Origin of the sequence: Stenotrophomonas sp. I18B00994 (assembly GCF_014145825.1) — a bacterium.
GTDB lineage: Bacteria > Pseudomonadota > Gammaproteobacteria > Xanthomonadales > Xanthomonadaceae > Stenotrophomonas > Stenotrophomonas maltophilia.
In genome coordinates this window covers 1-57,671 of record NZ_JACIUW010000022.1, presented here as the reverse complement: position 1 = coordinate 57,671, position 57,671 = coordinate 1, and the positions used below count along the sequence as shown (strand labels likewise).

Below are 57,671 nucleotides of genomic sequence, written 5' to 3'. Positions count from 1 at the left end.
TGGGCGATCTTGTGCGGGAAGAGATGGGCCAGGTGCCCGGCACCATCGCGCTGTTCGGTGCGTTCCTGATCATGATCATCATCCTGGCGGTGCTGGCGATGGTGGTGGTCAAGGCGCTGGCCGAAAGCCCGTGGGGCATGTTCACGGTGATCGCGACGATGCCCATCGCAATCCTGATGGGCGTGTACATGCGCTACATCCGCCCCGGCAGGATCGGCGAGATTTCGGTGGTCGGCCTGATCCTGCTGCTGGCCGCGATCTGGTACGGCGGCAAGGTCGCCGCCGATCCGGTCTGGGGCCCGGCCTTCACCTTCACCGGCACCCAGATCACCTGGATGCTGATCGGTTACGGCTTCGTCGCCTCGGTGCTGCCGGTGTGGCTGCTGCTGGCCCCCCGCGATTACCTGTCGACCTTCCTCAAGATCGGCACCATCATCGCACTGGCCGTCGGCATCCTGATTGTGATGCCGGAACTGAAGATGCCGGCGCTGACCCAGTTCGCTGCCAGTGGTGATGGCCCCGTATGGAAGGGCGGCATGTTCCCGTTCCTGTTCATCACCATCGCCTGCGGTGCGGTCTCCGGCTTCCACGCGTTGATTTCCTCCGGCACCACGCCGAAGCTGCTGGCCAATGAAGCGCACATGCGCTACATCGGCTACGGCGGCATGCTGATGGAATCGTTCGTGGCGGTGATGGCGCTGGTGGCGGCCTCGATCATCGATCCGGGCATCTACTTCGCGATGAACAGCCCGGCGGCGGTGATCGGTGCCGATGCGGCCTCGGCGGCGCACTACATCACCAACACCTGGGGCTTCACCATCACGCCCGAGCAGCTGACCGCGACCGCGGCGGCCATTGGCGAGCCGACCATCCTGCATCGCGCAGGTGGCGCACCGACACTGGCGGTGGGCATCGCGCAGATCCTGCACGAAGCGATTCCCAGTGGCAGCGACGCGATGATGGCGTTCTGGTACCACTTCGCGATCCTGTTCGAAGCGTTGTTCATCCTCACGGCAGTCGACGCTGGCACCCGTGCCGGTCGCTTCATGCTGCAGGACCTGCTGGGCAACTTCGTGCCGGCCCTGAAGAAGACCGAATCGTGGACCGCCAACATCATCGGTACCGCCGGCTGCGTGGCGCTGTGGGGCTACCTGCTCTACACCGGCGTGGTCGATCCGTTCGGTGGCATCCAGACGCTGTGGCCGCTGTTCGGCATCTCAAACCAGATGCTGGCGGGTATCGCACTGATGCTGGGCACGGTGGTGCTGTTCAAGATGAAGCGTGACCGCTATGCGTGGGTGACGGCCGTGCCGGCCATCTGGCTGCTGATCTGCACCACCTACGCCGGCTTCATCAAGATCTTCGACAGCAATCCGGCGCAGGGCTTCCTGGCCCAGGCACACAAGTTCCAGGCCGCCCTCGCCAGCGACACCATCACGGCACCGGCCAAATCGGTGGCGCAGATGAAGCAGATCGTGGTCAACGCCTACGTCAACACCGGCCTGACCGCGCTGTTCCTGCTGGTGGTGGGCGCAGTGCTGGTGTATTCGATCAAGACCATCCTGGCGGCCCGCCGCAATCCGCAGCGCAGCGACCGCGAGACCCCGTACGTGGCGCTGAAGCCGCATGAAATGGTGGATCTGTGATGAGCACGCAACTGGTTCCCGCCGGCCAGTACCAGGCACACCGCCGCATCTGGCGGCGCCTGGTGCAGACCGCCCGACTGTGCTGTGGCATTCCTGATTACGACAACTACGTCCGGCACATGCTGGAAAAGCATCCGGACCAGGAGCCGATGGATTACAAGACGTTCTTCCGCGAGCGCCAGGAAGCGCGCTACGGCGGACGCAACGGTGGTCGCTGCTGTTGAGGTTCCAGGGTGGGTGCCGGGCTTGCAGCCCGGCGCCCGCAGAGGCCGGAGCAACGGCAACAGCTGAGGCGTCGGCTCTGGGTTTCTGTGTGCTTGGCGGGGTGGTGTCGGATGGCGGGGACGCCGTAAACCCATCCCTGGGGGCTTGGCCGCGGCATCCATGCCGCGGACACCCCGCCATCCGACACCACCCCACCTTCGACAGATTTCCGGTGACGGCGAGATGCATCAGGGGTCAGATCCGTTTCCTCCGGGAAACGGATCTGACCCCTTCCATGTTCATGGAGGCCCATGAAATGCATCCGCGCATGGCGTGGATCTACGCAGGCATGACGCCGGGGCGGCCCGGACTCAACCGTTGGCCATCCACTTCAGGATCAGGCCAGTGACATAGGCCAGCCCGGTGCCGGTGGCGTAGCCCACCGTGCCCAGCAGCACGCCCACCGGAGCCAGCGTCGGATGGAACGCCGCGGCCACCACGGGGGCCGAAGCGGCTGCGCCGATGTTGCCCTGCGAACCGATCGCGAAGAAAAACAGCGGCGCGCGCAGCAGCTTGGCCACCACCCACAGCACCAGCACATGCGTGGCCATCCAGATCGCGCCGAGCAGGAACAGCCACGGCCGGTCCAGCAGCGACAGCAGGTTCATCTGCATGCCGATGCAGGCGATCAGGAAGTACAGGAACACCGTGCCCAGCCGCGAAGCGCCCGCAGCTTCCAGCCGGCGCGCACGGGTGAAGCTCAGGCCCAGGCCCATCGCGGTGGACAGCAGGATCACCCACACGAACTGGCTGTCCAGGCTGAACTGGCTGGCCCAGCTGACATTGGCCTTGAACCAGCCCGCCAGCGGCGCGGCGATGGCATGGGCCAGGCCGACGCCGCCCAGTGCCACGCCGACGATCACCATCAGGTCGGTCATGCTGGGAATGCGCGCGTTCTGCGCCTCGTAGGCGCTGATGCGCGCCTTCATCTCGTCGATGGCACGGGTATCGGCACCGTTGCGGGTATCGATCTGCTGCGCGCGGTTGGCCAGGAACAGCAGGATGGCCATCCACAGGCTGGCGCAGGCCACGTCGACCACCGCGAACTGGCCGAAGGTGGTGGCATCGGTGCCGAACACTTCACGCATGGCCACCATGTTGGCGCCGCCGCCGATCCAGCTGCCGGCCAGCGCCGCCATGCCGGCCCAGGTATCACCGGCCACGGTTTCGGGGTGGATCAGCTTCATCAGCTGGAACGAGACGATGGCGCCGAGCATGATGCCGGCGGTACCGGCGCAGAACACGATCAGCAGTTTCGGGCCGAGCTTGGCAATACCCTTGAGGTCGATCGACAGGGTCAGCAGGACCAGCGCGGCCGGCAGCAGCACGTCACGCGCGACCGGGTTGTACAGCGAGGTGTTGTGGCCGTCGATGACCCCGGCGGTGTTGTAGATGGCGGGGACGAAGTAGCACAGCAGCAGCGCCGGCACCCAGGCGAAGATCTTCTTCAACAACGGGGTCGGGCCACTGGCAGCCCAGAAGATCAGGGCCAGGGTGGCGGCAATCAGGCCCAGGCCAACGATGTCGTTGCTGATCAGGGTAGTAGCGGGTTCGGTCGGCATGGGATCCTCTGTCGATCGAAAGAGCGGGAAAAAAAAGCGCCGCATGAAGCGGCGCACCCCGAGATTAACATTGTCTTCACGCCGGGTCATGCTGCAGTGCCGGCTGCCCTTTCCCGGAGCCACTCCCATGCAGCTCGGCGCCTTCTCCGTCAGCCTCTCGGTCAGGGACCTGGCGGCCTCCCGCAGCTTCTACGAAGCACTGGGCTTCTCGGTGACCGGTGGCGATCCGGCGCAGAACTGGCTGGTGATGCGCAACAACGGCGTTGTCATCGGCCTGTTCCAAGGCATGTTCGAGGGCAACCTGCTCACCTTCAACCCGGGCTGGGACCAGCACAAGCAGGAACTGCCCCACTTCCAGGATGTACGTGAACTGCAGGCGGAACTGGATGCGAAGGGCATTGAACTGGCGGTGCGTACCGACCCTCATGGCCGGGGCACCGGCTACCTGCAGTTGGCCGATCCCGACGGCAATGTGATCCTGATCGACCAGCATGTGGCGCGACCGAACAGCCGGTAATGCGAACGGACATTGCGTGGGCAGGCGTCGACCTTGGTCAACGGGCAGCATGCCAACCAAGGTTGGCATCTACCAGGACGGCCGGTTCAGGCCGGACGTGAAGCACTGAAATCGAGCGTGGCGCGCGTGCCACGCGGCTCGCAGGGCTGCAGCTGCAGGGTCCAGCCAAGGTGCTCGCAGAGCCTGGCGATCAGGTCCAGGCCGATGCCGCCGCCACGGTCGGCGCGCTCGCCACGGGCCATCCGCGCGTGGATCGCCGCAATCTCCTCCGGGCTCATGCCATGCCCCGGGTCCTGCAGGGTCAGCACCGCCGACGAGCTCAGGCGCAACTCAATGTGGCCACGCCCGCTGTTCTCGATGGCATTGCGCAGCAGGTTGCCGATCGCGGCCTGCACGACGGCCAGCGGCGCGACAATATCCACCGGGGCCGCCTGGATGCCGATGCTCAGGTCCTTGTCACCGAGCAGGTGGCGATGGTCGTCGACGATTTCCGGCAGCAGCTGGTCCAGGGCGATGCGCTCGGCGCGTGCGGCCAGGCGCGCCGGGTCACGCGCCAGCACCAGCAGCAGTTCGATCAGCTGCTCCACGCTCTGCGCGGTGCGCAGCACGCGTTGCATCTGCTGGCGCGCGCGCTCGGGCAGGCCCGGCTGTTCCAGTGCCAGCTCTGCGGCACCGGTCATCACCGCAATCGGCGTACGCAGCTCGTGGCTGGCGGTGCTGATGAACACCCGCTCGCGTTCGACAAACTGCTCGTTGCGGTCCAGATAGTCGTTCAGTGCATCGGCAATGGTGTGCAGCTCGGAGCTGCCGCGCGGGTCGACCTCGATGCGCTGGCCCTGGACGCCCGGCCGCAGCGCGGCGATGTGCTGCGCCAGCAGGCTCAACGGGCGCACCATGCGTTCCATGCCGAACGACGCCATCAGCACGGTGACGAAGATCATGATCACCCCGGCCAGCATCACCCAGCGCGTGGCGAACTGTTCCAGGTCATGGAAGTCGGAAATGTCCAGCGCCAGCGCCACCCGCCCCATCGAGCCGGTGTCACGCACCATCACCGCAGTCTGCCGCCCCTTGATCGGCACCCCGTCATGCAGCCCCGGGTGCAGCATGCGCACGCTTTCCGGCATGTTGCCTTCATCGAAGCGGAACAGGCTGAGCGTGTCAGAGTCCTGCCAGCGATAGTGCGGCTCGTGCTCGGTGTGCTCGACGATGCTGTCCAGTTCGGAATTGAGCAGCGCGCGCCAGGCAGCGTGCTCCGCATGTTCATGCACGTAGTTGCCGACGCTGAACACCGCGATCGACAGCAGCGCCAGATAGCCCAGCAACCACCACACCACGCGCCGGTACAACGGCCCCGGCTTACTCGCCTTCATCATCATCCTTGCCGGCATCGCTGGGCGTGGTCACGGCCAAGCGGTAACCCACCCGCGGCAGGGTATGGATCAGTTTCTCGGCGAACGGTCCGTCCACACTGCGGCGCAGCTCGTAGACATGCGAACGCAGCAGGTCGCCATCCGGCGGTTCGTCGCCCCACAGAGCGAATTCCAGCTGCTGGCGGGTCACCGCGCCGGGGCTGGCGCGCATGAGCACTTCCAGCAGCTTGCGGCAGGCCGGGTACAGGTGCAGCACCTGGGTGCCGCGCTGGGCTTCCAGGGTGGCCAGATCCAGGACCAGATCGCCCACCTGCAGGCGCTTGCGCGGGTTGCGTCCCTGCGCACGCAGCAGCAGCGCTTCCAGCCGCACCTCCAGCTCCGGGAGTGCGAACGGCTTGGTCAGGTAGTCGTCGGCGCCGGCGCGGAAGCCGGCAATCTTGTCCGGCAGCTCGTCACGCGCGGTCAGCATGATCACCGGCACTTCCGATGCATGCTCGGCGCGCAGCCGGCGCAGCACCTCCGGGCCCTCCATGCGCGGCAGCATCCAGTCCAGGATGACGGCGTCATACGGATGGCTCCCGGCCAGGTGCAGTCCGGTGATGCCATCCGGCGCCACGTCGAGCACATGCCCGCGCGACTCGAAATAGTCGAACAGGTTGGCCACCAGCTGGCGGTTGTCCTCGATCACCAACAGACGCATGCACGAAACATCCACGGAAGTTCGTACCATGGTAGCGCCGCACATGTCGGAATGCGGTCGCCCCGGCGCCGCTCTGACGCTTTTCCCACCCCCGCCACCTCAGAATGGCCGTTTTGCTCCCGGAGCCTGCCGTGCCCGTAGCCCTGCCCCGCCGTTGGCGCCTGCCCCTGTTGTGGCTGCTGATCATTGCTGCGCTGGCAGCGGGGATCGGCCTTCGGCAGCCGCAGCCGCCGGACGAGCCGCGCTTCGTGCTGGCGGCCCGGACCATGGTCGAGAGCGGGCAATGGCTGCTGCCGCACCGCGGCGTGGAACTGTATGCGGAGAAGCCACCCGTCTTCATGTGGCTGCAGGCCGCCGCCTACGAGATCGTCGGCAGCTGGCAGTGGTCCTTCCTGCTGCCGTCGTTGCTGGGCGCCCTGCTCAGCCTGTGGCTGGTGTCGGACCTGGCGCGGCGGCTATGGTCGCCACGACATTCCATCTACGCCGTCGCTGCGCTGTTCTGCACCCTGCAGTTCGGGCTGATGGCGAAGCGCGCGCAGATCGACATGGTGCTGGTGGGCATGACCACCGTGGCCCTCTGGGGCCTGATGCGTCATCTGTGTGAACGCCGCAACCTGCCTGCCCTGTGGCTGGCCGGCTTCGCCGCAGGCGTCGGCACAGTGACCAAGGGCGTGGGTTTCCTGCCGCTGCTGATGGTGCTGCCCTGGTTCGGCTGGTGGCTGTACCAGCGCCGCCGCGGACGCACGGTGGAGGGTCCGCATCCGGCAACCCTGCTCTGGCTGATCCCGGCCTTCCTGCTGGGTGTCGGGGTGTGGCTGGCGCCGCTGGGCTGGGCCCTGCTGCACACGCCCAGTGCCGAACTGCAGGCTTATGCGCACGAGCTGCTGTTCAAGCAGACCGGCACCCGTTATGCCAATGCGTGGCACCACCGGCAGCCCGCCTGGTATTACCTGCAGGTGATCCTTACCCTGTGGCTGCCGGGCAGCCTGCTGCTGCCGATGCTGTTCAAGCCCTGGTGGCGCCGTATCCGCCGTGGCGACCGCCGCCAGTGGCTGCTGCTGGGCTGGGCCGTGCTGGTACTGGTGTTCTTCAGCGCCAGCCCGGGCAAGCGCGAGGTGTACCTGCTGCCGATGTTGCCGGCGATGGCGCTGGCCGTAGCCCCGCTGCTGCCCGGCCTGCTGCGCCGCCTGTGCGTTCGCCGCTACCTGTTCGGCTACAGCGTGGTGCTGATGCTGGCCACTGGCACGCTGGGCGTGATGCTGCTGACCGAACACGCTTGGGCGGTGGCCCAGCTGGAACGCCGCGCCATGCCCGATACCCTGCTGCCGGTGCTGGGCGATGGCCTGCTGACCTTCGCCATCGCGCTGGCCACGCTGATCGTGTGGTTGCGGGTGCGCCGCGCGGCGACGCTGGTGCTGCTGACCCACGGCATGCTGTGGATGCTCTACGGCCTGGTACTGATTCCGGCGCTGGATCCCTATGCATCGGCGTCAGCGCTGATGCGCCGGGTCGGCGCGCGGATCGGACCGGATGCCGAACTGGCGCTGGTGGCCTGGCGCGAGCAGAACCTGCTGCAGGCCGACCGCCCGGTACGCGAATTCGGCTTCAAGCGGCCCTGGGCAGAGCAATGGCATGACGCCGGCCCTTGGCTCGCTGAGGCGCCGGACAAGCGCTGGCTGCTGGTGCTGGACGATGCGATGAGCCCCTGCGTGGATCCGGCCAAAGTGATCGACATCGGTGTTGCCAACAGGAATCGTTGGCAACTGCTTCCCGGTACCGCATGGAACCCGGAGTGTCACGCCGAGCGGACAGGATCGACCGCCGAAGAAGACTGAACGTTGACATGCGCCGAGGACTCATTAACCCGGCGCGAACGGGCGTCCGACCCTTCTCCGACATCCAGGTGACGAGCATGAGCGCGGATTCCCGAACCGCCCCTTCCCAGCATGCCCGTCCGTCCCCTTGATTCGGTAGCGCCGCTTGCGACATCACCACTGGCGTCTCGATTTGCCGTAACTCACCTCTGGCTGCCTGTCGCAATCGGTCTGCCGTTGTTTACGCTGCTGATGGGCTTCGGCGGCGATCAATGGGTGGCCGATCACCTGTTCCGTCTTGAAGGCAGCCACTGGGCGCTGCAGGACGCCTGGATCACCCGCAGCGTCGTGCACAAGGCCGGCAAATGGTTGAGCACGGCGGCGGCGCTGGTCGTGATCCTGCTGTGCTTCCACCACTGGCGTAAGGGTCGCGATCGCACCCTGCAATGGGCGCTGCTTTATGTCGTGATTGCCATGGCACTGGGCACCGGCGTGATCTCCCTGCTGAAGTCGCTGGTGCCGATGGAATGCCCGTGGGACCTGCTGCGCTACGGTGGCCACCAGCCTTTCATCGGTCTGTTCACCCTGCGCCCGGAAGGCATGCCGGCACAGGCCTGCTTCCCGGCAGGCCACGCCAGCGCAGGCTATGCGTGGCTCTGCCTGTACTTCTTCGCGTTGCTGTGGCGGCCGTCCTGGCGCTGGACCGGGCTCTGGATCGGCCTCGGCACCGGCCTGGTGTTCGGGATCAGCCAGCAGTTGCGGGGCGCCCATTTCCTTTCGCATGACATTGCCACCGCGTTGATATGTTGGCTGCTTTCGTTGGGCCTGTATGTTCTGATCCACCGTCAGCTGGACCGTCCCCACCGCCAGGAGGCAAACGCATGAGTGCATCGGTCCAACGCCCCGCCCGCCTCCCCGCCCTTGCGGGTCTTCGCAACTGGCGGCCGCAGCTCTCCACGGAAGCACTGATCGCGCTGACCAGCCTGTTCTTCGCGGTGGCCGGCAACGGCCTGTTCTGGCACAGCGCGATGGCCAGCCATCCAGGCAGCCTGCGTTACGCGCTTTCGCTGCTGCTGTTGCTGCTGGGTGCACACGGCGTGCTGCTGGGCATCCTGGTCTGGCGCTGGAATGCCAAAGTGGTAATCAGCCTGTTGCTGCTGGTGACGGCGTTCGCTGCGCACTACATGAACCGCTACCACATCTATCTGGATGCGGACATGCTGCGCAACGTGCTGGCGACCGACCCCAAGGAGAGCCGCGAGCTGATGACCGTATCGCTGCTGTGGCCGGTGCTGCTGCTGGCCGTGCTGCCGATGGTGGTGCTGTGGCGCGTGCAGCTGCGCCGACGCAGTTGTGGCCGCAGCCTGCTGTGGCGACTCGGCTTCCTGGTCGTGGCGGCGGCGACCGCAGTTGGCGGTGCGCTGATCTCGTTCCAGGATATCTCGGCGCTGATGCGCAACCAGCGCGAAGTACGCTATCTCGCCACCCCGGCCAACGTGCTGCTCGGTATGCCGCGCGCGCTGCGTGGCGACAACCCGGTGCAGCGCGCGCCGAAGCTGCCGATCGGCACCGACGCCAAGGCCACGCCACGCGCCCCGGCCAGCAAGCCGCGCCTGCTGGTGATCGTCATGGGCGAAACCGTGCGCGCGCAGAACTGGGGGCTCAACGGTGGCCGCAACACCACCCCGGAGTTGGCCCAGGCACCGGTGATCAACTTCCCCGACATGCACTCCTGCGGCACCAGCACCGAAGTATCGCTGCCGTGCCTGTTCTCGCCGTGGGGACGCCACGACTACGATGAAAAGAAGATCCGTGCACACCAGTCGCTGCTGCACGTGCTGAACCGCGCCGGCATCGCACCGTTGTGGCGTGACAACCAGTCCGGCTGCAAGGGCGTCTGCGAAGGGCTGGAGTTCCAGTCGCTGTCCGATGCGACCACGCCGGGGCTGTGCGCCGATGGCCGCTGCATGGACGAGATCCTGCTGCAGGACCTGGCCACCCAGGTGCGTGCCAAGCCCGGCGACCGGGTGGTGGTGCTGCACCAGCTGGGCAACCACGGCCCGGCCTACTTCGAGCGTTACCCGGCAGCCTTCGCGCGCTTCAAGCCAACCTGCGACACCCGTGACATCGGCCGTTGCTCTCGCGAAGAGATCACCAACAGCTATGACAACGCGGTGTTGTACACCGATCATTTCCTGAGCAAGACCATCGGCACCCTGCAGGGCATGCAGGATTACGACACGGCGATGATCTACCTGTCCGACCATGGTGAATCGCTGGGCGAGAAGGGCCTGTTCCTGCATGGCGTGCCGTATGCGATCGCTCCGGCCGAGCAGACCCGCGTACCGATGACGATGTGGTTCTCGCCGGGCTTTGCCAGCAGCCGTGGGTTGGACCTGCAGTGCGTGCGCAAGCGTTCGGCGGCCTATACCGACCACGACAACCTGTTCCCGTCGGTGCTGGGCCTGATGCAGGTGAAGACCTCGCTGTATGAGCGCGATCGCGACCTGTTCGCCAACTGCGAAGGTTGAGGGTTGTTCGGCAGGGCTTGCAGCCCTGCACCCGCGGTAGTGCCGGCCGCTGGCCGGCAGCCTCGACAGCAACAGCAGAAGCGGGTTTCCTGAGGGATGGCGGGGTGGGTCCGGTGGCGGGAGACGCCGTAAACCCATCCATGGGGGCTTGGCCGCGGCATCCATGCCGCGGACACTCCCGCCACCGGACCCACCCCGCCTTCGACAGTTTTCCGCGATCTGTCGGAACGACGCATTGCCCTGGTGGGTGTCGACCTTGGTCGACACAGGAGATCCACGCCATGCGTGGATGACTCATTCGATATCTGACAGATGTGTCGACCAAGGTCGACACCTACCAACAGCCGCCGGAATCTGTCGAAGGCGGGGCGGTGTGGATGGGCAGGACCGTTGGCGCCATGGATGGCGCCATCGAGCCCCCATGGATGGGTTTACGGCGTGTCCTGCCCACCCACACCGCCCCGCCATCCCACGGAATGCACGCTGTTGCTTCGGCCTTTGCCGTTGCTTGAAGGCCTCTGCGGGTGCCGGGCGCCGCCCGGCCGACTTCCGCCACTTGCGGTGGCAGCGACGGCCCACTAGCCTTCGGCCGTCGTTCACCACCCAAGGACCGCCCGTGAAACACCGTCATCTCCTGCTGGCCTCGGCAATCGCCGCCGCCACGCTGGCCCTGGCCGCCTGCAAGAAGGAAGCTGCCCCAGGCACCGATACCGCCAGCAGCAGCGTCCCGGCCGGCGAAACCGCCGACCAGTTCGTGGCCCGCATCAATGCCGAATTCAAGGCCGCCTACCCGGAGATGACCTCGGCGCAGTGGCTGTCTTCCACCTACATCAACAGTGATTCCGAACGCATCGCGGCCAAGGCCAACGAGCGCTCGCTGACCCAGCTCAACAGCTGGATCGAGCAGGCCGCCAAGTTCGACGGCAAGCCGATGAGCGAGGACAGCAAGCGTGCGATCCACCTGCTGAAACTGATGTCCTCGATGCCGGCGCCGCGCGATCCGGCCAAGCTGGCCGAGCTGACCCAGATCGCCACCCGCATGGAAGGCAGCTACGGCGCTGGCAAGTACTGCACCGACGCCAACGATCCGAACTCCTGCCGCCAGCTGGGCGAGCTGGAACAGGTACTGGCGCGCAGCCGCGACTACGGCAAGCAGCTTGACGCCTGGCAGGGCTGGCACAGCACCACCAAGAGCATGCGCGGCGACTACCAGAAGTTCGTCGGCCTGGTGAACGAAGGCGCCAAGGGCATGGGCTTCACCGATGCCGGCCAGATGTGGCGCAGCGGCTACGACATGCCGCCGGAGCAGATCGGCCCGGAAACCGACCGCCTGTGGGAACAGGTCAAGCCGATGTACGAGCAGCTGCACTGCTACGCGCGCGGCAAGCTGGACAAGACCTATGGCAAGGACAAGGCCGAAGTAGGCAATGGCCTGATCGCCGCGCACCTGCTGGGCAACATGTGGCAGCAGGACTGGTCGAACCTGTGGGACCAGCTGGAACCGTACCCGGGCGCCGGCAGCCTGGACATCACCGCGGCGCTGGAAAAGCAGTACCAGACCAACCTGAGCGCGGCGCTGGCCAAGGCCGGCAAGGATGCCAACGTGGCCGCGCAGTACAAGGCGCAGCGCGAGGCCGAACTGCGTACCGCCAAGCAGATGACCGAGCGCGCGCAGGACTTCTACGTGTCGCTGGGCATGCCGTCGCTGCCGCAGTCCTACTGGGAAAAGACCCAGTTCATCAAGCCTGACGACCGCGACGTGGTCTGCCACGCCAGTGCCTGGGACATGAACATGGAAGGCGACGTGCGCACCAAGATGTGCATCAAGCCGAACGAAGAGAACTTCACCACCATCTACCACGAGCTGGGCCACATCTATTACGACCTGGCCTACAACCCGCTGCCGCCGCTGTTCCAGGGCGGTGCCAACGATGGCTTCCATGAAGCGATCGGCGACACCATCGTGCTGGCGATGACGCCCGAGTACCTCAGCTCGATCGGCCTGGTCGATGCGCCGACCGAAAGCCGCGAGGCGGTCATCAACAACCAGATGCGCATGGCGCTGTCAGGCGTGTCGTTCCTGCCGTTCGGGCTGATGATCGACCGCTGGCGCTGGGGCGTGTTCGATGGCTCGATCACTGCCGACAACTACAACAAGGCGTGGTGGGACCTGAAGGCCAAGTACCAGGGCGTGGCGCCGGCCAGCACCCGTGGCGAAGAGTTCTTCGATCCGGGCGCGAAGTACCACGTGCCGGGCAACACTCCGTACACCCGCTACTTCCTGGCGCGCATCCTGCAGTTCCAGTTCTACAAGGGCCTGTGCGACGCGTCCGGCTACAAGGGCCCGCTGCATGAGTGCACCTTCTACGGCAACAAGGAAGCCGGCCAGAAGTACTGGGCGATGCTGAGCAAGGGTGCCAGCCAGCCGTGGCAGGCCACGCTGAAGGAGCTGACCGGTACCGACAAGCTCGATGCCGGCCCGATGATCGAGTACTTCACCCCGGTCAACGAGTGGCTGAAGCAGCAGAACGAAGGCCAGATGTGCGGCTGGCAGGCCAACGCGGCCCCGGCGGCGAAATGAAAAAAGGGGCGGGTCCGAAAGGATCCGCCCCTTTCCGGTAGTGCCGGCCGCTGGCCGGCAACTCCGCGATGAAGACCCAACGGGCAGCCGGCCAGCGGCCGGCTCTACCGCAACAGCAGTCAAAGGCCAGATGTGCGGCTGGCAGGCCAACGCGGCCCCGGCGGCAAAATGAAAAAAGGGGCGGGTCCGCGAGGATCCGTCCCTTTCCGGTAATGCCGGCCGCTGGCCGGCAACTGCACGGTGGAAATCCGTCTGGCAGCCGGCCAGCGGCCGGCTCTACCGCAACAGCGGTCAGCTGTTCTTCTTCGCGGCCATCGCTGCGGCCAGCTCGGCCTTGAATTCCTCGAAGGTCTGGCCCTTCTCCCTGGCTTCGGCCTGTGCGGCATCGCGCAGCGCGTCGGAGTACATCAGGCGCACCGGCGTGCCATTGCGTTCGTGCAGCTCACCGGCCTGCATGATCAGCGCCAGCACCTGTGCGGCGCTTTCGCTGTGGCCGGCAATGCGGCCATCCATGCCCAGCACCCATTCGCCGTCGCGGCGCACGACACCGGCCAGCAGGGTGCGCTGTGCATCGCGCAGTTCCGCATGCGGCTCCACCGGCGAGGCCTGCGCGGCGGCCTTGTTGGCGGCCTGCTTTTCCTGGCGACGGCGCTGGTCGCGGCGGGTCTTGGAGCTGGTGGACATGGTGCGGTACCGCTGCGAAGGGGGGCGCAAGGATAGCGCACCCCGCCCGCAGCACCGCTTCACACCCCTCAGTCCAGCACTTTGCCGTGCCGCCAGTAGCCCATGAAGGTGATCGCGCGGCGGTCCAGCCCGCAATCGCGCACCAGATGGCGACGGATCGCCATCACGGCCCCCGCCTCGCCCGCCACCCAGGCATACAGCGGCCCGGCCACACCGGTTTCGGCCTGCTCCCAGAGGATCTGCGTATCGACGTCGATCTCCTCCAGCGCATCGCCGGCAGCCACGCCCGAGGTCGCTGCCAACCGCGCCTGGACCGCCTGCAGCAACCGCTGTCCGTAGGCGGCCTGCCCGCGCGGCAGCCAGACCAGCTCGGCGCTGGAGGGCGCCTTCAGGTGCACCGCATCACCGGCCTGCGCCACCTCCAGCAGCGCCAGCGTGCGCGGTGGGTCGACCATGGCCGCCAGTTCCTCGAGGATGCCGGCCACCGCAGGCAACGCGGTTTCATCGGCCACCAGCAGCACCTGGCCGACACCGGCCGGTGGCTTCCACTCCCAGCCCTCGCTGCTCTCGGCACAGTCGGCGTCCGGGGCCAGCAGCACCACACGGTCGCCTGGGCGGGCGTGCATGGCCCAGCGCGAGGCGGGGCCGGTTTCGCCATGGATGACGAAATCGACGTCGACCTCGCCCTGCTCGGCGCGCAACTGGCGGATGGTGTAGGTACGCATCGGCGGGCGCTTGTCGTCCGGCAGGGCCCGGTAGCGTGGGTACCAGTCTTCACCGCTGGGGACCTGCGGCACCTCCTGGCCGGGCAAGGGGAAGAACACCTTGATGCGCTGGTCAGGGCCTTCGGTCTTCATCCGCGCCACGTCGGCACCGGTGAACACCATGCGGTCCAGGGAAGGGGAAAGAACGCGGCGCTCCTTCAGCGCCACCTCGAACAGGCGGTAGGTCTGCTGCGCAGCCATGGGGAACCTCATGCAACGACATCGGATTGGCTGGCTGTCGTGCATCCACGCACCGGCTGGCTGGAGTGCCCAGCCTAGTCCGGTCGTTCCTCTTCGCAAGCGTTGCGGGCAAAGCGGCCGGCCCTACCCCTGCGCGCTGCTCAATGGCCCGTGCAGGCCGCCTGTGCCGCGCGTTCACGCTGGTGTTCCCAGTACCAGAACACGAAGCCGGCGGCGAAGAACGCGGCCTGCCCCAGCGCCAGGTGCAGCGGGCTGGCGCTAAGCAGCGGCGACACCACGCCGGCCACCACCGTGCTGATCATCAGCTGCACGAAGGCCTGCAGCGACGAGGCCAGGCCGCGCTGGTGCGGGTACATGTCCAGCACCGCCAGCGCCAGGATCGGGAAGATCAATGCCATGCCCATGCCGCCCAGGAAGATCGGCAGTACCGCCCATGGCAGCACGAACTGTGGCGACAGCGCCACGTAGCCGACATTCAGCAGCACCGACAGCGCACACAGGCCGAAACCAATGGACACCTGGCGGGTGGGCGTGGTGTGCCCGGCCATGCGCCCGGACAGGAACGAGCCGGTGGTCATGCCGCCGATGGTGGGGATGAACAGCCAGGCAAAACCACCCTCGCCCAGATGCAGGTGCTGCATCACGAACACCGGCGCCGAGGAGATGTACAGGAAAATGCCGCCGAAACCGATGCTGCCGGCCAGCGCCAGGCGCAGAAACCGCGGGTTGAAACCGATGCGCACGTAATCACGCAGCAGCACGCGCGGCGACAACGGCACCCGTGCCTCCACCGGATGGGTTTCCGGCAGGTAGCGTGCAGTGGCCGCCAGCAGGAGCAGCGCAAACACCACCAGGAACCAGAAAATCAGTGGCCAGCCGGCGCCACTGAGCAGGATCCAGCCGCCAATGATCGGTGCGATGGCCGGAGCGATGCCGAACAGCATCGATACCTGGCTCATCAGACGCTGCGCGTCGTGTCCGTGGTACAGGTCGCGGATCACCGCGCGGCCGACGATCATGCCGACGCCTGCTGACAGGCCCTGCAGCGCACGGAACGCCAGCAGCGTGGTCAGGTCGGTGGACAGCGCGCAGCCGACCGAAGCGCCGACGAACACCATCAGGCCACCGAGGATCACCCGCTTGCGGCCCCAGGCATCGGACAGCGGGCCGTGCGCAAGGCTCATCAGGCCGTAGAACAGCAGGTACACGCTGATGGTCTGCTGCACCGCCACCTCGTCCACCGCCAGGCGCTGGGCCAGCTGCGGGAACGCCGGGAAGATGGTGTCGATCGAGAACGGACCGAACATGGCCAGGCCGGCGAGCAGCAGGGCCATGCGGCGGGTGGAGGGAGCAACAGCGGCGGTCATGGGAAAGGCGTCCGGCAGGGCCATGCGCGGCACGCACGGCGGGCGCCGGTCCCCTGCAGCAGGGACGGCGCCAGATGAATTCGGGTATCCGCCCATCATAGGTGGGGATTGCACCTGATGCCATGCAGCAGTGCACAAAACGCACGGACGGGCCATCGGCCATTCAGGCGCGGCCTCCAGGACCGAAGGCGGCCGCCGCGCCCGCAACGGGCTATAATCGGCGGGCAACACGGTGGGAGAAGCGGAACACCGCTGCCGAAGGCGCAACGCCCGTAATCGCTCAGGCCCGATACCACCCGTAACACAACTCTGGAGAGACCGGTTCGATCCGGCGCCGAAGGGGCACGAAGCTGCGGTCCGCCGCGCTTTTAAACTCTCAGGCAAAAGGACAGAGGGGCGCCCCGCAGACCGCCGACCGGCGGCTTGTGCCCGTGCGTGTGCCCTTTCCTGACGGATCCTTCGCCATGTCCCAGAACACCCCTTCCCTGCGTGAGCTCGAGCACCACAACGCGTTCGTCGAGCGCCACATCGGCCCCAACGACGCCGAGATCGCGCAGATGCTCGACGTCGTCGGCCACGCGTCGCTGGATGCGATGACCGACGCCATCGTGCCGGCCAAGATCAAGTCGCCGGCACCGCTGGCACTGCCGGAGTCGATGACCGAAGTGCAGGCACTGGCGAAGATCCGTGCGATCGCCGACAAGAACACCGTGCTGCGCAGCTTCATCGGCCAGGGTTACTACGGTACCCACACGCCGAACGTGATCCTGCGCAACATCCTGGAAAACCCGGCGTGGTACACCGCCTACACCCCGTACCAGGCGGAAATCTCGCAGGGCCGCATGGAAGCGCTGATCAACTTCCAGACCCTGTGCGCCGACCTGACCGGCATGGAAATCGCCAACGCCTCGCTGCTGGACGAAGCCACCGCCGCCGCCGAAGCGATGACCCTGGCCAAGCGTTCGGCCAAGTCGAAGTCGGACACCTTCTTCGTGCACGACGCCGTGCACCCGCAGACCCTGGAACTGCTGCGTACCCGCGCCGAGCCCATGGGCATCGTGCTGCGCGTCGGCACCCCGGCCGAAGCACTGGAAGCGGAAGCGTTCGGCCTGCTGCTGCAGTATCCGGACACCTTCGGCCAGGTCGGCGACTACAAGGCGCTGGTCGATGCCGTGCACGCACGCGGCGGCCTGGTGGCCGTGGCCACCGACCTGCTGGCCCTGACCCTGCTGGCTGCCCCGGGCGAATGGGGCGCGGACATCGTTGTCGGCAACAGCCAGCGTTTCGGCGTGCCGTTCGGTTTCGGTGGCCCGCACGCCGCCTTCATGGCCTGCCGTGACGCCTACAAGCGCTCGATGCCGGGCCGCCTGATCGGCGTTTCGATCGATGCCCAGGGCAACCCGGCCTACCGCCTGACCCTGCAGACCCGCGAACAGCACATCCGCCGCGAGAAGGCCACCTCCAACATCTGTACCGCGCAGGTGCTGCTGGCGGTGATGGCCTCGATGTACGCCGTTTACCACGGCCCGGAAGGCCTGACCCGCATTGCCCGCCGCACCCATCGACTGGCCTCGATCCTGGCCGCAGCGCTGCGCAATGCCGGCGTGCAGGTCGGTGGCGACTTCTTCGACACCCTGCACGTCACCGGCGTGCATGCCGATGAAATCCATGCCAAGGCACGCGCCGCCGGTTACAACCTGCGCGCGATCGACAGCGACTCGGTCGGCATCAGCCTGGACGAGACCACCACCCGCGCCGACATCGTCGCCGTGGCTGCGGTGTTCGGTGCCTCGCTGGACGTCGACGCACTGGATGCCAGCACCGCCGACGCGCTGCCGGCCGGCCTGCTGCGCCAGTCCGCGTTCCTGACCCACCCGGTGTTCAACACCCACCACAGCGAGCACGAACTGCTGCGCTACCTGCGTTCGCTGGCCGACAAGGACCTGGCGATGGACCGCACGATGATCCCGCTGGGTTCGTGCACCATGAAGCTCAACGCCACCGCCGAGATGATCCCGGTGACCTGGCCGGAGTTCTCGCAGATCCACCCGCTGGTGCCGGCCGACCAGGCGCTGGGCTACAAGGAACTGATCGACACGCTGGAAGCGATGCTGGTCGAATGCACCGGCTACGACGCGGTCAGCCTGCAGCCGAACTCCGGCGCACAGGGCGAGTACGCCGGCCTGCTGGCGATCCGGGCATACCACCGCTCGCGCGGCGAAGGCCACCGCGACATCTGCCTGATCCCGGATTCGGCGCACGGCACCAACCCGGCCTCGGCGCAGATGTGCGGCATGAAGGTGGTGGTCACCAAGACCGATGCCAACGGCAACGTCGATGTGGAAGACATCCGCCTCAACGCCGAGAAGTACAGCGACCGCCTGGCCGCGATCATGATGACCTACCCGTCCACGCACGGCGTGTTCGAGGAAGAGGTGGTCGAGATCTGCGAGATCATCCACCAGCACGGCGGCCAGGTGTACACCGACGGCGCCAACATGAACGCCCTGGTCGGCGTGGCCAAGCCCGGCAAGTGGGGTTCGGACGTTTCGCACCTGAACCTGCACAAGACCTTCTGCATCCCGCACGGCGGCGGCGGCCCGGGCGTCGGCCCGTGCGCGGTCAAGGAACACCTGGCCCCGTTCCTGCCGGGCAAGCTGGGTGACAACGGCCCGGTCGGCATGGTCAGCGCCGCCAGCTTCGGCAGCGCCTCGATCCTGCCGATCAGCTGGATGTACATCGCGATGATGGGCCGCGAAGGCCTGCGCAAGGCCACCCAGGTCGCGCAGCTCAACGCCAACTACATCGCCAAGCGCCTGGCCCCGCACTTCAAGACCCTGTACACCGGCCGCAACGGCCTGGTGGCACACGAGTGCATCCTCGACGTACGCCCGCTGGAGAAGACCAGCGGCATCGGCGCCGAGGACGTCGCCAAGCGCCTGATCGACTTCGGCTTCCACGCCCCGACCCTGAGCTTCCCGGTGGCCGGCACGCTGATGGTCGAACCGACCGAGAGCGAATCGCTGCACGAGCTGGACCGCTTCATCGACGCGATGATCCAGATCCGCGAGGAGATCACCGCGATCGAAGACGGCCGCCTGGACCGCGAGGACAACCCGCTGAAGAACGCGCCGCACACCGCCACCGCGGTGACCGCCAGCGAGTGGACCCACGCCTACCCGCGCGAACTGGCTGCCTTCCCGCTGGCCAGCCTGAAGCAGAGCAAGTACTGGCCGCCGGTGGCGCGCGTCGACAACGTGTACGGCGACAAGAACGTGATGTGCGCCTGCATCCCGGTCGATGCCTACAAGGATGATGAAGTCGAGGCTTGATTCCTCGCGGCATCGGTAAAGAGAACGGCCCGCGCAAGCGGGCCGTTTTCATGAGGGCGGGTGGACCAGGGTCCACACCCACGGTAATCCCGATCACGGGTCCGGCATCTGCCCCAGGCTCAACTGCCACGACACGCCGAAGCGATCCTGCACCCAGCCGTAGCGGTTGCTGAAGTCATAGTCGCCCACCGGCATCAGCCAGTGGCCGCCCTCGCCCAGCACGCGCGCGGCGCGCTCGAACTGCTCGGCGCCGGAGCACTCGACGAACAGCGAGATCGACCGGCTGAAGGTGAAATCGTGCACGTCCAGGCTGTCAAAGCACAGGTAGTGGGTGCCACCGAGCAGGAAGATGGCCTGTCGGACCTGCCCGGGCACGCCGGCACCGGCGCCGTCCGGATGGCGCTGCATTGCCAGCAGGCGGAAATCGGCGAAGGCCTCGGCGTACAGGGCCAGGGCGGCCTCGGCCTGGCCGGTAAACATCAGGAAGGGGCGACTGCGCAGCATGCGGTACTCCCGGTCGACGGGCCGATGACGGCCCACACGATCAGGATGGCACGGCGGATGTGCAGCCTCCGTGGTAGTGCCGGCCGCTGGCCGGCAGCTTCAGTCACGCCTCGCGCATGCGCCGCGCGATGGCGCTGCCGGCGGCGATGGTGGCGGTCAGCGCCACCATCGACAGGAACTGCAGGCGGGTGTGCGACTCGCTCAGCAGCAGGCCGAAGATCAGTGCCAGGATCGCCAGCGCGCAGCAGGTCAGCCACGGGAAGCCGGCCATGCGGAACGGCAGCCGGGTACCCAGGCGATCCGCGCGGCGGCGCAGCACCAGCTGCGACACCAGCGACAGCGTCCACACCAGCAGGCAGGTGGAACCGACGATGTTCAGCAGCACCGGCAGCACCCGGTCCGGGAACAGCAGCTCCATCACCGTGGCGGCGAAACCGAACAGCACGCTGGCCAGCACGGCAATCACCGGCACCTGGCGCGGATCGGTCCAGCCCAGCACGGCCGGCGCTTCACGACGCTGCGCCAGCGAATACATCATGCGCGAGGCGCCGTAGAGGTTGGCATTGAGCGCCGACAGCAGCGCGATCACCGCGATCAGGGTGATGGCGGTGCCCGCGCCCGGGATGCGGGCGATATCCAGCACGGCGGCAAACGGCGACTTCAGCGCTTCGCTGGTCCACGGTACGACGGCGATGATCACGCTCAGCGAGCCGATATAGAACACCAGGATGCGCCACGCCACGGTGCGGATGGCACGGGCGATGCTGCGTTCCGGATCTTCGGTCTCCGCCGCCGCAACGGCCACGATCTCGGTGCCACCGAAGGCAAAAACGACAACCAGCAGTGCAGCGCCAATACCGGCCAGGCCCTTCGGCGCGAAGCCACCATGCTCGGTGAAGTTGCTCAGGCCCGGCGAGGTCACCTGCGGCAGCCAGCCCATCAGCAGCGCCACGCCGATGGCGATGAAGGCCAGGATCGCCGCCACCTTGAGGATGGCGAACCAGAATTCGAACTCGCCGAAGTTCTTCACCCCGAGCAGGTTGATCGCGGTGAAGAACAGCATGAAGGCCAGCGCCGCCATCGGTACAGGTACTGCTGGCCAGACGGTGGCCAGCAGACCGGCCGCTCCCACCGCCTCGGCGGCGATCACGATCACAAGCTGCACCCACCACAACCAGCCGACGGTGGCACCGGCGGTGGCGCCCATGGCATCGGCGGCATAGACCGAGAACGCGCCGCTGGTCGGTTTGGCCGCCGCCATTTCGCCCAGAGCGTTCATCACGATGATCACCAGCGCGCCGGCGACCAGATACGACACCAGGACCGCCGGACCGGCCGCCTGCACACCCACGCCCGAGCCGAGGAACAGGCCGGCGCCGATGGCGCTGCCCAGGCCCATCATGATCAGCTGGCGGGGCTTGAGCGAATGTCCGAGGCGGGACGGTGAAGCGGTCGGAATCGAGTTGGGCATCGGCAGGGCTGGCGGCGGGCTACAGGGGCGACACCTTACCCTGTCCCATGCCCGCGGGGATAGGCACAGCGCAGCAGGCGGCTCAGGCCAGTGCCGGCTCTCCGACACTGCCACCAATACGGGCGCGGTAGGCACGCGGCGAGAAACCGGTTTCAGCCTTGAACTTGCGGGTAAAGGCGCTCTGGTCGCTGAAACCGCAGGCCTGGCCGATGCTGGCGATGCTCTCGTCACCGTGCAGCAGGTGCATGGCCATCTGGATCCGCAGCCGGGTCAGCACCTGCTGCGGGGTCATCTGGAACACCTTGCGGAAGCTGCGCTCCAGCTTGGACAGCGAAAAACCGGTGATGTCCAGCAGGGTCTGCATGCGCACGTTCTCGGCGTAGTGCGCGTTGAGGTGGGCCAGCGCCAGCCGCAGCTGCTCGTACTGGGTACCCAGACTGTCCTTCTGGCCAAGGTCGCGGGAAATGCCGATCAGGCCCTCGATGGCTCCATCGACCACCAGCGGACGCTTGCAGGTCAGGCACCAGCCCGGTTCGCGGTTGGCGAACAGGTGCAGCTCCATCAGGTTCTCGATCACCTCACCGGCCAGCACGCGGGCGTCCTGGTCCACGTAGTCGGCGCTCAGCCCGGTCGGGTAGATCTCCGCCGCGGTACGCCCGATCACGTCCTTGCGGGCGCGCAGGCCCAGCCGCCGCAGCATGGTCTGGTTGACGTGGGTGTAACGCCCCTGAAGGTCCTTGATGAAGAACAGCACATCCGGGATGGCGTCGAACAGGGCTTCGATGTCGGCGGGCTCGACTCGCATGGAGCAAGCATACCCGAGCCTGCTTTTGCCTGTACGTTCACCTTTGCCGGACCTCGGTTTAACGGGCCCGGTTCCAGTGTCGTGGTTCTCTTTGAGCATCCGGAGCCAACGTCAATGGCCGCCAGCAAGCCGACCGGCAAGCGCGCAACCACCCACGCCGAGAACCACCACCGCGGCAGCGGCGATGAACTGCACCAGCAGGCCGGGGGCAGTCATCCGGCGATGACCACCGATCAGGGCATCCCGGTGGCAGACAACCAGAACTCCCTGCGGCAGGGACCTCGGGGGCCTACGCTGCTGGAGGACTTCATCCTGCGCGAGAAGATCACCCACTTCGACCATGAGCGCATTCCCGAGCGCATCGTGCACGCCCGCGGCAGCGCTGCGCATGGCTACTTCGAGTTGACCCGATCACTGAAGGAGCATACCCGCGCGCGCATCCTGACCGAGGTTGGCGTGAAGACACCCGTGTTCACCCGCTTCTCGACCGTGGCCGGTGGCGCAGGTTCAGTGGACACCCCGCGCGACGTGCGCGGCTTCGCGGTGAAGTTCTATACCAGGGAGGGCAACTGGGACCTGGTCGGCAACAACATCCCGGTGTTCTTCATCCAGGACGCCATGAAATTCCCGGACCTGGTGCACGCGGTGAAGATGGAACCGGACCGTGCCTTCCCGCAGGCCGCGTCGGCCCATGACACGTTCTGGGACTTCATTTCGCTGATGCCCGAATCGATGCACATGATCATGTGGGCGATGAGCGACCGCGCCATACCGCGTTCGCTGCGGATGATCGAAGGCTTCGGTGTGCACAGCTTCCGCCTGCTGAACGAGGCCGGCGAGTCAACGTTCGTCAAGTTCCACTGGCGGCCCAAGCTGGGTATCCAGTCCACGGTCTGGGACGAAGCGCTGAAGCTGCAGTCGGCCGACAATGACTTCCATCGCCGTGACCTGTTCGAGGCCATCCAGCGCGGCGACTTCCCGGAATGGGAACTGGCGGTGCAGTTGTTCACCGAAGAAGACGCCGACGCATTCCCGTTCGATCATCTGGACCCGACCAAGATCATTCCCGAATCGCTGGTGCCGTTGCAGGTCATCGGGCGCATGGTGCTGGACCGCTGGCCGGACAACTTCTTCGCCGAGACCGAGCAGGTGGCTTTCTGCCCGGCCAACGTGCCACCGGGCATCGACTTCAGCAACGACCCGCTGCTGCAGGGGCGCCTGTTCTCCTACCTGGACACCCAGCTGCTGCGCCTGGGCGGCCCGAACTTCCACCAGATCCCGGTGAATGCGCCCAAGTGCCCGTTTGCCAATCATCAGCGCGACGGCCACATGCAGATGCAGGTTCCCAAGGGCCGGGTGGCCTACGATCCCAGTTCGCTGCAGGAGGACACCCCGCGCGAGACGCCTGCCGGATTCCGCAGCCATGCCAGCGCCGACGATGGCCGCAAGGGTCGCACCCGCGCGGAGAGTTTCGCCGACCACTACAGCCAGGCCCGCATGTTTTTCCGCAGCCTCGAAAAGCCGGAGCAGGCGCACCTGGCATCGGCGCTGGTGTTCGAGTTGTCCAAGGTGGAAACGCTGAAGGTGCGGGTACGCACCGTCAGCCACCTGCGCAACATCGATGACTCACTGGCGCAGCGCGTGGCCGATGGTCTTGCGTTGCCTGCACTGCCCGACCCGGCGCCGACCGCTACCCCAGTGCGGGACATGCCCCCCGCCCCCGAAGTGCGGGTGATCGGTCGCAACAAACCCACCCTGCAAGGGCGCTGCATCGGCATCCTGTTCGATGAGGGTTCTGATGCCCGGATCATTGCCAGCCTGAGCAAGGCAGCCAGGAAAGCAGGTGCGGATGTGAAGCTGGTTGCCCCCAGAGTGGGTGGCGCCACGCTCAGCGATGGCGCGCTGCAGGCGGCGGATGGGCAACTGGCGGGCACCCCGTCGGCCGTGTTCGATGCAGTAGCCGTGGTGCTCAGCCCGGAAGCGGCGAAGGCCTTGTCGAAAGAGAGTGCAGCCATCGAATTCGTCAGCCAGGCGTGGGCGCACCTGAAGGCCATCGCCAGCGATGCGGGCGGCCAGACGCTGCTGAAGGCGGCAAGGGTCGGCAACGACGCCGGCATCGTCGAAGCGGAAGACGCCAAGGCATTCCTGGCGGCGGCCGCCACCCGCCAGTGGGCGCGCGAACCCAAGCTGCGCCTGCTGGCCTGACTACAGCAACAGGAGAACTGTCATGCCCCGTGGTGACAAATCCGCATACTCCGATAAACAGAAGCGCCAGGCCGAGCACATCGAGGAAAGCGAGCGCGAGCGCGGTGCCAGCGAAGGCACGGCCGAGCGCATTGCCTGGGCGACCGTGAACAAGCAGGATGGTGGTGGCAAGCGTAGCGGCAGCGCGCGCAAGGGTACGAAGAAGGCGACCACCAAGAAGGCTGCCAAGAAGGCGCCTGCCAGAAAGTCGGGCACAAAGAAGGCCACGACCAAGACGACGGCGGCGAAGAAGGCCCCTGCGAAGAAGACGACAGCCAGGAAGGCGGCGGCAAAGAAGGCACCGGCTCGCAAGACAGCCACAAAGAAAACCGCAAAGAAGACAGCGGCCAAGAAGGCCGGTACAGCCGCCTCGCGCAGTGCTGCAGCGAAGAAGGCGGCGAAGACACGTGCGGCGAAGAAGACCGTGCGCAAGGTGGCGGCGAAGAAGGCCGCGCGTACCCGCGCGCGCGGCTGAGTCCTTCGATCAGGGCGACAGCGTCCTCATCCACGCTGCAACTTCGGCTGCGGATGCGTCAGCGCGTGCCTGCAGCAGCAGATGCGGCCCTTCCAGCGAAACATGCCGGGCATCCGGCAAAAAGGCCTGAAGTTCTGCCACGCTGGGCGGCCACAGCAGGCGGTCATGGCACGCGTGCAGGCACAGCGTCGGCACGTCGATTGCCGGCAGCAATGCGCGTACGTCGACGCGCAGGGTCGCTGCGGCGCGTCGCCGCAGTGTGGCCGCCGGAATCCGGGCCAGCGCATCGCGCAGCATCGATACGTGGTCGCGGGTGCGCCACCGCCCCAGCAGCAGGCGCGCCAGCAACGCCACGGGAGGCAAAGGCCAGGCCGGCGTCAGCAGGGCTGCGCTGGCTGCCGGCAATGGCAACGGCCGACGCGCAAAGGTCGCGGCAAGCACCAGTCCGCGCAGCCCGGCGGGCTGTCGCGTGGCCAGTTCAACCGCCAACGGGCCCGAGAAGGACTCGGCAAGCAGGATGAAGGGATGGCCGGGCAGCTGCGACCACAGCCGTTGGGCCAGCGTGGCGTGATCCTGCCCTCCCTGCGCAGGCAGCGTAATCGCCTGCGTCGTCAGCCCATGAGCCTGGAGTGCTGACAGAAACGGGATCGACAGTCTGCCGGAGCCATCCAGCCCGGGCAGCATCAGCACGTGCTGCGGCGTGGGTGATGCTGAATCACAGCCCGGCTTTTCCTCGCTCCCGATTCCCATGTCACCTCCTTTGCTGGCAAGCATCGCCCACATCGGCAGGCAGCGGAACTTTCGCTCCGGCTCTCCTGCTGCTTTGCCAGTCAAGGTTGAGCGATACTGCCCGCTCTGCCGCGGGACGCGGCTGCCAAGGAGAGCCTCTGATGCGATGGACCTACGCGCTGGCCATGATGGTCATGATGCTGCCACTGAACAGTTCCGCCAACGATGGCTGGATAAACGGGGCAGGCAAGGCGATGCCGGAGACCGATGCCATGAAATCCAGCGGTGGCTTTGCGGCATCGCTGCTGGTCACCTCCGATGCCGACTGGCGGGCCAAGTGGGAAACCCCACCAGAGTCCACTCCCGGTTTTACCCAGGCCGACGAAGTCCACCCGGGCGGTGAATTGTTCCTGCTGACATTCCTGTCCAACCCGCAACTGGATGAGAACCGCGTGCCCAAGGTGCACTGCGATCTGCGCATGCTGCGCCCGGACGGCAGTACCAGCATCGACGAACGCGATGTTCCCTGTTTCACCGCTGCCCTGCCCGGCCCGCCAACCCTGTTGTACATGACCAACCTGCACCTGAAGTTCGTGGCCGAGGCCAGTGATCCGAAAGGTACGTGGACTGCGCAGGTGGTGGTCAGGGATCTGCTGCGGAATGTGAGCCTGCCTCTGCAGGCTCACTTCGACGTCCGTTGAACGGAGGCGTGCGGATGAAGATGCGGCGATTACTGAGCTGGACCGGTCTTGCGCTTTGCGTGGTCTACCTGCTGTTGACCGCATGGCTGGTTCACGGCGCGCAGTCGGATGCGGACCCGAAGGGGGCCTATATCCTGATGTCGCTCCCCATCACCCTGCAGTCTGCTGCACTCGATGCCATCGGCGCAGGCAGCCTGCTGTACGGCAAACCCTGGTCGACCGCGTATGCAGTACTGGTTCCGCCAACACTGCTGTTGCTGTACGCAGCCGGCTGGCTGATCGAACGCGCCGCGCGCGGCCGCTAGCCAGCGGCACCGACCGGTTGCGTGCATGCGGTGCCCTGCATGCGGGGCATCGCATGCAGGGCGTCATCCAACATCCAGTCGCAGGTTGCTTACGCCGCCTGCGCAGGCACGATGGGCATGCGCGCGCCCTGCTCCACCTTGAACACCGCCACCGACGTGGTCAGCGCATGCGCCTGTTCCTCCAGCGCGCGGCTGGCGGCAGTGGCTTCTTCCACCAGCGCAGCGTTCTGCTGGGTCACCTGGTCCATCTGCACCACCACCTGGTTGACCTGCTCGATACCGGCGGCCTGTTCCTTGCTGGCCGCTGCGATGTCGCTCATCAGCTGCGTGGTGCGCGAGCTGGCCTGGGCCACGCGGGCGATCGCGGCTTCCGATTCAACGGTCACCGCCAGGCCGCTCTTCACCTTGGCAGCAGCGTCTTCGATCAGCTCCTTGATCTCCTTGGCGGCGACACCGGCACGCTGTGCGAGCGTGCGTACCTCGCTGGCGACCACGGCAAAACCACGGCCCTGCTCACCTGCACGCGCGGCTTCAACCGCAGCATTCAGCGCCAGGATGTTGGTCTGGAACGCGATGCCGTCGATCACGGTGGAGATTTCCGAGATGCGTGCCGAGGACTGATCGATCTCACCCATCACCGACGCCATCTGCGCCATCGCCTGCTCGGTCTCGCGTACGGCGGCACCGGCGGCGTGCGCTTCACTGTCGGCCTGACGAGCGAGCTCGGCATTCTGGCGCACAGTCGAGGTCAGTTCCTCCATCGATGCGGCGGCTTCTTCCAGGTTGGCGGCCTGCTGCTCGGTGCGGCGCGACAGGTCGTTGTTGCCGGCGGCCAGTTCCTGCGCCGCGTTGTTGATGCTGTCGGCGGCCACCTGGATGCCACGCACGATGCCGGTCAGCTGCGCGGTGGTGGTGTTGGCGTCGTCGCGCATGCGGGCGAACACACCGTCGTACTCGCCGTCCATGCGTGCAGTCAGGTCGCCGTGCGAGATCGCACGCAGCACATCGGAGACATCAGCAATGCTGGCCTGCGAACTGGCCATCATGCCGTTGAGATGCTCGACCATCGCCTTGAACTGGAACTGGAACGCAGCGGCATCGCCACGCATGCTGAAATCACCAGCGCGCGCGGCCCGGGCCAGTGCATCGATCTGCGCGTTGATCGCCATCAGGCTCTGCTTCACTGCGGCCAGGGTGCGGGTCAGCGTGCCCTTCTCGCCCGGGTAGTCCGGCAGGTCGCGGCTGAGGTCACCGATGGCGTAGCGCTGCATCACTTCGGCCATCAGCAGTTCCACCTGCACGTGCGATTCGACCAGGCTGTTGGTGGCCTGCACCATGCGGCCGAAATCACCGGGGAAGGCGCTGGCGTCCATGCGGTAACGGATCGCACCCGCCTCGTGCTGTTCGGCCATCTGCAGCTGCGCGCCGATCGCCGCCTGCACACTCTGGCGCACGCTGGCCATCGCCTCGCCCAACTGGGTCAGTTCGTCACGGCCGCCGAGGCGGAACTCCTGATCCAGCTGGCCCCTGGACAGGCGCTCGGCCAGGTTCACCGCGCGGGCCAGCGGGCCGGTCAGGCTGCGGCCGATCATCACCGAGGCGGCGATGCCGACCAGCAGTGCAACGCCGCCCAGCACCAGCAACTGCAGCAGGCTGCGCTCGCCCAAGCGGATCGCCTCGGCGGCCGCCTCACGGCTTTCCTTCTCTTCGAAGTCCACGCCATCGGACAGCGCCTTGTTCCAGCCGTTGGCGGCTTCCTGCACCGGGCCCAGGGTCAGCGCCACGGCGCCCGGGTAGTCGCCCTGCTCCATCAGTTCGCTGGTCTGCTTGTTGAGCGGACGCGCGATGGCACGCTTGGCGGCGATGGTCTCGGCAATGGCCTTGCCCTCGGCGTCGCTGGGCAGCGCCTGGTAGGCCGTCCAACTGGCCTCATAGCGCTTGACCAGATCGGCGATGCGCTGCTCATCATGGCCACGGTCATCGCCCTGGCGGATCAGCATCTCGCGGCGAACGACCATCATCTGGTTGTTGGCATCGAGCATCTGCGAGAGCAGGCGCACCTTGGCCACGCTGACATCGACCACCTGCTGCATCGCGCGCTTCTGCACGACACTGGCGGTGGCGCCGGTGGCCACCACGGCCGCAACCAACAGCAGCAACAGGCCAAAGCCCAGCCCAAGACGCCAGGCAACCCTGACATTCCTCAAGTAGTTCATCGGTACATCCAAAACGGGGGGGATGTGGCGTTATCGGCGGCCCGCCAGGCAATCTTGATCGCCAACCGCCAATGGCGTGGGCACCATTCACCTTGGTGAGCCCGTGGCCGGCGGCACCCGCGCGGGGACGGTCGCGCAACGACCCGACTGCTCATGCAGACGTCAGATCTCTTTCACGGTGGCTCGGCGCGGCCTGCAGGCAAGGTGGTGGCGTCATCTGCTGGAGTTCCCAATGCCATTACCCGTGTACCGATCCACCCTGCTCGCTCTCTCGCTACTGGCATCGCCGGCGTTCGCGCAGGCACCGCCCCCTGGACTGCCCGCCCCCATCGCCGAGAAGGCCGGACCGGACACCGCAGCACGTTCCGCCCTGCATGCCCAGGTGCTGCTGGACCGTGCGAATTTCTCGCCCGGCCAGATCGACGGTGAAGTGGGCAGCAACCAGCGGCGCGCGGTGTCGGGTTTCCAGGCGGCGCACGGCCTGACCGTCACCGGTGAACTGGACGACGCGACCTGGCAGGCCCTGCAGGCTGATACGGTCACCCCCCTGGCCAGCTACACGCTGACCAGCGAGGATGTCGCCGGGCCGTTCCAGGCGGTGCCGAAGGGCCCCGCCGCACAGGCCAAACTGAAATCGCTGGGCTTCAACAACGTCGAAGAGTCGCTGGGCGAACGCTTCCACGCATCCCCTGAGCTGTTGAAGCTGCTCAATCCGGGCGTGGATCTGAGCAAGGCGGGCAACCGCATCCAGGTGCCCAATATCGCACCATCGCCGCTACCGAAGGCGGCCAAGGTGGTCGTCGACAAGTCCGATTCCAGCCTGCAGTTGCTGGATGCGCAGGGCAAGGTGATCGCTCAGGTGCCGGTTTCCTCCGGCAGCCAGCACGATCCGCTGCCGATCGGCGAATGGAAGATCCTGGGCGTGTATCGCGACCCGCCGTTCCACTACAACCCCAAGCTGTTCTGGGATGCGCGCAAGGGCGAAAAGAAGGCGACACTGCCGCCGGGCCCGAACAATCCAGTCGGCCGGGTCTGGATCGATCTGTCGAAGCCACACTACGGCCTGCATGGCACGCCCGAGCCCGGCCATGTCGGCAAGACCGAGTCACATGGCTGCGTGCGCATGACCAACTGGGATGCGCTGCGCGTGGCCGATGCGGTGGATACCTCCGTCCCCGTGGTGATGCAGGAGTGAGCCGATGCGCCTTTCTCAGCTGATCGTGCTGGGCGTGCTGCTGGGACTGGGGGCCGGCTGGTGGCTGCGCCGCGATGCGGGCGAGCCGGTAGCCGCCTCGCTGCCGGAAGCACAACCGGCAGCAGCTGTGGCGCCGGCCAAGGGATCCGTAGCGCCGCTCGACACGGCCCCTGCCCCCGCCGCCACCGCACCGTCAGCCGCGCGGACTGCGGATGCGCCGTCCGGTCTGCTGCTGCCGGTACAGGGCGTCGCGGCCTCGCAGCTGCGCGACACCTTCACCGATGCACGCAGCGAGGGCCGCGTGCACGATGCCATCGACATCCTGGTCGATGCCGGTACGCCGGTACTCGCGGTGGCTGATGGCACGGTGGAAAAACTGTTCGACAGCAAACGCGGCGGCTTGACGATCTACCAGTTCGAGCCCAGCGGACGCTGGTGCTACTACTACGCGCACCTGCAGCGCTATGCCGATGGCCTGACCGAAAAGCAGGTGATCAGGCGCGGGGAGGTGATCGGTTACGTGGGCAGTACCGGCAACGCCAGCGCTGAGGCCCCGCACCTGCATTTCGAGGTGCACGTGCTGGGACCGGAGAAGCAGTGGTGGAAGGGGGAATCGGTCAATCCGTACCCACTGCTGAATCCGCCTGCTTCGAAGCCCGGTGCTGCCAGCGCCGCAAGGTGAACGTGAACACCGCCAAGGCAGCCCCTGGAATCAACAGGAGCAGTGCCGCCACTTTCCAGAAGAAGAACGGCCACAACCAGACATAATCCAGGTCAGTCAGCTTCAACAGGTCCAGTGGCGGCTGCAGCTCGACGGTGGCCGCGCGATCGGCCAGCGCCGGGTCCACCTCCAGCACGGTTACCTGCACCCATGAGCGGCCGCGTGGCAATGCGTCGCCACGGCCATAGCCGAAGTAGGACGCCATGAGGCCGCTGGACTCAACCGAAGCCAGCCCACGATTGATACCCTGCCCGGCCACTCCCGAACGCTCCCCTGCGCGGAAGTCTCCATGATCGGTCGGAGTTTCGATGCGCAGCAGCACCTCGGGGTCAGCCTCCGTACCGTCTGCGGCATAGCGCAGGCGCAGCCGCAGTTGATCATCGATGAGGCGGTAGACGGTGAGCTGGGCGGTTGCGCCAGGGCTCAGCACCAACGGCACCGTCTGCGTGCGCGAAGCCAGGGTATTGGCGGCCGCGCCCAGCACCAGTACCAGGCAGGCGATGCCCCACAGGCTCCACAACATCCACAGAGTGATCCGCACGACCGTCTCGCCCTTCACGCTGACATCCTGGTCATCGCTTTGCTTCCTTGCTGGCCCTGGCGACACAGTAACGAAAAAGCCCCGCTTGCGCGGGGCTTTTCCTGTCACCTACGCCGGGCAGCGCCCGGCGTTACCTCAGGCAAACGGATCCTGCAGGACCATGGTGTGGTCGCGGTCCGGACCGGTGGAGACGATGCTGATCGGGCAGCCGGCCAGCTCTTCCAGCGAACGCAGGTAGGCGCGCGCAGCCGGCGGCAGGTCATCCCAGTTGGTGATTCCGTGGGTGTTCTCGCTCCAGCCCGGGAACTCCAGGTACACCGGCGTGCACTCTTCCCAGCCCTGCGCGTCCAGCGGCGCGTACTCGGTGCGCTTGCCGTTGTATTCGTAGGCGATGCAGACCTTCAGCTTTTCCATGCCGTCCAGCACGTCCAGCTTGGTGATGCACAGGCCGCTGATGCCGTTGATGGCCACGGCACGCTTCAGCGCGACGATGTCCATCCAGCCGCAACGACGCGGACGGCCGGTCGAGGCACCGTACTCGGCGCCGCGGTCACGGATGCCCTGGCCGACTTCGTCGTCCAGCTCGGTCGGGAACGGTCCACCGCCGACGCGGGTGGCGTAGGCCTTGGCGATGCCCAGCACGTAGTCGATCGAATCGGCGCCGACGCCGGAACCGGCCAGCGCGCCACCGACGGTGGTGTTGGAGCTGGTGACATACGGGTAGGTGCCGTGGTCGATGTCCAGCAGCGCGCCCTGCGCGCCTTCGAACAGCACGCGCTTACCCTGCTTGCGCAGGTCGTGCAGGATGCCGGCCACGTCGGACTTCATCGGCTGCACGTATTCGCCGAAGGCCAGCGCTTCGTCGAAGGTCTTCTGGAAGTCGACCGCATCGGTGTTCAGATACTTGGTCAGCACGAAGTTGTGGTAATCCAGCGCGGTGCGCAGCAGTTCTTCCAGCTGCTTCGGGTAATGCAGGTCGGCGATGCGGATGCCGCGACGCGCCACCTTGTCTTCGTAGGCCGGGCCGATGCCACGGCCGGTGGTGCCGATCGCCTTGCCACCGGCAGCGCGCTCGCGCGCCTGGTCCAGGGCGATGTGGTACGGCATGATCAGCGGCGCGGCCGGGGAGATCTTCAGGCGCGACCGCACTTCCACGCCGGAGGCTTCCAGCTCGGCGATTTCCTTCTGCAGCGCGGCCGGCGAGATCACCACGCCGTTGCCGATCAGGCACAGCGCGTCGTCACGCAGGATGCCCGACGGGATCAGGTGCAGGACGGTCTTCTTGCCGTTGATGACCAGGGTGTGGCCGGCGTTGTGGCCGCCCTGGAAGCGCACGACGGCGCCGATTTCCTCAGTGAGCAGATCGACGATCTTGCCCTTGCCTTCATCGCCCCACTGGGCACCCAACACTACGACAGACTGACCCATGACGGGCTCCTCGATTTGTTGCGGCCATCGGGGCCGCGGACGGGTAAACCGTGGCGGGCTGGCCAGCACCTGCAAGGCGGCTCCAAACGGGGAGCGGCCGGCGATGGAAGGCCCAGACACGGAAAAAGCCGAACGGGGAGGCCCGTCCGGCTTTTGTGCATTATCCGGGTTTCCGGGGTCGGGTGCCACCTTTCCGACGGGTGGCTTTACCGGCCGGTCAGCCGCCCCGCCCGGTCGTGCCGGCCACTGGCCGGCAATGCCAACCAAGGTTGGCATCCACCAGAGCCTGGCCACGCAGGAGCAGGTCGGTCAGCTGCTCCGCCCGGTAGTGCCGGCCGCTGGCCGGCAATGCCAACCCAGGTTGGCATCCACCAGAGCCGGGCCACGCATGTGAACGCAGGCGGTAGTGGCGGGCCCACCACAGCAGGCTCAGGCCTGCCAGCAGCACCAGCCCACCGAAGCTGCGCAGGGCCGGGCTGGGCAGGTCCAGCAGGCGCTCGGCCATGCGCTTCCAGGCGAACGGGGCGACGAACAGGAACAGGCCTTCCAGCACCGCGACCAGGCAGACAGCGGCAAACAGATCTTTCATGGGGGGACTCCGGAAAAAGCACGGGGCCCGGCATTTGGCCGGGCCCCGTGGGGTACTGCCCTGCGACCTCAGCGGTCGTTCTTCAGGTACTGCAGGAACGGGTCGTTCTTGTCGAGCACGATCACGCCGTTGCCGTCGGTCATGGAGCCACGGTAGGCCTCCAGGCTGCGGTAGAACGCATAGAACGACGGATCGGCCGAGCCGGCCTTGCCGTAGATGCGCGCCGCCTCGGCATCGCCTTCACCGCGCAGGCGCTGGGCATCACGCTCGGCCTCGGCGATCAGCACGGTGCTGTCACGGTCGGCCTGGGCGCGGATGGTCAGCGACTGCTCCTCGCCCTCCGCGCGCAGCTTTGCGGCTTCCTGCTTGCGCTGGGCACGCATGCGCTCGTACACATCGTTGATCACCTGGCTGTCGGTCGGCAGGTCCACCTGCTTGATGCGCAGGTCGATCATCTGCATGCCCAGGCCGGCCACCGCCTCGTTGATCCCCTTCAGCTGCTCGGCGATCAGCTCGCTGCGGTCGCCGGAGACCAGCTGCTGCAGGGTGCGCGAGTTGATCTGGTTGCGCAGCGAGTCGGTGATGATCGGTGCCAGGCGGGCGTTGGCGATGCGCGGATCGCCGCCGGTGGCACGGAAGTAGTCACCCACGTTGGAGATGTAGCCGATGGCGAAGAAGTCGACGCTGACGTCCTTCTGCTCGGCGGTGAAGTAGCGCGCCGGTGCGGTGTCGAGCACCTGGAAGCGGCGGTCGAAGACCTTCACCGTTTCCACCACCGGCACCTTGAAGTGCAGGCCCGGCTTGATGTCCGAACGCACCACCTTGCCCAGGTTCAGCACCATGGCGGTCTGGTCCTCACGGACCACGTACACCGAGCCGAGCAGGCCCAGCACCACCGCCACGATCACGGCGATCCAGATAGGACTCTTCATCGGCTGCCCTCCTCACGGCCGCTCGGTCGCCCGGTCGGGCGGCCCACCGGCCGGCCCGGATCACGGGAAGCTTCCGCCGCTGCACCCGGCAGCGACGGCATCACCACGTCCGGGTTGGCCACTGCGGCCGGAGCCGACGTGCTCGGACGGGTATCGCCGGTCATCGGCACGTAGATCAGCTGGCGGCCATCGCCACCGATCACCTTGCGGTTCTCGCTCAGTACCTGCTGCACGGTCTCCAGCCACAGGCGCTTGCGGGTCACTTCCGGGGCGTCCTTGTACTGGGCCTGCAACAGGCTGAAGCGCTGCGCGTCACCCTCGGCCTTGGACACCACGGCCTGCTTGTAGCCTTCAGCGGTGGTACGGGCGCGCGAGGCCTGGCCCCGGGCTTCCGGCACGACCTTGGCGGCGTAGGCCTGGGCTTCGTTGATCAGGCGTTCCTTGACCTGCTGGGCACCGTTGACCTCGTCGAAGGCCGGCTTCACTTCTTCCGGCGGACGGGCATCCTGCAGGGTCAGGCCGGTCACGGTCAGGCCGGTCTTGAACGCCTTCAGCAGCGCCTGCAGGCGCTCCTCGGCGGCCACGGCCAGCGGGCCACGGTTGTTCAGCACGGCGTTGAGATCGGCGCGGCCGACTTCCTCGCGTACGGCGCTCTGCGCCGACTGCTCCAGCACCTGGTTGGCATCGACGGTGCCGAACAGGTACTGCTGCGGGTCGTCGATGCGGTACTGGACGTTCAGCGAGACGTTGACGATGTTCTCGTCGCGGGTCAGCACCGGCACCTGGATCGAGAACGTCTTGATCTCGGTGGCGTTGACCTTGGTGACCGATTCGATCGGCCACGGCAGCTTGAAGTTCGGGCCGGGCTGCAGGATGCGCGAGAACTGGCCGAAGCGCAGCACCACGCCACGCTGCTGTTCGCCGATCAGCTGGAAGCTGGAGAACAGCACCAGCAGCACCACGGCTGCCACCACCCAACGCACGATGCCGCCGTCGAACAGGTCCTTCAGCGGCCCGGGCAAACCGCCCCAGCCACCACCATTGCCACCGCCGCGTGACCCGAACGGCCCGCGTCGATTGTCCTCGGGGCCTTGTCCGCCCTTGTTGCCGCCGGGTGTATTCCAGGCCATGCACGCTCCATCAAGATTTGGGCTGCGGCGCGGGCCCTTCCCGCACCGCCAGCCGTGAAACCATCACCGATCATACAAGATGGGGCGGATCGGCAGGATCGAAAGGGGGGCAACGGGGTAAGGTGGCGTTTTCCTCGAAGTCAGGCAACGCCGATGGCCCCCACCACCCCGTTCACCGCCTTCCGCATCGAAAACGACGACGCCGGCTACCGCAGCGGCCTGGTCCGGCTCGGGGTCGACGACCTCAACCCCGGCCAGGTGCTGATCCGCGCCCACTGGTCCTCGGTCAACTACAAGGACGCGCTGGCCGGTACTGGAAAAGGGAAGATCCTGCGCCGCTTCCCGCTGGTGGGCGGCATCGATGTGGCCGGCACCGTGGTCGCCAGCACCGACCCGGACTGGCGTGAAGGCGACGCGGTGCTGGCCACCGGCTGCGGCCTCAGCGAGACCCGCGACGGCGGCTACAGCCAGTACGTGCGGCTGGAATCGCGCGCGGTGATCGCCCAGCCTGCCGGGCTGACCCCACGCGAGGCGATGGTGCTGGGCACCGCCGGCTTCACTGCGGCGCTGGCCCTGCTGCGCATGCAGGACAACCGCCAGACCCCGGAACTCGGCCCGCTGGCGGTCACCGGTGCCAGCGGCGGTGTCGGTGCGCTGGCGCTGTCCATCTTCAGCCGTGCCGGCTACAGCGTGCACGCGGTCAGCGGCAAGCCGGACCAGGCAGGATTCCTGCGCAGCATCGGCGCCACCGAGGTACTGCCGCGCGACGCGCTGGCCGACACCGGCGCGCTGCAGTCGGCCCGCTTCGGGGGTGGCCTCGATAATGCCGGAGGCGACATGCTGGCCAGCCTGCTGGCGCAGACCGTGCCCTACGGCAGCGTGGTCAGTGCCGGCCTGGCAGCCAGTCCGACGCTGGACATGACGGTGATGCCGTTCATCCTGCGCGGTGTCTCGCTGCTGGGCGTGTCCTCGGCCAATGCGCCACGCGGACTGCGTGAGGAAGTGTGGTCGCGGCTGGGGAGTGACTGGAAGCCGCAGCACCTGGACCGCATCTGCACCGCCGAAGTCGGCCTCGATGGCCTTCCTGCCGTGTTCGAACGGATGCTGGCGGGCGGTTCGCTGGGTCGCACCGTGGTGCGGATCGACTGAACGTCGCAGGCAGGCGACGGACGGCAGACGCGGCCCTCCCGCCGGTAATGGGCCCGCACTACACTGCGGGCATTACATGGGGAACAACATGGCACGCATTCTGATCGTCGACGACTCACCGTCGCAGCTGTTGGGGATACAGCGCATCGTCGAGAAGCTCGGGCACCAGATCCTGACCGCCACTGATGGCGCCGCCGGGGTCGAAACCGCCAAGGCCGAGCTGCCCGACCTGGTCCTGATGGACGTGGTGATGCCCAACCTCAACGGCTTCCAGGCCACCCGTACCCTCGCCCGCGACGAGGCGACCCGGCATATCCCGGTGATCCTGGTGACCACCAAGGACCAGGACACCGACCGCATGTGGGGCATGCGCCAGGGCGCCAAGGCCTACATCACCAAGCCGTTCTCGGAAGACGAGCTGTCCGAGGTGCTGGAGCGCGTGTTCGCGGGCCAGGGCTGAGACGCGCGCGGTAGTGCCGGCCGCTGGCCGGCAACCACGCATCACCGTCCAGGGCAATGAAGTTGCCGGCCAGCGGCCGGCAGTACCTTCAAATGGTCTCGCCGAACGCCTTGGCCAGATTGCGGTACGCCTTCTTCTGCGCCTCGTCGGTCGCAGCCGGGGCCACGATCTCGATCTCGACGATCTGGTCGCCATCCGGGTTGCCCGGCAGGCCACGCCCGCGCAGGCGCAGCTTGCGGCCGGCATCGGAATCGGCCGGAATCTTCAGTTCCACCGCGCCGCCCAGGGTCGGCACGCTGATGCTGGTGCCCAGCGCGGCCTGCCACGGCGTGAGCGGCAGCGTATAGAGGATGTTGCGGCCATCGACCTCGAACTGCGGGTGGGCGGCGTATTCCACTTCCAGCAGCAGGTTGCCGCCATGGTTGCCCTGCCCTGCCAGGCGGATCACCTGGCCCGGGCGGATGCCCTTGGGCACGCGCACGTCCAGCTGCTTGCCGTTGACGGTGATGCGCAGGCTGTCGCCGCTGTAGGCCGCTTCCAGTGGCACCGACAGCTTGGCGCGGGTATCGCGGTTGGGCGCATGGCCCTGGCTGCTGAAGCCCGGACCGGCCCCCGCGCCCGCTCCACCGCGCTGGCGCGCGAACAGGCTTTCGAAGAAGTCGCTGAAGCCGCCGTTGGGGCCGCCGCCACCGAACACTTCCTCGAAATTGAAACCACCGGCGCCGCCGTAGTTCGGCGGCACGTTGAACTCCTCGCCCGGGCGATAGCCCTGCGCGCGCAGCTGGTCGTAGGCCGCGCGCTTTTCCGGATCACGCAGCGCCTCGTAGGCCTCGTTGACCGCCTTGAACTTGTCTTCGGCCCCAGCCTCCTTGCTGACGTCCGGGTGGTACTTGCGTGCCAGCCGGCGGTAGGCGGTCTTGATCTCCGCCTCGCCCGCGCTCGGTTCCACCCCCAGGGTGGCGTAGTAATCCTTGAATTCCATCCAGCTACCTCGATTCGCTTCGGCCGCGCCGGTGGCGCCGCCCCGGGTTCATTCTACGCGCCTGCGAGGCTACGCCGCCCCTCGTGCGGCCCCGGTGAGGCCGACTGATCCTGCGCAATGCGGCTGCCATCCCCGTGCGCCACGCTGTGGCTGGAAGCCCCTGCCACAAAGCCGGAAGATGGGGCCTGCACACCGGGTTTCCAATGTCTTGACGCCCCTGTCCCATCCGGCCCACTAGCCTGCCCCAGCAAGGAGTTCCCATGACCATCCATGTCGGCGACCGCATTCCGGAAGTGACCCTCAAGCGCATCCGCGAGGGCATTGAAACGCTTGATACGCATTCGATGTTCGATGCGCGCAAGGTGGTGCTGTTCGCCGTGCCCGGCGCGTTCACCCCGACATGCTCGGCACGTCACCTTCCCGGCTACGTCGAAAAGTTCGAGGCCTTCCGCCAGCGCGGCATCGACGTCTACTGCATGGCCGTCAACGACCCGTTCGTGATGAAGGCCTGGGCCGCCGACCAGAGCGTGCCCGACGGCCTTCTGATGCTGTCCGACGGCAATGCCGAGCTGACCCGCGCCCTGGGTCTGGAGCTTGATGCGAGCGCGTCGGGCATGGGAATCCGCTCGCTTCGTTTTGCCCTGTACGTCGACGACGGCGTAGTTCGAGAGGCATGGGTTGAACAGCCCGGCCAGTTCGAAGTGTCTTCGGCCGAATACGTGCTGGAGCATCTCCCCACCTGATTCCCCACCGCAGAAGGAAACGGCCAGCCATGTCCAGCAAGCCAGCCAAAGCCAGCAAGCCCGCCGCGAACGTTCCTGGCATCAGCGATCGCGCGACCCTGCGCGAACGCGCCCGGCGCAACCTCGAAGACGGCGCGATCACAGACAGCTACAGCGCTGACCGCGAGGTGGTGATCAAGCTGCTCAACGACGCACTGGCCACCGAGTACGTCTGCGTTCTGCGCTACTACCGGCACTACTTCATGGCCAAGGGCATGCTGGCCGACGCGGTCAAGGCCGAGTTCCTGGAACATGCACAGCAGGAACAGGCGCATGCCGGCAAGCTGGCCGAGCGCATCGTCCAGCTGGGCGGCGAGCCGGATCTCAACCCGGATACGCTGACCGCGCGTTCGCACGCCGAATACAAGGAAGGCAGCGACCTGCGCGACATGGTGCGCGAGAACCTGGTGGCCGAGCGCATCGCCATCGACAGCTATCGCGAGATGATCAACTTCATCGGTGACCGCGATACCACCACCAAGCGCATCCTTGAAGAGATCCTGGCGCAGGAAGAAGAGCACGCCGACGAGTTCGCCGACCTGCTGGATGGGTGGATCGGGGAATAGCGGCCCCGCATACGCCTTGGCAGATGCCCACCCTGGTGGGCGCATTCATCGCGTGCCAACCAAGGTTGGCACCTACCGCAGGACGTTGAACCTTATCTGTGTCCACGCGCCATCTGCCGCCAGCGCGGTCAAGGTGTGCGCGCCCGGCTCGGCGAACTCGCGCTGCATCAGCTGCGCACCGCGCGTCTGTGCGATCCAGCGTCCATCGAGCAACCAGTCCACCGCCTGCTCGCTGCCCAGCGCGCGCAGCTGCAGGCGTACGCCATGTTCCGAATTCGGCGCGCGCGCCAGCGTGGCGCCATCGTTGAGACCATCGATGTGCAGCGCAACGCTGGCCTCGCGGCCATCATCACGGCAGTCCGGCGACAGCGCCGGCAGCTGCGAGGCTTCGCGCGTGGCCTTGGACAGCCACGGCGACAGCAACGCTGGCCAGCGCGCGATCTCGCGCGCGACTTCTTCGTGCGGCAAGCGGCAATCGGCTGACACGCGCAGACCGGTACGCGCATCGGCAAGGTAGCGCTGCCGACCCGGTTGCCAGCGCCGTGCGTCGCGTTCGGGGAAGGTCGGTGGTGCCGCGCCTTCCAGCAGATAGGCTGGCATCAGCCGCTGGCAGAGCGCAGCAGGCAGGCCTTCGGCACGCTCACCAGTCGGCCAGCAGATGTCTTCCTGGCTGACGCTGGCCGGCATCGGCGCAGCGGCCGAGTCACCGCGCTGGCGCGGCAGGCTGTCCACCACCTCGAACATCAGCGGCAGCGCGGTCACCGCGCCGTACTGGCCCGGTAGCGGTGTGCCGTCCGGCCGACCCACCCACACGCCCACGGTGTAGTGGCGGGTGCTGCCGATCGCCCACGCATCGCGGTACCCGTAACTGGTGCCGGTCTTCCACGCCACGCGCGGGCGGCCACCGACATCGAACGTCCCGACGCTATACCCCGGCCGCGGATTCGATTCCAGCATCTCGCGCACGATCCAGCTGGCGCCCGGCGAGGCCAGGCGACGCTCGATCATCGGTTCGTCATCGGTGTAGCGCACGCGCCCAGCGATGCCGTTGCGGTTGAGCGCGGCGAACGCACCGACCAGATCTTCCAGCCGCGCACCGGTGCCGCCCAGGATCAGCGACAGATTGGGCGTGCTGCCCGGCGGGAAGCGCAGCTGGATGCCGGAGTGCGACAGGCGCGCAGCAAAGCGCGCCGGACCGACCCGCTGCAGCAGGTCCACCGAGGGCACGTTGAGTGACAGCCGCAGCGCGCTGGAGGCGCCGATCGGCCCATTGAAGGCCATGTCGAAGTTGCCGGGGCGGTAGCTGCCGAAACTCTGCGGCGCATCGACCAGCAGGCTTTCCGAATGGATCAGGCCATCGTCCAGCGCCACTGCATACAGGAACGGCTTGAGCGTGGACCCAGGCGAGCGCCAGGCCTGCACCATGTCCACGTGGCCAAGCCGCTGGCGGTCACCGAACGCCAGCGTGCCGACATAGGCACGCGCCTGCAGGGTCTGGTTGTCGACCACCAGCAGGGCCGCCGAGGTGCGCTCGGGCAGCGTGGAGAAGTAGCTGGCCACGCGTTCTTCCAGGGTGCGCTGCAGGCCGATGTCGATACTGCTCTGGATGCGTGCCTGGCCCGGATGCGCCGAGTGCAGGCGCTGTGCCAGCAACGCGGCATGCAGCGGCGGCCGCAGCGAGCGTGCGACCACGTTCTCGATGCGCGCATCTTCCACTTCTTCCGCTGTCCACGCGCCCAGCTCGGCCATGCGTGACAGCACCTTGTCGCGCGCCTTCTGCGCCGCTTCCGGATGGCGGTCCGGGCGCAGCCGGCTCGGCGCCTGTGGCAGCACCGCCAGCAACGCCGCCTCGGCATGCGACAGCTGCGCCGCCGGCTTGCCCAGGTAGGCCCAGCTGGCCGCTTCCACGCCCTCGATGGTGCCGCCGTAGGGTGCGCGTTCCAGGTACAGGGCCAGGATCTGCTGCTTGCTCAGGTGCACTTCCAGCTGCACCGCGCGCAGCATCTGCTTGAGCTTGCCCCAGGGCGTGCGCGTATGCGGATCGAGGATGCGTGCGACCTGCATGGTCAGGGTCGAACCACCGGACACGATGCGACCACCGCGCAGCAGCTGGCCACTGGCACGCAGGATCGCCAGCGGGTTGATGCCCGGATGGCGCCAGAACCAGCGGTCTTCGTAGGTCAGCAGCGCCTGCAGGTACAGCGGCGAGACGCTGTCGGTCGATGCCGGATAACGCCACACGCCCTCGGCGTCGGCGAACGCACGCAGCGGCGTGCCATCGGCAGCCACCACCAGGGTGCTGGTATCGCGTTGCTTCGGCAGCGGCGGCGGGAAGGCGAAATCCAGCACCAGCAGCAGTGCCAGCGTGGCCGCCGTACCAAAGCGCAGCCACGGCCACAGCGGCTGCAGCCGGCGGCGCAGGGCCGCCCGCCGGGTCGTCATCGTGTTCGTCATTGCAGCGTGCCGCATTGGAGCTTGCCAGCTGGACGGGCCGCGCCGTCGCGGCCCATCCGTGGGATCAAGGCTGTACCACCGTGATCGTGGTCGGGTTGCTGCGGCCGACGCCGCGCAGCTGCGGCCGGTACATGTCCTCCACCAGCGGCGGCGGCACCGAGTAGGTACCCGGGGTCACCGCGCGCACCAGGTAGAACACGTTGGCCTTGCTGCCACGCGAGAGATTCAGCGCGGCCACGTAGCGGTCGTCGCGGAATTCCTCGTGCTTGGTATCGGCGGCTTCACCCCGGTCGCTGATGGTGATGCCATCGACCACCACGTCGGCCCACTGCTTGGCATCGCCCAGGTTGAAGTTCTCGATCTCCAGGCCGGCCGGCAGCAGGTCGGTCAGCAGTGCATCGGGCATCGTGGTGTCAGCGGTGACGGTGACGCGCACGATCAGGGCTTCGCCTTCCTTCAGCGGCCGCGGCGACCACGGCTTGCCATCGGTGCCGTAGTAGCTGCGCTCGACGCCCAGCACGCTGTTATCCGGTGCCGGCGCGCTGCGCGGGATACCGGCCACGTCGATGCTGGCGAACATCGGCGGCTGGCCCTGCGGGGTGAAGCGCACGCCGCTGGCGAGTTCATTTGCACTGAAGTTGCGGCCGAACAGCTTGCGTTCGCCGATGGCTTCGGTGTTGCCACCGATCACCAGTTCACCGGCCACCAGCGCCTTCTGGTTGGCAGCAAGCGCCTTGCCAAGGCGGGCAATCGCCACCTGTTCCTGCGTACTCAGCCACATCCAGCCGGCATTGCGGCGCGCATCCAGGCCGCGGCCGAGGTCAACCGCACGTGCATCCCAGGCCGGCTTGGCCAGCTTGTTTTCGTGGGTCAGCGCGATCATCAGCGCGTCATCACGGATCGCACTGCCGTAGTCGCCGAAGTACGACGGGCGTTCGCTGCTGGACTTGGCGAAGGCCGCCGCCAGCGCGGCCTGGCCGCGCTTGGCATCGCCCTGCAACGACAGCGCCACGCCCAGGTGGACCAGCGACAGGCCGCCGACCGCCTTGCTGCGCTCGTTGTCGTACAGCGTGCGCAGGGTACCCAGCGGCGCACGGTTGACCCTGGCCAGCACGTAGCCCGAGTACGCCTGGTTGGCGAACTTCAGTTTCTCGCGGTCGTCCTGGCCATAGAACTGGTTGCCACCGGACAGCAGATCCTCGCTGAGGCGGTTGAGTGCCTTCTGCAGCACGTTGTCGGGCACGGCGAAGCCGGCGTCCTTGGCATCGAGCAGGAACTCGGTGATGTACGGGGTCAGCCACGGGTTCACGTAGCCGTCGTCACCCCACATCGAGAAGTTGCCATTGGCCACCTGCATCGACGCCAGGCGGCCAAACGCACCTTCCATGCGCTCGCGGCGGGTCTTGGCATCCAGCCCGTCGGCACCGAGCATCGACGATGTTGCCTGGTCCAGGATCAGCGCGGCGTAGCCCTTGCTGGTGGTCTGCTCGGCACAGCCATACGGGTAGTTCAATGCACCCTGCAGCGCACTGGCGAACGGGATCGGCGGCAGCGGGCTGACCAGCAGGCGGGCATTCACCGACTCGGCCATCAGGCCATCGGTCAGGCTGTTATCGAGGCTGACCGCGGCCAACGGATCAAGCGTGCGCACCTGCGAACGCAGCACCTGCGGCCACGCCGCACGCACCGGCAGGTCGTAACGGCGATCGGCCTTGAAGCCGTTGCCGTCCACCCGCACCCGCACCTTGGCCACGCTGTGGCCCTCGCGTGCCGAAAGCGGGAAGCTCAACGTGGTCTTGGCGTCGGCATTCAACTGCACGCTGCGGCTGCCTTCGCCCAGGTTCAGCGGGCCCTCGCTTTCCACCTTCACGTTGAACTGGCCCGGCTTGCCGGTGAAGTTCTGCACATCCAGGGTCACGGTGCTGCGGTCGCCCGGAGCGAGCACGCGCGGCATGCTGGCTTCGGCGAGGATCGGCGCACGCACCACGGTTTCCACGTCGCGCTTGCCGTACTGGTCATCGCTGTAGACCAGTGCCGACACCCGCAGGGTGCCGTTGAAGTCCGGCACCTTCAGGCGGATGCGGGCGATGCCCTTGGCATCGAGCTGCACCGGGCCAGAGAACAGGTCCACGGTCTGCACGCGCGCGGTCGGGCGCTTGGCCTGCGGCAACGCCTGCAGCGCCATGTCGCCACCGAACTTCAGCTTGCCGGCGCCGCCGTCAAAGCTCTCGATCACCCGGCTGTAGATGTCGTAGGCATCGATGCCGAGGCGACGCTGGGCGAAGAAGTGCGCACCGGCATCGGGCACCGGGAAGCGGGTGATGTTGAGGATGCCCACGTCCACCGCCGAGACCGTGACGTGCGCCATTTTGCCGGCCAGCTGCGGTGCGCTGACCGTCACCGGCAGGTCCTGTTCCGGTCGCATCTGCTTGGGCGCTGCCAGGCCGACGGCCACGGTGCGCCCCTTGCGGTCCATCGGCACGTGCACCACGCCCACCGCACGGGCCGGGGTGATCTTGCTCGGCGCACTGCCGCCGCGGAACACCAGCGCGGTGATGTAGACGTCGTGGCGCTCCCAGTCAGCGGTGACCGGAATCTTGAAGGTCGAACCCGGCTTGGCGTCGATGTCCTGCACGTACAGCATGCGGTCGGTCTCGACCATCAGGATGCCCTTGCCGGCGTGCGGCGGGGTCACCGTCACCTCAAGCGTGTCGCCTGCCTTGTAGCCGGTCTTGTCCAGGCCCAGCTTGATCTTGTCCGGGCGCGCGTCCAGGCCGCGGTTGTCATCACCCCAGCTCCAGCCGGCGCGGAACGGGTAACGGCTGGTCAGGCCGGTGGACGGGTCGAACACGTCCACCCGGTACTCGCCCCACTCCACCGGGAAATCGAAGGCGACCGCACTGCTGCCGGCATCGACGGTGCGGGTTTCCTTGTTCTCGAAACGGCGGGTGAAATCGTAGTCCCAGCGGTTGTCGTTGAAGGTCCAGTGGTAGTCGCGCAGCTCGCGCACCAGAGTGATCTTCAAGCCCTTGGCCGGCTGCGGCGTACCAGCAGCATCCACGCGCATCAATTCGAAGCGCGCGTTGCCGTTGGAATCGGCACCGTCCTCCGGGTTGAACAGCGGGCGTACACCGACCAGGGCGTTGGCCGGCCACATCACCCGCTTCAGGGTACGGGTGACCGTGCGGCCACCGGTTTCATACAGGCTGCCGGACAGCACTACGGCAATCGGCGCCTTGGCCTTGGCTGCCTCTTCCGGCAACGCGACGTCCTCACGCAGCTGGCCGTTGCCCGGCAGCGTGGTATCGATCACGTCCTTGGCCTCGCGCGGCAGCTGCAGGGTCGGGTCACCGAAGAAATAGCCCGGCAGGCCCTCCACCGGCTTCTGCTCGGCGGCCACCGCCATACGTGCCGTGAAGCGGTTGCCATTGGCCGGTGCCCCGTACAGATAGGCACCATTGGCCTGCAGGCGCAGGTCCTCACCCGGCTTCAGCGTCTTCTGCGCGCTGTCCAGGTCCAGCTTCATGCGTTCCGGCAGGAATTCCTCGATGCGCAGGGTCATGCCCTGGATCGCTTCCTTGCTGGCCGGGTCGGTGCGGAACTCGACCTGCCAGCGCCCGGTCGGCGCCTCGGCGGGAATGACCTGCTCGAAGTTGATGTAGCCCTGGTCGCCCGGCTGCAGGCGGGTCTCGCGGAAGGTCTTGCCGTCGGGCTGCTTCAGCCGCAGGAATACCGGTTGCGCCTTGACCGGCTTGCCGTCGTTGTCGCGCAGCAGGGCGGACAGGCGCACGGTCTCGCCCGGGCGGTACAGGTCGCGGCCGGACCAGGCGTAGACGTCGAACCAGGCATTGTCACGGCCGGCCACGGCGAATTCGCTCAGGTCCAGCGCCGGCTGGTTGAACGGCAGGAAGCTGGTGTCCTTGCCGGTGCTGGCGACCAGCACGTGGGTGGCATCCAGGGTGTAGTTCAGCAGCGCATTGCCATTGCCGTCGGTGCTGCCCTTCAGCACCACCTCGCCCTTGGCATCGAGCACGCGCAGGTCGATGCCCTTCAGCGGCGCGCCGTCCTTCAGGCCGGCGGTATGGACGAACAGCTTGTCCTTGTAGGCGCGGGTATGCAGGCCGATGTCGCTGACCGAGAAGAACGCGGTATCGAACTCGCCTTCGTAGTCACCGGTGCGCTTGAGCAGGGCGAAGTACAGGCCCGGCTCCTGCAGTTCCTTGATGTCCTGGGTCGGCAGGTAGGTCAGCACCCGCTCGTTCTTCTTGCCGCCCAGGATGAAGCGGTTGACGTAGACCGGCTCTGCCAGCTTGTTGATCGGGCTGCGCTCGTAGTCGCTGCTCAGCTCCCAGCTGCCGCGGCGGCCACCGCGCTGGTACTGGCTGAAGAAGGTCGGCAGGTCCTTCTCGCGCACGCGCAGGAACTCGACGTCGACCTCCGGCACGTTCACCGAGACCACCGGCAGGCCACGACTGTCCTTGGCCGGCAGCACGCTGCCCTGCGAGGCGAAGCCGACCACCGGTTTCAGCTCGCCGCTGAACACCTTCTGTTTCAGCTCCTTGCCCAGGCGGCTGCCATCGGCGGCCAGCAGGTCCGGCGAGACCACCAGGCTGAACTCCTTGCCGGCCTCGACGAACGGGTAGCGCAGGGTCAGGCCGTCATCGGACAGCGTCCAGCTGCTGTCGTCGGTGCCGACCTTCTCTTCGAAGCGCACCAGCTTGTCGAAATCCTGGGTGCCGACCAGCGGGCGCGAGAACTCCAGCGCCAGCGACAGGCCGTCATTCTTCTGGTCCGGGTAGGCACGCAGCAGGGTGAATTCCTTCACCTGCTCGGCCTTGGTGGTGATGGCTTCACCGCTGGCCTTGGGCAGCTGCCCGCTGTCATTGCGGCAGCCAGCCAGGCCCAGCAACAGGCCTCCTGCCAGTACCGCCGCCGCCCATCCCCACCGCTTCCGCCGTGCCGGACCGCTCATGTCGTCACTCCTTGATCGAGGCGGCCATTATAGGCAGGCCACGTCAAGGTGTTGACGCGAATTCGGCAATTGCCCCAAGTGCGGGTAGTGCCGGCCGCTGGCCGGCAACCGGCATGGCAGATTGGATGGAATTGCCGGCCAGCGGCCGGCACTACCGATCGCTCTAGCCCGGCAGGTACAGGTCCACGTAGTCGGTCACCGGCATCGCCGCCAGCGCCACAGGGTCCAGCGATGCGGCCAGGATGCGCTGCTGCTGGGTGGTCGGGAAGCGGTGGGCCAGGTGCCGGCGGAACTTGTCCATCAGCAACGGAATGCCCTCCTCACGTCGGCGCGCGTGGCCCAGCGGGTATTCCACCAGTACCTCGGGCAGCTCAGTACCGTCGCTGAAGCGCACACTCAGGCCGTTGGCGATGCTGCGCTTGTCCGGGTCCAGGTAATCGGCGCTGAGCTGCGGATCCTCATGACAGCCCATCTTCGCGCGCAGTGCATCGATGCGCGGATCCGCCGCCACATCGTCCTCGTAGTCCTCTGCCACCAGCCGCCCATGCAGCAATGCGATGGCGACCATGTACTGCACGCAGTGGTCGCGGTCGGCCGGGTTATGCAGTGGGCCCTGCTTGTCGATGATGCGGATGCAGGCTTCCTGGGTCCGGATCGCGATGTGCGCAATGTCCTCGACCCGCCGCCCCATCGCAAGCAACTGCTGGTGCAGCATGACCGCGGCCTCCACTGCGGTCTGGCCGTGGAACTCGGCCGGGTAGCTGATCTTGAACAGCACGTTCTCCATCACATAGCTGCCTAACGGTCGCCCCAGCGTCAGTGCCTGACCGCGCATGGACACGGCCTCGAAGCCCCAGGTTGGCGCGCTCAGCACGCTGGCATAGCCCATCTCACCGCTGGCTGCCATCAAGGCCAGGCGCACGCCACGGCTGGTCGCATCGCCGGCCGCCCAGCTCTTGCGCGAGCCGGTGTTGGGTGCGTGCCGGTAGGTGCGCAGCGCTTGGCCATCGACCCAGGCCAGCGACAGCGCATTGAGCATGCGCTCGCGGTCCAGCCCGAGCAGCTGCGAGACCACCGCCGTGGTGGCGACCTTGACCAGCACCACATGGTCCAGCCCGACCCGGTTGAAGGAGTTCTGCAGGGCCAGCACGCCCTGGATCTCGTGCGCCTTGATCATCGCCAGCAACACGTCGTGCACGGTCGGCGGCGGTCGGCGCAGGGCCTGCGCGTTGCGGCCCAGCCAATCGCAGACGGCGAGGATGCCGCCCAGGTTGTCCGACGGGTGCCCCCATTCGGCGGCGAGCCAGGTGTCGTTGAAATCCAGCCAGCGCACCATTGCGCCGATGTTGAAGGCGGCCTGCACCGGATCCAGCACGTAGTGCGTGCCCGGTACGCGCGCGCCGTTGACTACGCTGATGCCCGGCACCAGTGGACCGAGCAGCTTGCTGCAGGCCGGGAAGGACAGCGCTTCCAGGCCACAGCCCAGCGTATCGAGCAGGCAGTGGTGCGCGGTCTGGAACGCCAGCGGTGAGTCGATGCGCGCGTCGCGCACGTAATCGACGATGTCCACCAGCAGCGCATCCCAGGCTGCACGCTCGTTGGATGGGGTGTGGCTGTCGGACATCGTCGATCTCCTCTTCAGAAGCAGGTCAGGCCGCGCCTCCCGGTAATCGCCAACCTAGGTTGGCGCTGGACCGTACCCGGGCGGTGCCAATGCAATGCCAACCAAGGTTGGCATCCACCAGAGCATGTGATGCCGGCGCCGTTCGGCTGGTTACTCGACCGGTACCCGCACCTTGCCTTCCATCAGCACGCGGGCGCTGCGGCTCATGATGGCCTTGGTCACCGTCCACTGGCCGTCAACGAGACCGGCCTGCGCACCCACGCGCAACGTGCCGGAGGGATGGCCGAACGTCACCGCTTCGCGTTCGCCGCCGCCGGCGGCGCGATTGACCAGCGTGCCCGGGATCGCCGCTGCGGTACCGATCGCCACGGCGGCGGTCCCCATCATCGCGTGATGCAGCTTGCCCATCGACAGCGCACGCGCATGCAGGTCGATCGCCGAGGCCGGAATGGCCTTGCCGCTGGACGACACGTAGTCCTGTGCCGGTGCCACGAAGGCGACCTTCGGTGTGTGCTGGCGGGTTGCCGCGTCTTCCAGCGTGTTGATCAGGCCCATGCGCAGCGCGCCGTAGGCACGAATGGTCTCGAACTTCTGTAGTGCCGCCTTGTCTTCGTTGATTGCCGGCTGCAGCTCGGTCCCGGTGTAGCCGAGGTCGGCGGCGTTGAGGAAGATGGTCGGGATGCCGGCGGTGATCATGGTCACCTCGAAGCTGCCCACGCCGGGCACGTCCAATGTATCGACCAGATTGCCGGTCGGGAACATCGCGCCCGCATCACCGTCATCGGACGGATCGATGAATTCCAGCTGGATCTCGGCCGCCGGGAAGGTCACGCCATCCAGCTCGAAATCGCCGGTCTCCTGCACTTCGCCATCGCGCATCGGCACGTGCGCGATGATGGTCTTGCCGATGTTGGCCTGCCAGATGCGCACGGTGCACAGGCCATCGCGCGGCACCCGGGCCGGATCGATCAGCCCATGGGCGATCGCGAACGGACCCACCGCGGTGCTGAGGTTGCCGCAATTGCCGCTCCAGTCGACGAAGGCGGTATCGATCGAGACCTGGCCGTACAGGTAGTCCACATCGTGGTCCGGCACCGAAGCGGTGGAGATGATCACGCATTTGCTGGTGCTGGACGTTGCACCGCCCATGCCATCGGTCTGCTTGCCATACGGATCTGGCGAGCCGATCACGCGCATCAGCAGCGCATCGCGTGCGGCACCCGGCACCTGCGCGGCTTCCGGCAGATCCTGCAGGCGGAAGAACACGCCCTTGCTGGTGCCACCACGCATGTAGGTGGCGGGAATACGGAGTTGCGGGAGGAAGGTCATGGATCGGGTTCCTGTGTGCAGTGAAACAATTCTCTGGGAGCCGTGCACCGCCCTAAGGTGGGCCATATGTACTGGCTTCATCTTCGATTCGATGCGCGCTCGAGCAGTTTCTGGAAGTGCCCCAGAGGCAGGGGGCCGGAGGCCCCGAAGCAAGACCTTCAGCGATCAACTGGCGAAGCAGGTCTTCAGCCTTGCTTCGCCGACGCTGACGGATAAGGTCGCGAACGTACTCGGAAGCGCTGGCGTAGTCGCCTTCACGAACTTCCTGGTCCACGAACTGTTTGAGCTCATCAGTCAGCACCACGTTGACATTGACCATATAGACCTCCACTGCGGAACTGTCACGCGACAGTCTGCGAGGCACCAAAGGCAACGACAAGGGCAGAAAGCGCCAGCCGTTGCTTAAAGAGGCCTTCGCCATCACGCAGGCGCTCCAGTATGACTTCGCCGCGCCCGCGCGGACGTTCCCTGCTGCCATCGGAACAGGTACAGGATGACCAGCTTGGTACTGCCACTCACCACTGCCAGCAGCAGCAACGGCCATCCCATCCGTAGGCCCATGGCGAAGGCAAATACGATCGTGGACAGGTCCATGAGCAGGATCCACTGGCTCATCCGCAGCGACACTGCACCGGTATGGCCATTGCGAAGGATCAACAGGATCTGATGCGTGTAGCCCTGCGCCAGCAAGGCAGTGATGGCCACGATCATCGTACTGGCCACCACCCTGCCCTCGTCCGCGTGACGATCACCCCAGGCCAAGCCGGTCAGCGCGCAGATCAGCAGCAGCGCGGCTGCCAACACGCTGGTCGTCGCGGAGCGATTCCGTCGGTCGCGCCAGATCTCCACCAGGATGGCCATGACCAGCACCGACGCGAGCAAGCGTGGCCAGACAATGAAGTGATTGAACGGCGTGACGCTGTAGCCATAGACGAAGAAAGACAGGTACGCCAGGAAGCTGACCGTGAATTGATTCAGCGACAATACTGCAGTGGCGCTGTCAGTCGCGTCCGCACGCTCCCGACGGTTGCGCACCAGGCGCAACTGCGCGCCCACACCCAATAGGCTCAGCAGGATGAAGGCGGTGTTGACCGTGCCTGCGATGTTGTAGAACGCCGTTCCCATGCAGATGGGGCAACACCCCTCTCCTCCGTGACCACCGCCATGCGGGCCGAAGCCAGCATGGCGGCAACTCGATACAAGTCAGCTATCTGCTGCCTTACGCCACCTTGGCGCCTTCCAGGAAGTCCTGGGCGAAGCGCTGCAGCACGCCGCCGGCCTCGTAGATCGCCACTTCCTCGTCGCTGTCCAGGCGGCAGGTGACCGGCACGATCACGTCCTGGCCGTCGCGGCGGTGGATGACCAGGGTCAGTTCGGCACGCGGGGTACGCTCGCCGATCACGTCAAAGGTCTCGGTACCGTCGATCCCCAGGGTCAGGCGGGTGGTGCCCGGCTTGAACTCCAGCGGCAGCACGCCCATGCCGATCAGGTTGGTACGGTGGATGCGTTCGAAGCCCTCGGCCACGATCGCCTCGACGCCAGCCAGGCGCACGCCCTTTGCGGCCCAGTCACGCGAGCTGCCCTGGCCGTAGTCGGCGCCGGCGATGATGATCAGCGGCTGCTTGCGCTCCATGTAGGTCTCGATCGCCTCCCACATGCGCATCACCTTGCCTTCCGGCTCCACGCGCGCCAGCGAACCCTGCTTCACGCTGCCGTCGTCATTGCGCACCATTTCGTTGAACAGCTTCGGATTGGCGAAGGTGGCGCGCTGCGCGGTCAGGTGGTCGCCGCGATGGGTGGCGTAGGAATTGAAGTCCTCTTCCGGCAGGCCCATCTTCGCGAGGTATTCGCCGGCGGCACTGGACGCCAGAATGGCGTTGGACGGCGACAGGTGGTCGGTGGTGATGTTGTCCGGCAGCACCGCCAGCGCGCGCATGCCTGCCAGCGTGCGCTCGCCGGCCAGTGCGCCCTCCCAGTACGGAGGACGACGGATGTAGGTGCTCTGCGGGCGCCAGTCGTACAGCGGGCTGACCGCGGCGCCGTGCTCCACGCGCACGTTGAACATCGGGTTGTAGACCTTGCGGAACTGCTCGGGCTTCACCGAGGCCTTCACCACCGCGTCGATCTCGGCATCGCTGGGCCAGATGTCCTTCAGGCGCACTTCGTTGCCGTCGGCATCCACGCCCAGCACGTCCTTCTCGATATCGAAGCGGACGGTGCCGGCGATGGCATAGGCGATCACCAGCGGCGGCGACGCCAGGAAGGCCTGCTTGGCGTACGGATGGATGCGGCCATCGAAGTTGCGGTTACCCGACAGCACAGCCGTGGAATACAGGTCACGGTCGATGATTTCCTGCTGGATCTTCGGATCCAGCGCACCACTCATGCCATTGCAGGTAGTGCACGCGAAAGCGACGATGCCGAAGCCGAGCTTTTCCAGGTCCGGCAACAGGCCGGCTTCTTCCAGGTACAGCTGCACGGCCTTCGAGCCCGGCGCCAGCGACGACTTCACCCACGGCTTGCGCTGCAGGCCACGCGCGTTGGCGTTGCGCGCCAGCAGTGCTGCGGCGATCACGTTGCGCGGATTGGAGGTGTTGGTGCAGCTGGTGATGGCCGCGATGATCACCGCGCCATCGGGCATCAGGCCCTGCGCCTGCTCGGCCTTGCCCGCTTCCAGCTTGGCCTCGTCGGCGATGCCGCGCTCGGCCAGCTCGGCAGTGGCCACGCGCTTGTGCGGGTTGGACGGGCCAGCCATGTTGCGCACCACGCTGGACAGGTCGAAGCGCAGCACGCGCTCGTACTGCGCGGTCGCCAGATCGTCGGCCCACAGACCGGTGGTGCGTGCGTAGTTTTCCACCAGCGCTACCTGCGACCCCTCGCGCCCGGTCAGGCGCAGGTAATCGGTGGTCTGCGCGTCGATGTAGAACATCGCGGCGGTGGCACCGTATTCCGGGCACATGTTGGAGATGGTGGCACGGTCACCGATGGTCAGTGCCGCGGCACCCTCGCCGAAGAATTCAAGCCACGCGCCGACCACACGCTCCTTGCGCAGGAACTCGGTCAACGCCAGCACCACGTCGGTGGCGGTGATGCCCGGCTGCGGCCGGCCGGTCAGCTCGACGCCGATGATGTCCGGCAGGCGCATCCACGAGGCACGGCCGAGCATCACGTTCTCGGCCTCCAGGCCGCCCACACCGATGGCGATCACGCCCAGCGCATCCACGTGCGGGGTATGGCTGTCGGTGCCCACGCAGGTATCCGGGAAGGCCACGCCGTCCTGCACGTAGACCACCGGCGACATCTTCTCCAGGTTGATCTGGTGCATGATGCCGTTGCCCGGCGGAATCACGTCCACGTTCTGGAACGCCTGCTTGGTCCAGTCGATGAAGTGGAAACGGTCTTCGTTGCGGCGATCCTCGATCGCGCGGTTCTTCTCGAACGCCTGCGGATCGAAACCACCGCACTCCACCGCCAGCGAGTGATCGACGATCAGCTGCACCGGCACAACCGGGTTGACCTTGGCCGGGTCGCCACCCTTGTCGGCGATCGCATCACGCAGGCCGGCCAGGTCCACCAGCGCGGTCTGGCCGAGGATGTCGTGGCAGACCACGCGCGCCGGGAACCACGGGAAATCCAGGTCGCGACGGCGCTCGATCAGCTGCTTCAGCGAATCGCCGAGCGTGGCCGGATCGCAGCGACGCACCAGGTTCTCGGCCAGCACGCGCGAGGTGTACGGCAGGGTGGCGTAGGCGCCGGGCTGGATCGCATCGACAGCGGCACGCGCGTCGAAATAATCCAGCGCGCTGCCGGGGAGGTTCTTGCGGTAATCGGTATTCATGGGCTGGCGGAGTACTTGGGGCGGGCCGGGTGCCGGCGGTGCGGCGGCGAAAGCACCCGGCCGGCACGCGGCCGGCCGGATGGGTACGGCAGGTGGATCAGACGCGCTTGTCGATGGCGACGAAGTCGCGGTCTTCCGGACCGATGTAGTTGGCGCTCGGGCGGATGATCTTGCCGTCGATGCGCTGCTCGACGATGTGCGCGCTCCAGCCGGCGGTGCGGGCGATCACGAACAGGGGAGTGAACATCGCGGTCGGCACGCCCATCATGTGGTAGCTGACGGCGCTGAACCAGTCCAGGTTCGGGAACATCTTCTTGATGTCCCACATCACCGATTCCAGGCGCTCGGCAATGTTGTACATCTTCATGCTCGACTGCTCTTCGGACAGCTCGCGGGCCACGTCCTTGATCACCTTGTTGCGCGGATCAGAGACGGTGTAGACCGGGTGGCCGAAACCGATCACCACTTCCTTGCGCTCGACGCGGGCCTTGATGTCTTCCTCGGCCTCATCGGGACTGTCGTAGCGCTTCTGCACTTCGAACGCCACTTCGTTGGCGCCGCCGTGCTTCGGACCGCGCAGCGCGCCGATGCCACCGCAGATCGCGCTGTACATGTCGCTGCCGGTACCGGCGATGACGCGGCAGGTGAAGGTCGAGGCGTTGAACTCGTGTTCGGCGTACAGGATCAGCGAGGTGTGCATCGCCTTCACCCACGACTCCTGCGGCTTCTCGCCGTGCAGCAGGTGCAGGAAGTGGCCACCGATCGAGTCATCGTCGGTTTCCACGTCGATGGCGCGGCCGTTGTGGCTCCAGTGGTACCAGTACAGCAGCATCGAACCGAGGCAGGCCATCAGCTTGTCGGCGATGTCGCGCGCGCCCGGATGGTTGTGATCATCCTTCTCCGGCGCCACGCAGCCAAGCACGGACACGCCGGTGCGCATCACGTCCATCGGATGCGCCGACGGCGGCAGCTCTTCCAGCGCCGCCTTCACCGCAGCAGGAATGCCACGCAGCGACTTCAGCTTGGCCTTGTACGAGACCAGCTCGGCGCGGGTCGGCAGCTTGCCGTGCACCAGCAGGTAGGCGATTTCCTCGAACTCGCTGGTGTTGGCCAGGTCCAGGATGTCGTAGCCGCGGTAGTGCAGGTCGTTGCCACTGCGGCCCACGCTGCACAGCGCGGTGTTGCCGGCAGCGGTGCCGGACAGGGCGACGGACTTCTTCGGCTTGAAGGTCGGGGTTGCGGTCGTATCGTTCATGTTTCCCTCCGAAAACTTGATGGTGCAGGGTACTGCTTATTTCTTGGCGGCGAACAGTGCATCGAGCTGCTGCTCGAAGGCGTGATAGCCGATGCGGTCATAGAGTTCCTCGCGGGTCTGCATGGTCTCCACCACATTGCGCTGATGGCCATCACGGCGCACCGCCTGGTAGACGTTCTCGGCCGCCTTGTTGGCGGCGCGGAAGGCCGACAGCGGGAACAGCTGGATGGCAACGCCGGCCGAAGCCAGTTCATCGCGGCTGAACAGCGGGGTGGCACCGAACTCGGTGATGTTGGCCAGCACCGGCACCTTCACCGCGTCGACGAAGCGGCGGTAGGTGTCCAGATCGTAGGCCGCCTCGGCGAAGATGCCGTCGGCACCGGCCTCGACACAGGCAATGGCGCGCTCGATGGCCTTGTCCACGCCGTCCACCTGGATGGCGTCGGTGCGTGCGATCAGGAAGAAGTCCGGGTCGGTCTTGGCATCGGCAGCGGCCTTTACGCGGTCAACCATTTCACCCTGCGAGACGATCTCCTTGCCCGGGCGGTGACCGCAGCGCTTGGCGCCGACCTGGTCTTCGATGTGGCAGGCGGCCGCGCCGGCCTTGATCAGCGACTTCACGGTGCGCGCGATGTTGAACGCGCTCGGGCCGAAGCCGGTGTCGATGTCGACCATCAACGGCAGGTCGCAGACATCGGTGATGCGGCGCACGTCCACCAGCACGTCTTCCAGGGTGTTGATGCCCAGGTCCGGCAGGCCCAGCGAGCCCGCGGCAACACCGCCGCCGGACAGGTATATGGCGCGGAAGCCGGCGCGCTTGGCCAGCAGGGCGTGGTTGGCGTTGATCGCGCCGATCACCTGCAGCGGCGATTCGGCAGCCAGCGCCTCACGGAAGCGGGCACCGGCGGAGAAAGGAGTGGAAGCGGTCATGCGGCAATCCAGGTTGAAGTACGGGATAGAGAGCGCAAACACCATGCCAAGCTGCAAGCCGTTGATTTCACGGGAATGACGCCCACGCAACAGTGAAACATATGAAACATTGAAACAGATGTATCATGAAACATCCCATCCAACGCGCGCCGTCATGTACCTGCCCCGCTCGCCCCTGCGCCACGCCGATGCCGACCCCAGTCGGCCGGTGATCTGGACCGTCAGCGTCTCGCGGCTGACCGGTCTTCTCGGCGACGTCATTCCCGAGTTCGATCGCCGCGCGCGTGTCGAGCAGATCAACCTCGGCTTCGAGGAAGCGGTGGACGTGATCGGCCAGCGCCTGCGCCGCGAGCACTGCGACGTGGTCATCGCCGGCGGCTCCAACGCGGCCTGGCTGCGCAGCCGGCTGGAGCTGCCGCTGGTGCCGATCCAGGCCAACGGCTTCGACCTGATGGAAGCCTTGGCGCGCGCACGTCGGATCGCCGGCCGTATCGGCCTGGTCACCCACGCCAGCGACGTGCCGGTGTTCAGCAACTTCCAGCAGAGCTTCGGCCTGGACATCGAGCATCGCCGCTTCGTCACCCGCGAGGACGCCCGCGACTGCATCGCCGACCTGCGCGCCAACGGCATCGAGGTGATCGTCGGCACCGGCATGGCCATCGACCACGCCGAACAGGCCGGACTGCCCGGCGTGCTGCTGTACTCGGCAGATTCGGTACGGCAAGCGTTCGAGCACGCGTTGGAACTGACCCAGACCCTGGCCCGCTCCGGCGGCAGCCGGCCCGCGCCGCGCCGCCGTGCCGCACCGCGCAGCGATGCCCACGACCTGCTCGGCGACAGCGAGGCCATGGCACAGGTGCGCGCACAGATCACGCTGTACGCCCCGCATGACAGCACCGTACTGGTCACCGGCGAAACCGGCACCGGCAAGGAACTGGTGGCGCGCCAGCTGCACGCCGCCAGCGGACGCCGTGGCCGCTTCGTGGCACTGAACTGTGGCGCGATCAGCGAATCGCTGCTGGAAGCGGAGCTGTTCGGCTACAGCGATGGCGCCTTCACCGGCGCACGCCGTGGCGGCCGCGTCGGCCTGGTCGAGGCCGCTGACGGCGGCACCCTGTTCCTGGATGAAATCGGCGAACTTCCGCTGCCACTGCAGACCCGCCTGCTGCGGGTGCTGGAAGAACGCGAGGTACTGCGTGTCGGTGCCACCGAGCCGACCCCGGTCGACCTTCGCGTGGTGGCCGCGACCCTGCAGTCGCTCGAGCAGCGCGTGGCGGCCGGCAGCTTCCGCCGCGACCTGTATTACCGCCTGGCCGCGCTGCGCATCGCCCTGCCCGCACTGCGTGCCCGGCGCGGTGACATCGCGCTGCTGGCGCAGCATTTCTTCCGCCAGCTGCGTGGTATCGACGCGCCACTGGATGCGGAGGCACTGGCGGTGCTGACCACCGCCGAGTGGCCCGGAAACGTGCGCGAATTGCGCAATCTGGTGGATCGGCTGCGCATCCATTGGCAACCCGGTGAAGGGCTGATTGATGCCGCGCGACTGCTGCAGCTGGCACCCGAGCTGGTGAATGAGGGCGCCGCTGCGCTACCGGTGGAAAGCAACGGCAAGCGGCCGCCGCGTGCGCAGTTGGAAACGCTGTTGCAGGAACACCGCAATGACCGCGAAGGCATGGCACAGGCGCTGGGCGTCTCACGCACCACGCTGTGGCGCTGGCTGCGCGCGGAGGGATTGTAACGTCCTGCCATCTGGCTGGTGCACACCGATCTCTGGCCGGGGCGAACCGATGCCGATGTCTGTTGAGGGCCCGATGCCTGGGCGGTGCGAAGCGATCCCCGGTGGGTGCGAACCTTGGTTCGCACCGCTTTTCCCAATCACCCCATCCACGCATGGCGTGGATCTTATCTCTTGCCAATCTGGCACCTTGGGTGCCGAGAGCCCGGCGTGGGCGACCGTGTGGATCCAGGTCTTGCGACCGAGAAGTAGCTTGGGTCCCCACGCCGGATT

44 protein-coding genes, 1 pseudogene and 1 riboswitch (1 of these 46 running past the window's edge) are annotated in these 57,671 nt (G+C 66.7%); of the genes and pseudogenes, 19 read left to right on the top strand and 26 right to left on the bottom strand.

The window, feature by feature from the left end; all coding sequences use genetic code 11:
* Together H4O10_RS18760 and H4O10_RS18755 are read left to right on the top strand one after the other, a co-directional pair.
* On the top strand, positions 1–1,646 hold the 3' portion of the coding sequence (locus H4O10_RS18760; protein ID WP_005410612.1) for a carbon starvation CstA family protein. 436 nt of this gene lie to the left of the window's left edge; the window shows 1,646 of its 2,082 coding nt (coding positions 437–2,082); the start codon falls outside the window, past its left edge; it ends in the stop codon at positions 1,644–1,646.
* Positions 1,646–1,870 (top strand): CstA-like transporter-associated (seleno)protein, encoded by a 225-nt coding sequence (locus tag H4O10_RS18755; protein ID WP_005410613.1) that lies wholly within the window; start codon positions 1,646–1,648, stop codon positions 1,868–1,870. Before H4O10_RS18760 ends, H4O10_RS18755 begins: the two co-directional genes overlap by 1 nt.
* A 351-nt stretch (positions 1,871–2,221) precedes the next feature.
* Here H4O10_RS18755 and H4O10_RS18750 read toward each other — a convergent pair whose 3' ends face one another.
* Entirely contained in the window at positions 2,222–3,472 is a 1,251-nt protein-coding gene (locus H4O10_RS18750; RefSeq protein WP_049402630.1) for a DUF819 family protein, read from the bottom strand.
* Between the two features lie 127 nt (positions 3,473–3,599).
* On the opposite strand from H4O10_RS18750, the gene H4O10_RS18745 reads away from it, so the two are divergent.
* The gene (locus H4O10_RS18745; RefSeq protein WP_049453998.1) at positions 3,600–3,989 is read left to right on the top strand and encodes a VOC family protein; all 390 of its coding nucleotides are present in this window, start codon (positions 3,600–3,602) and stop codon (positions 3,987–3,989) included.
* 86 nt (positions 3,990–4,075) lie between these two features.
* On the opposite strand, the gene H4O10_RS18740 is transcribed toward H4O10_RS18745, so the two are convergent.
* Together H4O10_RS18740 and H4O10_RS18735 are read right to left on the bottom strand one after the other, a co-directional pair.
* Positions 4,076–5,362, bottom strand: coding sequence for a HAMP domain-containing sensor histidine kinase (locus tag H4O10_RS18740; RefSeq protein ID WP_033834363.1), 1,287 nt, complete (start codon positions 5,360–5,362; stop codon positions 4,076–4,078).
* Complete coding sequence (locus H4O10_RS18735; protein ID WP_005410617.1) at positions 5,349–6,062, bottom strand: response regulator transcription factor; 714 nt, start codon at positions 6,060–6,062, stop codon at positions 5,349–5,351. Before H4O10_RS18735 ends, H4O10_RS18740 begins: the two co-directional genes overlap by 14 nt.
* 131 nt (positions 6,063–6,193) lie before the next feature.
* Between H4O10_RS18735 and H4O10_RS18730 the strand changes: the two genes are divergently transcribed.
* From H4O10_RS18730 to H4O10_RS18715, 4 genes are all read left to right on the top strand, one after another.
* Entirely contained in the window at positions 6,194–7,897 is a 1,704-nt protein-coding gene (locus tag H4O10_RS18730) for a glycosyltransferase family 39 protein (RefSeq protein WP_049431415.1), read from the top strand.
* A gap of 111 nt (positions 7,898–8,008) precedes the next feature.
* On the top strand, positions 8,009–8,761 hold the full coding sequence (locus H4O10_RS18725) for a phosphatase PAP2 family protein (RefSeq protein WP_012480985.1): 753 nt from the start codon (positions 8,009–8,011) through the stop codon (positions 8,759–8,761).
* Entirely contained in the window at positions 8,758–10,407 is a 1,650-nt protein-coding gene (locus H4O10_RS18720) for a phosphoethanolamine--lipid A transferase (RefSeq protein ID WP_049453997.1), read from the top strand. The genes H4O10_RS18725 and H4O10_RS18720 overlap by 4 nt, the downstream gene beginning before the upstream one ends.
* A gap of 616 nt (positions 10,408–11,023) precedes the next feature.
* Positions 11,024–12,988 (top strand): M2 family metallopeptidase, encoded by a 1,965-nt coding sequence (locus H4O10_RS18715; protein WP_049452368.1) that lies wholly within the window; start codon positions 11,024–11,026, stop codon positions 12,986–12,988.
* 291 nt (positions 12,989–13,279) lie between these two features.
* On the opposite strand, the gene H4O10_RS18710 is transcribed toward H4O10_RS18715, so the two are convergent.
* The 3 genes from H4O10_RS18710 to H4O10_RS18700 all read right to left on the bottom strand — a co-directional run bounded on the left by H4O10_RS18710 (position 13,280) and on the right by H4O10_RS18700 (position 16,004).
* A complete protein-coding gene (locus H4O10_RS18710; RefSeq protein ID WP_005410623.1) occupies positions 13,280–13,672 on the bottom strand; it encodes a hypothetical protein in 393 nt (130 codons plus the stop codon).
* A 68-nt stretch (positions 13,673–13,740) separates the two neighbouring features.
* Positions 13,741–14,637: a siderophore-interacting protein gene (locus H4O10_RS18705; protein WP_049430600.1), complete on the bottom strand. Its 897-nt coding sequence runs from the start codon at positions 14,635–14,637 to the stop codon at positions 13,741–13,743.
* Between the two features lie 140 nt (positions 14,638–14,777).
* Positions 14,778–16,004: a multidrug effflux MFS transporter gene (locus H4O10_RS18700; RefSeq protein WP_033835396.1), complete on the bottom strand. Its 1,227-nt coding sequence runs from the start codon at positions 16,002–16,004 to the stop codon at positions 14,778–14,780.
* Between the two features lie 299 nt (positions 16,005–16,303).
* Positions 16,304–16,406: riboswitch (glycine riboswitch) on the top strand.
* Positions 16,407–16,468: 62 nt separating this feature from the next.
* On the opposite strand from H4O10_RS18700, the gene gcvP reads away from it, so the two are divergent.
* Positions 16,469–19,336 carry an aminomethyl-transferring glycine dehydrogenase gene (gcvP, locus tag H4O10_RS18695; protein WP_024956945.1) on the top strand — a complete coding sequence of 956 codons (2,868 nt, stop codon included), beginning with the start codon at positions 16,469–16,471 and terminating at the stop codon, positions 19,334–19,336.
* A 93-nt stretch (positions 19,337–19,429) separates the two neighbouring features.
* Here gcvP and H4O10_RS18690 read toward each other — a convergent pair whose 3' ends face one another.
* From H4O10_RS18690 to H4O10_RS18680, 3 genes are all read right to left on the bottom strand, one after another.
* The gene (locus H4O10_RS18690) at positions 19,430–19,840 is read right to left on the bottom strand and encodes a VOC family protein (RefSeq protein ID WP_049452369.1); all 411 of its coding nucleotides are present in this window, start codon (positions 19,838–19,840) and stop codon (positions 19,430–19,432) included.
* 103 nt (positions 19,841–19,943) lie between these two features.
* On the bottom strand, positions 19,944–21,311 hold the full coding sequence (locus tag H4O10_RS18685; RefSeq protein ID WP_005410628.1) for an amino acid permease: 1,368 nt from the start codon (positions 21,309–21,311) through the stop codon (positions 19,944–19,946).
* Between the two features lie 82 nt (positions 21,312–21,393).
* Positions 21,394–22,116 (bottom strand): AraC family transcriptional regulator, encoded by a 723-nt coding sequence (locus H4O10_RS18680; RefSeq protein ID WP_005410629.1) that lies wholly within the window; start codon positions 22,114–22,116, stop codon positions 21,394–21,396.
* A gap of 114 nt (positions 22,117–22,230) precedes the next feature.
* Here H4O10_RS18680 and H4O10_RS18675 point away from each other — a divergent pair, with 114 nt between their 5' ends.
* On the top strand, positions 22,231–24,321 hold the full coding sequence (locus H4O10_RS18675) for a catalase (protein WP_049452370.1): 2,091 nt from the start codon (positions 22,231–22,233) through the stop codon (positions 24,319–24,321).
* 22 nt (positions 24,322–24,343) lie between these two features.
* The gene (locus H4O10_RS18670; protein ID WP_049404556.1) at positions 24,344–24,835 is read left to right on the top strand and encodes a hypothetical protein; all 492 of its coding nucleotides are present in this window, start codon (positions 24,344–24,346) and stop codon (positions 24,833–24,835) included.
* 9 nt (positions 24,836–24,844) lie between these two features.
* Here the strand turns inward: H4O10_RS18670 and H4O10_RS18665 are convergent, their stop codons facing one another.
* Positions 24,845–25,585 (bottom strand): alpha/beta hydrolase, encoded by a 741-nt coding sequence (locus H4O10_RS18665; protein WP_049452371.1) that lies wholly within the window; start codon positions 25,583–25,585, stop codon positions 24,845–24,847.
* A gap of 140 nt (positions 25,586–25,725) precedes the next feature.
* Between H4O10_RS18665 and H4O10_RS18660 the strand changes: the two genes are divergently transcribed.
* Positions 25,726–26,265: a hypothetical protein gene (locus tag H4O10_RS18660; protein ID WP_049452372.1), complete on the top strand. Its 540-nt coding sequence runs from the start codon at positions 25,726–25,728 to the stop codon at positions 26,263–26,265.
* Between the two features lie 14 nt (positions 26,266–26,279).
* Positions 26,280–26,570 (top strand): hypothetical protein, encoded by a 291-nt coding sequence (locus tag H4O10_RS18655; RefSeq protein ID WP_005410634.1) that lies wholly within the window; start codon positions 26,280–26,282, stop codon positions 26,568–26,570.
* 89 nt (positions 26,571–26,659) lie between these two features.
* Here the strand turns inward: H4O10_RS18655 and H4O10_RS18650 are convergent, their stop codons facing one another.
* Positions 26,660–28,786 (bottom strand): methyl-accepting chemotaxis protein, encoded by a 2,127-nt coding sequence (locus tag H4O10_RS18650; protein WP_005410635.1) that lies wholly within the window; start codon positions 28,784–28,786, stop codon positions 26,660–26,662.
* A 232-nt stretch (positions 28,787–29,018) separates the two neighbouring features.
* On the opposite strand from H4O10_RS18650, the gene H4O10_RS18645 reads away from it, so the two are divergent.
* On the top strand, positions 29,019–29,981 hold the full coding sequence (locus H4O10_RS18645; RefSeq protein WP_005410636.1) for a L,D-transpeptidase family protein: 963 nt from the start codon (positions 29,019–29,021) through the stop codon (positions 29,979–29,981).
* A gap of 4 nt (positions 29,982–29,985) precedes the next feature.
* Entirely contained in the window at positions 29,986–30,663 is a 678-nt protein-coding gene (locus H4O10_RS18640) for a M23 family metallopeptidase (RefSeq protein ID WP_049452373.1), read from the top strand.
* On the opposite strand, the gene H4O10_RS18635 is transcribed toward H4O10_RS18640, so the two are convergent.
* The 5 genes and pseudogenes from H4O10_RS18635 to hflK all read right to left on the bottom strand — a co-directional run bounded on the left by H4O10_RS18635 (position 30,599) and on the right by hflK (position 35,322).
* The gene (locus H4O10_RS18635; protein ID WP_049452374.1) at positions 30,599–31,261 is read right to left on the bottom strand and encodes a hypothetical protein; all 663 of its coding nucleotides are present in this window, start codon (positions 31,259–31,261) and stop codon (positions 30,599–30,601) included. The genes H4O10_RS18640 and H4O10_RS18635 overlap by 65 nt on opposite strands.
* Positions 31,262–31,378: 117 nt before the next feature.
* Positions 31,379–32,671: an adenylosuccinate synthase gene (locus tag H4O10_RS18630; RefSeq protein ID WP_005410639.1), complete on the bottom strand. Its 1,293-nt coding sequence runs from the start codon at positions 32,669–32,671 to the stop codon at positions 31,379–31,381.
* Positions 32,672–33,077: 406 nt separating this feature from the next.
* Positions 33,078–33,260, bottom strand: a pseudogene (locus H4O10_RS22435) (DUF2065 family protein); the annotation flags it as partial.
* A gap of 68 nt (positions 33,261–33,328) precedes the next feature.
* The gene (locus H4O10_RS18620) at positions 33,329–34,192 is read right to left on the bottom strand and encodes a protease modulator HflC (RefSeq protein ID WP_005414169.1); all 864 of its coding nucleotides are present in this window, start codon (positions 34,190–34,192) and stop codon (positions 33,329–33,331) included.
* The gene (gene hflK / locus H4O10_RS18615; protein WP_005410642.1) at positions 34,189–35,322 is read right to left on the bottom strand and encodes an FtsH protease activity modulator HflK; all 1,134 of its coding nucleotides are present in this window, start codon (positions 35,320–35,322) and stop codon (positions 34,189–34,191) included. The genes H4O10_RS18620 and hflK overlap by 4 nt, the downstream gene beginning before the upstream one ends.
* Before the next feature lie 153 nt (positions 35,323–35,475).
* Here hflK and H4O10_RS18610 point away from each other — a divergent pair, with 153 nt between their 5' ends.
* The gene (locus H4O10_RS18610; RefSeq protein WP_005410643.1) at positions 35,476–36,471 is read left to right on the top strand and encodes a YhdH/YhfP family quinone oxidoreductase; all 996 of its coding nucleotides are present in this window, start codon (positions 35,476–35,478) and stop codon (positions 36,469–36,471) included.
* Positions 36,472–36,559: 88 nt separating this feature from the next.
* Positions 36,560–36,931: a twitching motility response regulator PilH gene (pilH, locus tag H4O10_RS18605; RefSeq protein ID WP_005410644.1), complete on the top strand. Its 372-nt coding sequence runs from the start codon at positions 36,560–36,562 to the stop codon at positions 36,929–36,931.
* Between the two features lie 88 nt (positions 36,932–37,019).
* Here the strand turns inward: pilH and H4O10_RS18600 are convergent, their stop codons facing one another.
* Positions 37,020–37,913 (bottom strand): DnaJ C-terminal domain-containing protein, encoded by an 894-nt coding sequence (locus tag H4O10_RS18600; protein WP_005410645.1) that lies wholly within the window; start codon positions 37,911–37,913, stop codon positions 37,020–37,022.
* Positions 37,914–38,173: 260 nt separating this feature from the next.
* Between H4O10_RS18600 and H4O10_RS18595 the strand changes: the two genes are divergently transcribed.
* Positions 38,174–38,656 carry a peroxiredoxin gene (locus H4O10_RS18595; protein ID WP_049454666.1) on the top strand — a complete coding sequence of 161 codons (483 nt, stop codon included), beginning with the start codon at positions 38,174–38,176 and terminating at the stop codon, positions 38,654–38,656.
* A 29-nt stretch (positions 38,657–38,685) separates the two neighbouring features.
* Positions 38,686–39,261: a ferritin-like domain-containing protein gene (locus tag H4O10_RS18590; protein ID WP_005410647.1), complete on the top strand. Its 576-nt coding sequence runs from the start codon at positions 38,686–38,688 to the stop codon at positions 39,259–39,261.
* A 72-nt stretch (positions 39,262–39,333) separates the two neighbouring features.
* Here the strand turns inward: H4O10_RS18590 and pbpC are convergent, their stop codons facing one another.
* The 9 genes from pbpC to prpB all read right to left on the bottom strand — a co-directional run bounded on the left by pbpC (position 39,334) and on the right by prpB (position 55,663).
* The gene (pbpC, locus tag H4O10_RS18585; RefSeq protein ID WP_049454664.1) at positions 39,334–41,715 is read right to left on the bottom strand and encodes a penicillin-binding protein 1C; all 2,382 of its coding nucleotides are present in this window, start codon (positions 41,713–41,715) and stop codon (positions 39,334–39,336) included.
* 64 nt (positions 41,716–41,779) lie between these two features.
* Entirely contained in the window at positions 41,780–46,687 is a 4,908-nt protein-coding gene (locus tag H4O10_RS18580) for an alpha-2-macroglobulin (RefSeq protein ID WP_049454663.1), read from the bottom strand.
* A 163-nt stretch (positions 46,688–46,850) separates the two neighbouring features.
* A complete protein-coding gene (locus H4O10_RS18575; protein WP_049454661.1) occupies positions 46,851–48,311 on the bottom strand; it encodes a bifunctional 2-methylcitrate dehydratase/aconitate hydratase in 1,461 nt (486 codons plus the stop codon).
* 150 nt (positions 48,312–48,461) lie between these two features.
* Entirely contained in the window at positions 48,462–49,640 is a 1,179-nt protein-coding gene (prpF, locus tag H4O10_RS18570; RefSeq protein WP_033835382.1) for a 2-methylaconitate cis-trans isomerase PrpF, read from the bottom strand.
* A 52-nt stretch (positions 49,641–49,692) separates the two neighbouring features.
* Positions 49,693–50,061 (bottom strand): type II toxin-antitoxin system ParD family antitoxin, encoded by a 369-nt coding sequence (locus tag H4O10_RS18565; RefSeq protein WP_231522733.1) that lies wholly within the window; start codon positions 50,059–50,061, stop codon positions 49,693–49,695.
* Positions 50,061–50,765 carry a hypothetical protein gene (locus H4O10_RS18560; RefSeq protein ID WP_049454659.1) on the bottom strand — a complete coding sequence of 235 codons (705 nt, stop codon included), beginning with the start codon at positions 50,763–50,765 and terminating at the stop codon, positions 50,061–50,063. The genes H4O10_RS18565 and H4O10_RS18560 overlap by 1 nt, the downstream gene beginning before the upstream one ends.
* Positions 50,766–50,859: 94 nt before the next feature.
* On the bottom strand, positions 50,860–53,478 hold the full coding sequence (acnD, locus tag H4O10_RS18555; RefSeq protein WP_049454657.1) for a Fe/S-dependent 2-methylisocitrate dehydratase AcnD: 2,619 nt from the start codon (positions 53,476–53,478) through the stop codon (positions 50,860–50,862).
* 97 nt (positions 53,479–53,575) lie between these two features.
* The gene (gene prpC / locus H4O10_RS18550) at positions 53,576–54,733 is read right to left on the bottom strand and encodes a 2-methylcitrate synthase (protein ID WP_005410655.1); all 1,158 of its coding nucleotides are present in this window, start codon (positions 54,731–54,733) and stop codon (positions 53,576–53,578) included.
* 36 nt (positions 54,734–54,769) lie between these two features.
* A complete protein-coding gene (gene prpB / locus H4O10_RS18545) occupies positions 54,770–55,663 on the bottom strand; it encodes a methylisocitrate lyase (RefSeq protein ID WP_010482769.1) in 894 nt (297 codons plus the stop codon).
* A gap of 154 nt (positions 55,664–55,817) precedes the next feature.
* On the opposite strand from prpB, the gene prpR reads away from it, so the two are divergent.
* Complete coding sequence (gene prpR, locus H4O10_RS18540; protein ID WP_049431674.1) at positions 55,818–57,401, top strand: propionate catabolism operon regulatory protein PrpR; 1,584 nt, start codon at positions 55,818–55,820, stop codon at positions 57,399–57,401.
* The last annotated feature ends 270 nt before the right edge of the window (positions 57,402–57,671 follow it).

Bases quoted from the DNA above. Each gene is read 5' to 3' on its own strand.
- H4O10_RS18755 (WP_005410613.1), top strand. From the start codon at position 1,646: ATGAGCACGCAACTGGTTCCCGCCGGCCAGTACCAGGCACACCGCCGC.
- H4O10_RS18750 (WP_049402630.1), bottom strand. From the start codon at position 3,472: ATGCCGACCGAACCCGCTACTACCCTGATCAGCAACGACATCGTTGGC.
- H4O10_RS18745 (WP_049453998.1), top strand. From the start codon at position 3,600: ATGCAGCTCGGCGCCTTCTCCGTCAGCCTCTCGGTCAGGGACCTGGCG.
- H4O10_RS18740 (WP_033834363.1), bottom strand. From the start codon at position 5,362: ATGAAGGCGAGTAAGCCGGGGCCGTTGTACCGGCGCGTGGTGTGGTGG.
- H4O10_RS18735 (WP_005410617.1), bottom strand. From the start codon at position 6,062: ATGCGTCTGTTGGTGATCGAGGACAACCGCCAGCTGGTGGCCAACCTG.
- H4O10_RS18725 (WP_012480985.1), top strand. From the start codon at position 8,009: ATGCCCGTCCGTCCCCTTGATTCGGTAGCGCCGCTTGCGACATCACCA.
- H4O10_RS18720 (WP_049453997.1), top strand. From the start codon at position 8,758: ATGAGTGCATCGGTCCAACGCCCCGCCCGCCTCCCCGCCCTTGCGGGT.
- H4O10_RS18710 (WP_005410623.1), bottom strand. From the start codon at position 13,672: ATGTCCACCAGCTCCAAGACCCGCCGCGACCAGCGCCGTCGCCAGGAA.
- H4O10_RS18705 (WP_049430600.1), bottom strand. From the start codon at position 14,637: ATGGCTGCGCAGCAGACCTACCGCCTGTTCGAGGTGGCGCTGAAGGAG.
- H4O10_RS18700 (WP_033835396.1), bottom strand. From the start codon at position 16,004: ATGACCGCCGCTGTTGCTCCCTCCACCCGCCGCATGGCCCTGCTGCTC.
- gcvP (WP_024956945.1), top strand. From the start codon at position 16,469: ATGTCCCAGAACACCCCTTCCCTGCGTGAGCTCGAGCACCACAACGCG.
- H4O10_RS18690 (WP_049452369.1), bottom strand. From the start codon at position 19,840: ATGCTGCGCAGTCGCCCCTTCCTGATGTTTACCGGCCAGGCCGAGGCC.
- H4O10_RS18685 (WP_005410628.1), bottom strand. From the start codon at position 21,311: ATGCCCAACTCGATTCCGACCGCTTCACCGTCCCGCCTCGGACATTCG.
- H4O10_RS18680 (WP_005410629.1), bottom strand. From the start codon at position 22,116: ATGCGAGTCGAGCCCGCCGACATCGAAGCCCTGTTCGACGCCATCCCG.
- H4O10_RS18675 (WP_049452370.1), top strand. From the start codon at position 22,231: ATGGCCGCCAGCAAGCCGACCGGCAAGCGCGCAACCACCCACGCCGAG.
- H4O10_RS18670 (WP_049404556.1), top strand. From the start codon at position 24,344: ATGCCCCGTGGTGACAAATCCGCATACTCCGATAAACAGAAGCGCCAG.
- H4O10_RS18665 (WP_049452371.1), bottom strand. From the start codon at position 25,585: ATGGGAATCGGGAGCGAGGAAAAGCCGGGCTGTGATTCAGCATCACCC.
- H4O10_RS18660 (WP_049452372.1), top strand. From the start codon at position 25,726: ATGCGATGGACCTACGCGCTGGCCATGATGGTCATGATGCTGCCACTG.
- H4O10_RS18655 (WP_005410634.1), top strand. From the start codon at position 26,280: ATGAAGATGCGGCGATTACTGAGCTGGACCGGTCTTGCGCTTTGCGTG.
- H4O10_RS18650 (WP_005410635.1), bottom strand. From the start codon at position 28,786: ATGAACTACTTGAGGAATGTCAGGGTTGCCTGGCGTCTTGGGCTGGGC.
- H4O10_RS18645 (WP_005410636.1), top strand. From the start codon at position 29,019: ATGCCATTACCCGTGTACCGATCCACCCTGCTCGCTCTCTCGCTACTG.
- H4O10_RS18640 (WP_049452373.1), top strand. From the start codon at position 29,986: ATGCGCCTTTCTCAGCTGATCGTGCTGGGCGTGCTGCTGGGACTGGGG.
- H4O10_RS18630 (WP_005410639.1), bottom strand. From the start codon at position 32,671: ATGGGTCAGTCTGTCGTAGTGTTGGGTGCCCAGTGGGGCGATGAAGGC.
- H4O10_RS18620 (WP_005414169.1), bottom strand. From the start codon at position 34,192: ATGAAGAGTCCTATCTGGATCGCCGTGATCGTGGCGGTGGTGCTGGGC.
- hflK (WP_005410642.1), bottom strand. From the start codon at position 35,322: ATGGCCTGGAATACACCCGGCGGCAACAAGGGCGGACAAGGCCCCGAG.
- H4O10_RS18610 (WP_005410643.1), top strand. From the start codon at position 35,476: ATGGCCCCCACCACCCCGTTCACCGCCTTCCGCATCGAAAACGACGAC.
- pilH (WP_005410644.1), top strand. From the start codon at position 36,560: ATGGCACGCATTCTGATCGTCGACGACTCACCGTCGCAGCTGTTGGGG.
- H4O10_RS18600 (WP_005410645.1), bottom strand. From the start codon at position 37,913: ATGGAATTCAAGGATTACTACGCCACCCTGGGGGTGGAACCGAGCGCG.
- H4O10_RS18595 (WP_049454666.1), top strand. From the start codon at position 38,174: ATGACCATCCATGTCGGCGACCGCATTCCGGAAGTGACCCTCAAGCGC.
- H4O10_RS18590 (WP_005410647.1), top strand. From the start codon at position 38,686: ATGTCCAGCAAGCCAGCCAAAGCCAGCAAGCCCGCCGCGAACGTTCCT.
- pbpC (WP_049454664.1), bottom strand. From the start codon at position 41,715: ATGACGAACACGATGACGACCCGGCGGGCGGCCCTGCGCCGCCGGCTG.
- H4O10_RS18580 (WP_049454663.1), bottom strand. From the start codon at position 46,687: ATGAGCGGTCCGGCACGGCGGAAGCGGTGGGGATGGGCGGCGGCGGTA.
- H4O10_RS18575 (WP_049454661.1), bottom strand. From the start codon at position 48,311: ATGTCCGACAGCCACACCCCATCCAACGAGCGTGCAGCCTGGGATGCG.
- prpF (WP_033835382.1), bottom strand. From the start codon at position 49,640: ATGACCTTCCTCCCGCAACTCCGTATTCCCGCCACCTACATGCGTGGT.
- H4O10_RS18565 (WP_231522733.1), bottom strand. From the start codon at position 50,061: ATGGCGAAGGCCTCTTTAAGCAACGGCTGGCGCTTTCTGCCCTTGTCG.
- H4O10_RS18560 (WP_049454659.1), bottom strand. From the start codon at position 50,765: ATGGGAACGGCGTTCTACAACATCGCAGGCACGGTCAACACCGCCTTC.
- acnD (WP_049454657.1), bottom strand. From the start codon at position 53,478: ATGAATACCGATTACCGCAAGAACCTCCCCGGCAGCGCGCTGGATTAT.
- prpC (WP_005410655.1), bottom strand. From the start codon at position 54,733: ATGAACGATACGACCGCAACCCCGACCTTCAAGCCGAAGAAGTCCGTC.
- prpB (WP_010482769.1), bottom strand. From the start codon at position 55,663: ATGACCGCTTCCACTCCTTTCTCCGCCGGTGCCCGCTTCCGTGAGGCG.
- prpR (WP_049431674.1), top strand. From the start codon at position 55,818: ATGTACCTGCCCCGCTCGCCCCTGCGCCACGCCGATGCCGACCCCAGT.